Genomic DNA, 47534 nt, shown 5'->3' on the forward strand with positions numbered 1-47534 from the left:
AACGAAAAGCGACCTCCTTAATAGATAGCTTAGAGTTTTGCAACAATGACTTGGCTTCGGATATGGTCTTTTCGGCTATCCAGGTGCTGATAGTTTTACCTGTTTTTACTTTGATAACAGTATTCAGGTAATTGGGATGAAGGCTTTGCGCATCGGCATAATCCTGTACCCGGAAAGCCTGTTCGGCAATGCCGCTGCTTAGGTCTCGGTAATGTTTTTCGAGCAGGCGTTTAAAATTTTTTACTATTTCGGAGCTCCGGTTACCTTCATAAATCGGGTTGTAGTCCTTCCAGAAATATTCTTTGAATTTTAACAGCACCACCACAAACAGGTTGCCGATAATACGGTAACGATACGGACTATTTGAATGATACTCTTTTAAGATCTGGTGATACAAAATATCAAATTCCTCAAAAACTTCGGGACTAAGCACGCGAGCCGGGAATATTTCGGCCAGCAGGAATGGGAACTCATCAAATATATTGGCATGTACATTTTCCTTTAAAAACGATTCGCTCAGCGTAAACAAATACACATCGCCTATATGTTCCCAGTTAAACGAACGAAAATGACCAGGGTTGGTGAAATAAACAGCACGGGGCTGTAATTTGTAGTTCTGCTCATCAATAGTGTAATCACCTCTCCCGCTTTTGATAAAAGCGAAAACAAAGAAATTAAGCCTGCTCAGCGGCGACTTAAAAGGCACAGGCTGATCAATGTCCTTCAGATTAAAAACTGTAAAATCAGTATGCTTGATCAGTTCAAGCGGCAGGCCTAGGTGCTTATACTGATCATAAAGGGTATTAAAGATCTGTTTTTCATTATCCTGGTGGTGCATGGGTAGCGACTGTTTTTCAAAGCTAAGCACGGGAGGCGGCATTAGCAACAACGCCAAAAGAAAAAGGAGCAATTAAATGCTCCTTTTGTTGATCTTAATATTTAAATAGCTTAATAAGCTACGTTTGCTTCAAAACTTTCATTTAGTGTTCCTGATACTATTTCATGAGGGTTGCTCCCGTCAATATTACATGAATAAAGGGCCGATTTTGTAATAACCCCGGCTTTAAAAGTATAAGCACCAAAAAAGAGGGTCTTGTGATCTGGGGAAAGCTTGGCCGCTCCGGACATGGACACTCCTGTGGGCAAGGTTATTAAAATCTTTTGCTGGCTTGTTCCGTCGTAATTAGCCGACCATAATTCATAGTATGAATTGGCATTTGCCGGGGCAATAAGTTTTGAATAAATGAGTTTTCCGACTTGAGGCGTTGAGGCCGAAGTTTGATCGGCCGCTACGGCAACTTTTTTACAGCTTAGTTGAAAAATAATTAAAGAGCATGAAAATGCTGTCAGAATGATAGTACTAAATAATACTTTTTTCATAATTGTGTGATCTTAGGTTTAAGTCCTATTGTTAAAAAACCGGGCAATTATAAAAATATTATTTGAATAGACAGTCGATACAGGCCGAATAGCTACGCCTACAATTTAAATTTCACTTATTAGAATGCATATAACTACAAAGGGCGTATCGTTAGATTATTTAATAACCTGCCGATACGCCCTTTGAATTTTAGTGTTCCTTATCTTTTAATCGAAGCTCACACTACCGTAACTGGTACTGATGGTAATGGTTTTATCGCTGCCACCTTTACCTAAATGGCCTTTGTAGGTTTTAGTAGGATTAAAACCGCGCTCACCATCTGCTGGCGTTTTGCTTGTGATGTTAACATCATGGCCTCCATAGCTAAAGCTGCCATAGTGTACCGTGATATCAAAGTCCGCATTTTGCCCGTCGCTTACTCCAAGCTTCACGCTTGAGTATGATGAGTTAACCGAAAGGTTTTTCACATTTTTATCAACCTCGCCAATATTCAGCGCACCGCTAAATTTCACATTGATATTGCCTGATGTAGTGATACGGCCAATTTTTGCCGAGCCGTAGCTTACATCGGCATTAAGTTTATCGCAATCTCCGAGATTAAGGTTGCCATAGGCTACATCCAGGTCGCTCCCTGTAAGGGTACCGATGGTCGCGCTGCCATATTTAACCCTGATCTGGCAAGCAGGGTTGCTTAACGCTTTAGCATTTAAACTACCATATGAGTTGTTAATATTGAGTTTACCGCTTAGATCGGGCAACTCGGTGCTACCATACTTGTTAGTTATAGTAAGCGGGTTTTTGGCGGGCATGTAAACGGTGTAGTTGATCTCCATTTTGCGAACAGAGTTTTTCTTGCCGAATAAGTTGCCCCAACTGCCGTTATCGTCATCGCTTTGATTGATAGAAGTTTTGAACGATACGCCTGAGCCGTCTTTGCTATCTTTAATAGTTACGTTATCGAGCAGTTTTTGAGCCTTATCCTCGTCATTTGCACCAACCTTGATCTGTACATCAACCTTAACCTCGCTTTTAGCCCAGGTAATTACAGTGATCTTGCCAAATTTGTTATCGATATTGATCACATCATTACCATCAACGTTATAGCTTTTGCTGTAACTTTTGGTTTTCTCAACTATATCGCCGTTTTGCACCTGCTTTTCGTAGCTGTCATCACCGTCGAAACTGTAGCTAAAATTTTGGTCGAAGTTTTTAAACCCGAAGGTTATGTTAGGGCTAAGCTTCTCAAATTTTTCGACAAACTTAATAGCGTCAAACTCCTTAAACTTCATTTTAAATTTCAAGGTGTCGAGGTTTTTAAACGTCGCACTATCCTTAAATTCAAACGCAAACGGTATGTTCAGTTGCTGAAGACTTCGTTTTTTCAACTGCAATTGCTTTTGCTGCTGCACACGCAGGTTGCTCATTTCCTTTTGCAGCTCGTGCATTTTCATGTTCAGCTCCTTCATTTTTTGCTGATACTCCTTGCTGTCGGTCGCAGGCGTCCAGTCTCCTCCGTTCAATTCGGCGGCGGGAGGCGGCGTAGGCGGCAAATTTGGCTTTGCCGGTGCAGCCGGAGGCGCAGGGCTAACCTGTGCAAAGTTAGCTGTACTTATGGTTAACAAACCGATAAGTGTAAGCAGTGCCGGACTAAATATTTTTAGTTTCATTGTTTTGTTCCTTTTTCATCTGGTTAAACTGTTCAATTACATTTAATTGCTGAGTTAGCACCTCGGTTTGTATTTGCAGGTTCCGGATCATTGCACGTAAAACACGTTCCTGGTTAGGGCTGGTGACTAAATCATTGTTTAGTTTTTTATAGGTGGAATCCATTTTAGCTATCTCGGCGCTGAACTCCTTGTATAGCTGCGGATCGTTTTTAGATGCTGATTTAAGTTCGGTAAGCTTTGTTTCAACAAGCGATGCATAGTGCATCTGTTGCTGCGCATACTCAGGGTTAATGGCAGCAAGGTCAACTCCTTTTGTTCCTTTTTGGCTTTGTATATAAATGCCGAAGCCTATTCCCATTACGATGATGACCGATGCGGCTACTTTTAGCACGAAGCCCAGCGAAAAAGTCTTTGCTTCGCGTTTTTTGGGTTCCTGCTCCTCGTCCAAAAAATTGAGCTGCGCCTCAATTTTACTCCACAGATCTGCCGATGGTTCTATTTCGTTAAATTCTTCGTTATTGTCGTGCATGAAATCTTCAAATCGCTTGCTCATGATACTGTTCCTTTCCTGTTTAAAATTTCAATTAACTTTCTTTTAGCTCTCAAAAACTGGGTTCTTGATGTGTTTTCTGATATATTCAATATTTGTCCTATTTCTTCGTGGTCATACCCTTCAAGCAGGTAAAGCGATAATACAACGCGGTAACCGTCGGGCAGCTGGCTCATGCCTTCTTTTACCCTGGCAACCTGGTATTGTATGTCCTCATCGTCCCAATTTTCTTCGTCGGCAATATTTTCGAGGTGACCATCTTCCAGTTCAACCAGTTCAAGCTTACGTTTGCGCAATAGGTTAATCGACCGGTTCACAACGATCTGCTTAAGCCAGAGGCCAAATGTGGTATCCTGCCTAAAATCCTTCAGCTTGGCAAAGGCATCCACAAAAGCTTCCTGCAGCACATCTTCTGCTTCGGCAATATCGCCCACTATCCGAAAGGCCACGTTCAGCATAGCTTTCGAATACAGACGGTAAAGCTCATAACAGGCTTTTTTACTCCCCTGCTTGCACTCAACCACCAGGTTGTAATGTTTGTCAATATATATCGCTTCCAAATTTGAAACCAGCTTCAGGTTAATAGACGCAAGGCATTTCGCAACGTTGCACGTATGTGAAAAATATTTTTTTAATTACTGATAATTTTTTTGAAGATTTTAAGTTAAGTCGCAGATGTGCAAATTTTAAATGTGCAGATGCAGATTATGAAGTTGAATGATGTGCAGATGATCTTGTCTGAACCTGAATTTGCAGAATTAATGAATTTACAGAATAATTGAATTATTTGCACATCTGAAATTTGCACATCCGCATATCAAAACTAATTCGCACGTCAAAATCATTATTCCGGCAATCACTTAATCCTAAAAATCATGGTTCAGATACTCATCAATTGCTTTCACCGCTTTTTCATACCTATCCTGGCCTATGCCAGATATTACCACATAATTGGCGTTGAGCGCCTGAAGTTCCCGATGCCAAACGTTCATAAAATATTCGCGTTTGGTAGGGAAGTTGCGTAGAGGATCATCCTGCCAGGGCAGATCGATATCCATAAGTAAATAAAAATCATAGGGGTGGCGCGGCAATTCATCAAGTACCTCCTGTGGGGCAAGCCCGAACATCTCCTCGCTCCAGATCTTTACAGTTAAAAAAGTAGTATCACAAATCAGGATCCTATTGGCTTGCGGCAGCAGCTTTTTTTCGAGCGCTATTTGTCCGTGGAACATATTAATCTCGTCCTGAAAGGTACAATCGCCTGTGAGATTTGCACAATACTCCCGCGAATACTCAGGCACGGCTATCGTATTATAATGCACCGCCAGATATTCAGACATTGTCGACTTACCCGTTGATTCGGGGCCTACAACTGCTATTTTGAGTATTTTGTTCATAGGGGCAACTAAAAAAGCGCGGGACTTGCACGATTCCCCTCTTGAGAGGAGTAGAGGGGTGTGTTTCTGCTTTGATAAACTAATCGCATAAACACACCCCTGCCATCACTCTTTCCCTTCGCGCCCCCTCTCAAGAGGGGAACTAAAAAATTTTTTATAATCAGGGCGCAAAGGTTGTCTGAACGCGAATTTATTGAATTAAGGAATTTGCAGAAGTTTCTATTTCTCAATTCTAATAATTCCTTAATTCAATAAATTCCGGTTCAGACAATCTCCGCTACTCCGTTTTCTTCGGTACCCTTGTTGGTGTATCCTGGCCTGAAACTATAGTGCGTGAGCTTAACGCTATCGCACGAATGGCCGAGGTGATATTATCCACATCAAGTGTGCTGAATTCATCGCCAACGGTGTGGTATAATTTATCTATATCAATCTGGTCGGTTGAGATGGTATGTGCCGGTACGCCAACTTCGGCCAGGGATGCGTTATCGCTTCTGTAAAACAGGTCCTGATCAGGGTATGGGTCCGGGTAAAACTTAAAGGCAGTACCTTCCAGGTTTTTCTGCAATATCTTTCCAAAATCAGATCTTTCAAAGCCAGTAATAAATGCCGAGTTGGTGCCAAATTTTGATGCTTTACCTATCATTTCGATATTGAACATGGCAACTACTTTATCGGCATCAACCTGTTTCGCAAAATACTGTGAACCGTATTCGCCGATCTCTTCGGCAGTAAAAGCTACAAAGATGAGCGTACGGGCATTGTTATTAAGCTTTTTATAATATTTAGCCAGGCTTAACACAGCCGTTGTACCCGAGGCGTCGTCGTCAGCACCATTGGCGATGCTATCAGTCACGCCCGGTTTATCGGGCTTGATAATACCCAAGTGGTCATAATGGCCCGAAAACACTACGTATTCATTCGATTTGGTTTTACCGGGGATAATACCGGCAACGTTAAACAGCGGTAATTCCTCATTTTTTATGTCGCAGTTAACATCAAACGAGGTAGCATTATCAAACTTGCCCAACACAAATACCAAAGGTTGTTTTACTTTACCTTTAAAGTTTGTGCTGCCCGCTCCCAAATACGACTTAATCCGGTTAAACAGATCCTTAAATTTAGGATCGATAAGCAATAGTGTTTTCTTACCGCTTTGTGAAGCTGCCCTATATTCAGTTCTGAAATTTTTATCAGCCCCAACAGTAATCACTTGCACATCTTTATCACTCGCCCATTTAAACGAATCCGTGCTGCCTGCAAACGCGCTGTCGGCCGCTATAGCTTTACCATTGATGCTTACAGTTAAGCCGACAGGAGTTGAACGCACCATCGTAAAATTTTGACGGTACCCGGTATTCCCCTCCATAGGCTTAAGGCCAGCCTTTTTATATTCGCTTTCAATAAACGTTGCCGCTTTTTCAATGCCGGGTGTAAAGGTGGCTCTGCCCTGCATATCATCGGCCGAAAGCGTCTTGATAATCCGGGTTACATCATCTTTACTGATCAGCTTATTAACATCCTGCGCAAAACCATAAGCTGAAACGCTTAATAATGCCGCTGTTACTATTGATATCTTTTTCATAATTATTTGACTTTTGATTGCAACCAGTTGTTACGGAAGGTTTCCTGATCTTTACTCAATTGCTTGCCTGCCTTTTCAAATGTCACTACTTCAAAGTTGGGATTTTCTTCAAGTGTGATTGTGGTTTCATGAGCACCGGCACGGTTTTTATAGTTTACAATAACTTTATCACCCGGCTTTTTATCGGCAATGATGTCGCTAAATCCTTTCTGGTCTTTAACGTCTTTTCCATCAACTTTCAGAATAATATCGCCTGCATCAATACCAGCTTTGTAAACCGGAGTACCAATGGTTGTGCTTGAAAGTATTGGCAATCCTTCTGCATCAGCAGCGCGTACTTGTCCGGCACGACCACGGCCTGGTGTAGCAGCCAACGGACCAGCCCAGCCTTTGCCCGGCTGTAATTTACGCAGCACTAAACCAGCTTTGGTCAACAGTTCTTCATAATTATTTTTGTCAATTCCGGTGATGTAACGCTTAAAGAAATCGGCAGCAAATTTGGGATTGTTGGTTACTTTACCCAAATCGCTTTGCAGATCGGGGATTGTGTAAGGTTTCATTATCTTACCTCGCGTAAGCCAAACAGCACGCATATAATCATCAAGCGTCATGTTAAAATCGCTGCGCAGGCGCAGGTCAAGTGCTAATGCAATAGCCCCGCCGTAGGTATAGTAACTGGTAAAATCGTTAACATTATTGTTCGGATCGATAGATACACCTGCATCTGCAAAAACCGAATAGCGGCTCATTTGTGCAGCCGAATATTTGGCAGCAGCCGGTGTATTCAACACCTGGTTAACCAAACCGGCAATGGTTTTAGTATAATCGTCAAGCGTTACAAAACCTGCACGGGTAAGCAGCAGTTCGCCATAATATTGGGTAAAACCTTCGGCAAACCAAAGCTCACTGCTCATGTTAGCGTGTTCAAAGTTAAATGGCTCCAGTGATTTTGGGCGGATGCGTTTCACATTCCAGCTATGGAAATATTCGTGTGAGAACACCCCCATAAGGTTGTTTTCAAAACCTTCAACTTTTGGTGCAGGAATAGTTATGGAAGTTGAGTTACGATGTTCCATACCATCGCCGGATACGGCAGGGTTCACATCGCTTACAAAAGTATACTCGCCAAAATCATAAGTTGGCAATTCGCCAAATACAGCTTTTTCTTCCAATACCAGCTTCTGGATCATCTTACCAAAATTATCGATCACGGCCTGGCTGTCGTCCGAGTGCACGGTGAGGTTGATTTTTTCTTTCTTACCATCGGTATTTATTACGTCCCAGCTGCTAACATTGTAATTAGACAGTTCGGTAGGGCTATCCATCATGTACTGCAGGTTTGGTGCGCTGTAAACACTTGAGCCTTCATGTTTAAGCTGTGTAGCCACTTTCCAGCCATATTTGTCCAGGTCATTAAACTCAAATGTAAGCGGGCGTTTATCCTGCCCTACCACCCACATAAAAGTGGCGGGCATATTCAGGTGGGCATGACTGGGGTCAATTGAAGCATAGGTACCGTCGGTCCAGTTGCCGAAAAGGGTGTAGTTTACTTTAACTGTGGCCGGGTGATCTCCCACCTCGTATACATCTCCTTCAATTTGGGTTAGTGGCAGTTCCTTGCCGTCAATATCGGTAGCTTTAATATTATAAAGATTTTTACCAAACTCATGCGTCGCGTAACGCCCTGCAGATGACCGGCTCATCCTTACCCGGAAATTGCCAGTTGGCGCCTGCGGAATGGTCATACTTATTTCGGCCTCATGATGGGCCGCGTTAGGAAATGATATGGAATAGTAAATAGCTTTTTGCGGCTCTTGCTGTGCCATAACATTGCACGCCAGTACCGAGGCAGCGGTAAAGAGTAGTAATTTTTTCATCAACTTAAATTATCTGCGCTGAAATTACTATTAAATCGGCAAAAAATTTATATCAATATTATTACCGCAGAGAATCGGGTTTAAAAATCAAAAAACGATAAATGAAAATTTTTCCATACGATCTTTTCGAATTAATCCAATTACACGATTTTCTACACCAATGTGATTTGGGCGAATAGATTGAATTACGTTTACCCTCTAAGCCTCATTGTTATCACCACTTAAAAACCCCATTCCAGCCGCGTTCATTTAATTATCCGTACATTTAAAGAAATTCACTGGCTTATGATCCTTTTTTCCCGAAGAAACCTACATTACACCGATTATCAATGGACTACTTACATTCAGAACGATCCGCGTGTAAATGGCAGGCCGGATCATACCGCGTTTAACAAAAACGAGGGAAATGAAATGGTATACCTGATCAATAAGTTAATGATGATATGGGATTACCGCTTTGCAAACACCGGTAATAAAATGGAAAAACTGATCCACGATAAACTCCCTGCCGAGATCACCAGCCAGGAAGATGTGCAGAACTGGCTTAAAACCAATTTGAAGTTTTAGGAAAAAGCGGAATGCTCAAAGCTTAAAGCCAATAGTTTTATGATCATTGCTATCTAATAACACTATAATAAAAAAGATAATATAAAATCAATTAAACGCCTTGAGCTTTCTGCTTTAAGCCTTAAGCCCCCCTTATCCAAACAACAATCCAAATACCTCTTCAATACTACTTACAATCTTAATGTCGATATCATAACGGGATAAGTCCATCCGCTTTTTGTCCTGCCCGCTGGCAGGGAGATTGTATTTGGAGATAAAGATCTGATTAAAGCCAAGTTTCTGAGCTTCGGCTATGCGTTGTTCAACCCGGTTCACAGCCCTGATCTCACCCGAAAGACCAAGCTCTCCGGCAAAACAGGTTTTGAAGGGGATAGGCATATCCTCGTGCGATGATATGATAGCGGCGGCCAAACCAAGATCAATAGCAGGATCTTCAACTCTTATTCCGCCGGTAATATTCAGGAATACATCTTTTGCGCCCAGCCTAAAACCGCAGCGCTTTTCCAACACGGCCAGCAGCATGCTCATACGTTTGGTATCAAAGCCTGTAGCGGTACGCTGAGGCGTACCATAGGCCGAAGCACTAACCAGCGCCTGTGTCTCGATCAGCATCGGTCTCATACCTTCTAAGGTTGCCGAAATGGTTATACCGCTTAGCGGAGTTTCGCGGTGTGAAAGCAGGATCTCCGACGGATTGGATACTTCCCTGAGCCCTTCGCCCATCATTTCATAAATGCCCAGTTCAGACGCGGAGCCAAAACGGTTTTTGATGGTACGCAGGATACGATATACATGGTGCCTGTCCCCCTCAAACTGCAAAACAGTGTCAACCATATGCTCCAGGATTTTAGGGCCCGCTATCATACCGTCTTTAGTAATATGGCCAATCAAAAATACCGGGGTCGAGGTTTCTTTAGCAAAGCGAAGCAATTCGGCAGTACATTCCCTAACCTGCGATACGCTACCCGGTGTTGATTCTATATGGGCCGAATGCAGTGTTTGGATAGAGTCGATCACTACCAGGTCGGGTTCAAGCGATTCTATTTGTTTGAATATGTTTTGGGTGGAGGTTTCTGTTAATACATAGCAGCCGTGGCCTATTAAGCCTCCTTCAGCAGGGACAGAGATTAACCTTTCCGCCCGCATCTTGATCTGCCGTTCACTTTCTTCTCCTGATACATACAGCACTTTTTGATTCGGCATATTGAGTGCCAACTGCAGCATCAGGGTTGATTTGCCTATACCGGGCTCGCCGCCGATGAGCACCAGTGAGCCGGGTACTATGCCGCCGCCCAAAACACGATTAAACTCTTTATCGGGAGTTGGCACACGGTGCTCTTCGGTATATGTGATCTCTGTTACGGCTACAGGCTTGTTGGCCCGTTGCTGACTGGTGGATGCAGGTTTCCAGGCTGGTACCGATGCATTGCCTTTTTCAATCACCTCCTCAACAAAAGTGTTCCATTGCTGGCATGACGGGCATTTACCCAGCCATTTGGGCGATTCAAAGCCACAGCTTTGGCAAAAGTACGCGATCTTGGATTTAGCCATTATTCAGATGTGCAGATTACAGATGTGCAAATATGCAGATTATTTTGATTTTTACTAAATTAATTAGCAATTACAATTAAACTAAATCATTAATTATATCGGGATAAGTTTCAGTTGATCATCCAAAATATATGTGCTCTTTTCTCTTGGTGGTTTTCAATGCTAACTCATTATTATTTTCATTACACCTCACGTATATCATAAGAGCAGGTTACTTAAATGAAGATTCCATGAAGTTTTTTTACAATATATATATTTATTTCTTGAAATAATAATTAAATAATACCTTGAGATAATGTTTGGCCAACATAGGGAATGCCGAAAACCTTCATTAGAGTAGGCACAAAACAAATTAAATCTTATACAAATCTTATGGAAAATCTATTAAATCTAAATGATTACGGCATGATGGCAATTGACGCCAATGAACTCCAAGACATTGACGGAGGCAGCTGGGCCCATATTATTGGCGGGGCAATTGTTGGTGCACTTGCTGGTGCAGAAGCAGGTGCATCTGTTGGTACAATCATACCGGGGGTTGGTAACGTAGCTGGTGCAGTTGGCGGCGCTATTCTTGGCGCAATCGGCGGCGGATTACTTGCCAGTTAATTTTTTCAAACAGGCTTTTAAACAAATCATATGGAAACGAAAAAACTCAGACATGTAGGTGGCTTGCTGATAAGCTTTTTTATGTTTGCGATTGGCATTATCGGAATAATAAATTCGCTGGAAACAGGGGATAACAATAAACTGATTAAAAGCTTATTCGGTACAGTTATCTTTTTGATATTTATTATCATAGGGCTTATAAATCGTCATAAAATGGCCAGCAATAACGCATCATAAGCCGTTATAAATCACTCTTTTTGAATTCACATTTTCGTATCAATGTGATTGTGCCTTTTCCAGGTCCTTTATTTATATGAAGGGCCTGGAATTATATTATATCCTAATAATAGTATCTTGTTTACATCTATCGATCAACTTTCAGACACTACTATAAGCTATTTGCCTGCCTTTCGTAAGCATAACTATGTACTCTACTGGTTCATTTTAGTAATAATTATCATCAGTTTAATTGCGTTACCGTTAGTGCAAACCAGTATATCAGTAACCGCGCCCGGAATAACCCGCCCTTCAAGCGAACGTACAGCTGTAAACACGGCTATAGGAGGTATAATTGATACTATTTATTACCATGAGGGTGAGGCGATTAAAAGGGGGGCTATACTCTTGCGGATAAAAGATCCAACTACCAAAAGCAAGCAGGTACTGAATCGTTTTGAGATCATCCAGCATGAAGAAGCCTTACATGATCTGAGCCTGCTCACCTCTGGCGATCTTACAGAAAAGCTTTTAAAAAAACTATCAACGCCTCTATACAAAGAACAGCTTATCCATTATTTGCATCAAAAGGCAGATCAGGACGCCACTCTGAGGCAGGTTACTAATGAATATAATATAGATGCAGCTTTATTAAAGGGAAAAGTAATAACCAATAAAGAGTACTTTGACGTTAACATTGCATTCGACAAAGCCAAAGCCAATAATAAAGCCTTTGAAGTTGAACAACAAAACAGCTGGCAGCAGGACATGCTGCGCTACAAACTGGAGCTTTCCCAATATAAAGATGAACGAAACCAGGTAAGCAACAATGCTGCTTACTATGAAATAAAAGCTCCCGTATCCGGCACATTACAAGATCTGAATACGCTTTATGCCGGAGGCGTGCTGCAACCCAACCAAATCATTTGTACAGTATCTCCTGGCGGCAGCCTGATTGCTGAATGTTATGTATCCCCAAAAGATATTGGGTTATTAAAAACAGGGCAGAATGTACGTTTCCAGGTAGACGCATTCAACTATAATTATTTTGGAATAATAACCGGTAAAATTAAAACGATTGATGACGATTACACAGTAATAAACAACAGTTCTGTATTTAAAATACGCTGCCGGTTTGATCAGCTACAGGTGCACCTAAAAAATGGTTTTACCGGCCATTTAAAAAAGGGGCTTACATTTCAGGCGCGTTTTATTATCGGTAACCGCACGCTTTGGCAGTTACTGTGGGATAATGTAAATGACTGGCTGAACCCATCCGCTCCTCAAAGCGATAATAAATTATAACAAATGCGGAAAGGAACAAAAATAAAACAGCGGGATATTACCGACTGCGGGGCCGCCTGCCTGGCTTCAATAGCCGCCCATTATCAATTACAATTACCAGTAAGCCGCATACGCCAATACGCCGGTACTGATAAAAAGGGGACCAATTTAACAGGGCTTATCGAGGCTGCAGGTCGCTTGGGCTTTCAGGCCAAAGGGGCTAAGGGCACTATTGAAAGCCTGGTTAAGATTCCCTTGCCGGCAATTGTTCATTTAGTGTTGAAAAGCGGACTGCACCATTACGTGGTTATTTATAAGGTTACTGATAAGCTGGTTGTTTATATGGACCCAACCGGTGGTGTTATAGTGAAAAAAAACATTGATGAATTTAAGACAGAGTGGACCGGGGTAGTTGTATTATTATTGCCCGACCAGAATTTTGTAAAAGGAAACGAAAAAGAATCAAATATAAAGCGCTTTTGGCAACTGCTGGCCCCACATAAAACCATGATGGTCCAGGCGCTTGTAGGCGCCGTAATTTATACGCTGCTCGGATTAAGCATGGCTGTTTATGTTCAAAAGATAATTGACTTTGTACTTGTTGACGGCAATTCAAGACTGCTAAATATGATGAGCACAGGGATGATCATCATCCTCATTTTTCAAATGATCATCAATTACTTTAAAACATTGATCAGTATGCGTACTGGGCAAATGATTGATGCACATTTGATACTTGGGTATTATAAGCATTTGCTGCAGTTGCCACAGCGCTTTTTTGATACCATGCGAGTGGGCGAAATCATCAGCAGGGTGAACGACGCGGTAAAGATCCGTGTTTTTATCAACGACATAGCTATGAATATGCTGGTTAACACTTTGATAATCGGATTTTCGATAGCTATTATGTTTTTATATTACTGGAAACTGGCTATTATCATGCTTGCGATAGTCCCGCTTTATTTAGTAATTTACTGGATAAGTAACCGGGTTAATAAAAAGTGGCAGCGGGAGTTAATGGAAAATAGCGCCGAACTTGAGGCGCAACTTGTTGAAAGTATTAATGCGGCTGGTACCATTAAACGGTTTGGACTGGAGGATTATGCCAGCCTTAAAACTGAAAACAGGTTTATTGAGTTGTTAAGATCTATTTATTACAGCAGTATAAAAAGCTTTCACCTGAGCAACACGGCCGACTTTTTTACACGGTTATTCACAATCAGTATTTTATGGGCAGGAAGTTATTTTGTTATCCGGCATGAACTTTCACCAGGTGAATTGCTTTCTTTTTACGCCCTGATCGGATACTTTACCGGGCCCGCGGCGTCACTTATCAGCGCTAATAAAAATATTCAGGATGCCCTGATAGCCGCCGACCGCCTGTTTGAAATTATTGATCTCGAAATTGAAGCTTCCAGTGAAGACAAAATTGTTTTAACGGCCGAAATGATAGGGGATATTCAATTTAATGATGTGCAGTTCAGGTACGGCACCCGCGCAACCGTTTTTAATAAGCTAAACCTCCATATATCCAAACACAAGAGCACAGCAATAGTAGGAGAAAGTGGCAGCGGAAAGTCAACCTTGCTTTCTTTAATGCAAAATCTTTATCCTTTAAATGAAGGTAACATTACTATAGGCGGCCTTGACATAAAATACATACGCAACAGTAGTTTGCGCAAAGTAATTGGTGTAGTGCCCCAGCAAACCGATCTATTTACAGGAACCATTATTGAAAATATAGCTATAGGCGATTACGAACCAAAAATAGAGCGGGTTATAGGGTTATGTAATTTATTGGGGATAAACGAATTTGTAGAAAAGCTACCAGGAAATTACTACACGGTAATTGATGAACAGGGTGCAAATTTATCAGGCGGTCAAAAACAGCGGATAGCTGTTGCGCGGGCTTTATATCGGGATCCTGAAATATTAATATTGGATGAGGCTACATCCTCGCTCGATCCAGTGAGCGAACAGAAAGTGTTAGATGCTCTGCTATGGTTTAAACAGCAGGGCAAAACCATTATCATTATAGCGCACCGACTTTCTACCATTAAAAACTGCGATGAGATAATAGTACTTCAAAATGGGCAGTTAATTGAGCGGGGATCGCATGATACGCTTATTACCGAAGAAACGCACTATGCCTCGTTATGGAGATATCATAGTGCATAGCTCATTTATAAAACCCATATCCGCCCGAAGGTATATTATTAATAAACTACGACACGTTGCATGCTTGTGTTAAACATCTTTTTTTTAAACTAATTATAGTAATATATCAACAAATTATTTCTTATCCGCATAATCTCTAAAATAACCGCATTCTTTCAATGCTTCTTTGTAGTAAGCCGTTGCATTATACTTGTCTTTTAACTCAGCGAAGTATTTGTAATAGGCATCAATTACCGGTTGGCTTGCTTTTATATCGGCAAACTTATCCGCGCCTTTAAAATCCGGATCATTATAAATTTCATTGAGTGCACATTTGCTCAACATAAATGTACAGCGGGCGCGTTGCTCATCAGTAGTGGCATTTTTTCGGGCAAGCTCGTAATATTTCATAGCTATACGCATCGACGTTAGTTTGTCGTCCATTCGTTCTTCACCCTCGTAATAATAGCGACTGGCTGCTCCGGTAGCAACTATGTCCGATTCATAAAATAGCCTCGCGTTGCCGTAGTAGGTAATGTTGTAGTATGCATTGGCAACCGCGTAAGCATTACGATAAAGGCTTTTCCCCGCTTTAATTTCGGCATCCATAGTGTACAGAGTTTGTAAAAAGCTCAACGGAGTAAATTTTTGCTTTTGCGGCGCAGCGTGGTCACAGTCGTGGCAGTCAACCAGTTTACCGTTAAATGGATTACCTGCGAGCACAAAATCCTCAGGCTTCATTTTCTTAAGCTGGGTAATAGCCTCCGCTAATTTTTGCTTATAGGCTAAGGTAATGGCCTGGTGGTAATACAAACTATTAACAGATATACGATAGTATCTCAACATCGCTTGTTCAAACGGTGTTTTATCGGATTTATTCAACAGATCGATCAGGTGCTGAACCCTGGCGCTATCAGCATAAAAGCTTTGGGCATTATTATTAAAACAAACTTCCCTTATCGGGTTGCCTTGCTTTTTATATAGCTGCGATATGGCAAAATTGCAAACCGATATGGCATTATCAAACCGCAGATCTTTTATTTTAAGTTTATTATCGCGTAGGTTGGCAAGCCAGTTAAGGGGTTCTATTAGTTTTGCCTCGGCATTGGCATCCATTTTTTTCAGGCTTTTGATGTAAAGCATCATGTCCAGCAGCTTACCTTGCGCCACGATCATTTTATCGCCGGCAGGGAACTGGCTTTTCGCCGCAGCATAAAATTTACCGGCAGCGGTGTAGTTACTATCCAAAAAGTTCAGGTAACCGGCGGCCAGGTTCCAGTAGTAAGGTTTGCCCGCATTGTTTTTTAAGGCGATGCTTTCAACAAGGTGCTTACCATCATCGTCAACTTTTTTTACCGAATCAGCAGGCTTTCCCCCTCCTGTTCCAGCCTCCCTGATATTGATGAGGCGACTTAACAGCAGATCCAGCTTTTCGGATTTTGGGTTAATAGCTGCTATAACCTTTATGGCCCTACCCGCATCATATTGTACGCCCATTATATGCCAGAGGGTTATTTTCTCGTCGGGAGTTTTGGCGAGTTTTAGCGTAGCATTCCAGTCGCTTTCATTTTGCGGGTGAAAACTCCAGAAACTCGGGATCTTCAGTTTATAGGTATAATCATAACAAAGGCTGTACAGATAGTTAGATAGCGCATAGTTTTTTTGCCGGTAGTAGTATCCGGCTATATAGCCCAGCGTACGGTAATAAATCAAATTTTTAGGAAAATGATCTTTAAACTGATCAAACAACTTCACAGTTTTAGCCGATGACAACTCATCAAGGAAATAGTAATAGCGCACCATTTGAAACCACAGACGTTCCTTGATAAACGGATCAGTTTCATTATTGTAAGCGCTCACCAGTGTTAGCCCCAGGTTCACCGGCGAATGGTTGGGTTTTACTTTATCCCATGAGTAATATTGATCGTTTACCGAATAATCCTCACTGCTCTTGGCCAGCTTAAGATAACTGTAAAAAGCGTTAAGCATTTTTGCCGAAACATTACCGGTAACAATGGCGGGGTATTTAGCGGGGAGCACCTTGAGTGCACCGGTAGATTTACGATGGATAGAATCAATAGCACCCGCACTGGCTTTGATAAGCAGATACTGAAGAGATGCTTTGCTGAACTGATGATTAAAATGATCATACCATTCATCAACAATGATATCGTTATACCAGGTATTGTTCCCCTCGGTATAACCTAAGCCGTAATAAACTTCGTTGCCGGTGTAAAAAAAGGGTGAGTATTGTTTGTTAACAAAATATTCGGGGGTAAAAACGGAATAGTCTTCCTCGTACGAATCGGCGCAGGCCCAGATCACTCCGGCTATGGCCAGCGTACAAAAGCTAAAAACCAGCAGAAACCTGCCCGATTGCTTCCGCGTTAAATTTTTCAGGATCGATGTTGGCCAGTTCATAGTAGATGATGGTTGTATGTTTTTGTTCGGGTAAATGCTTTGCTAATTGTTTGGCAGCGGCGTTTAAGCTGTTGCTGTCCGTTTCTTCAAGTTTAAAAATATCATTTTGTTTGATATAAATTCCTTCCATAAAAAAGCTTGTTTTTGCACGATAGTTAGCTTTTCCTTCAATCTGTTCAAAACGAGCCCGATCACTAAGTTGCTTTCGCTCGATTTTTCCATAAACCTGTATCACACTACCACCTCTTATATGGATAGCCCAGGAAAACAAGGGAAAGGCTATATCCAGTTTTAACGGATAACTGTTTAAATAATCCACATACTTACCGGCGTCTTCTTCATTATATATTGAATTGGGTTGATGCAGACCGGCATTGAGTTTACCCATATTATAAAACATCAACACACCGCGATCGGCTGGAGGTATGCCAGTACGGTCTTTAAATTTAACCTGGTGCAGGCGGATGGTGACTTCCAATTGTTTCTGGTTAAGCCTTTTAAAAGCCGAAAGAAAGCTGAAATATTTAATACGGGTACTTAACGACCAATCACAATCAACCTGTACTTTGGTGTAGCTGATATGCTTTTCTACGGCAAGCTCATTTATTAATTTATTGCAGTGCCCGGCAAGGGTTGACACAGCGGTATCGGGAATGTTTTCAAAAGTTTTATTGGTGATGTAGATAACCGGGGTAATGTTTAAGCCCACCGGGCTCTCATTAAGCTGCACTACGGCATTGGGATAAGCGCGTTGTTGCTTATCGTTCCAGTTCACATCAAAAAAACGGATGTAAACATTATTGCCGGTTTGTTTTAGTAGGGCTGCTTGTTGATTATTGAGATTAAAACTGGTTTTCCAGTAGTAAAAGGCTGTTGATGAATTGCCGTGCTTGCGGCAGGATATTGCAGAAACCAATACTATTATTATTGTAAACCACCGGAAATATTTTAGCATGAGTTGAGGCAGCAAACTATTTTTACGGGGTAAAGTACGGGATTTTTTGGTAGATTGGTAAGAGGAAATACGGCGTTGGTGCATGGCTATACTTTGCACACGAAAAGCTCTCAGCTTAAAACTTAATATGATAGAAACTCAAAAAGACTTAAAGTTAGCCGTTCTTATTGACGCGGATAATGTGCCTTATGCCAATGTGAAAGAGATGTTTGAGGAAATTGCAAAGTATGGTACGCCTACTTTTAAAAGGATCTATGCGGATTGGACAAAACCTACGGTTTCGGGATGGAAGAACGTTTTGTTAGAAAATGCTATTACACCCATTCAGCAATACAGTTATTCTATAGGGAAAAATGCATCTGATAGCGCGCTTATTATTGATGCAATGGATATCTTGTATACCGGAAAAGTGGATGGGTTTTGCATTGTGTCAAGCGACAGCGATTTCACAAGGCTGGCGACACGTTTGCGTGAAGCAGGGATGAAAGTGATCGGAATTGGCGAAAAGAAAACCCTGAACCCTTTTATAACGGCCTGTGATAAATTTATTTATATCGAAATCCTTAAAAAGGAAATCGTTGAACAAATTGAAGATGAACCTAAATCCACATCAAAAAAGACTAACAAGGCTGAAGATAAGCCGTTAAGTAATATTGATCCGGAGATCATTAAACTAATTGTTACCAGCATTGCTGATTTAGCAGATGACAGTGGGTGGGCCTATCTGGGTAATTTAGGTGATCTGATGCTTAAAAAGAAACCCGATTTTGACCCCCGAAATTACGGTTTTCTTAAAATGCTGCCTTTTATAAAAAGCATGAGGCAATTTGAAGTAGATGAGCGTGAAAGCGGTAAAAATCACCACATCAAACACATTTATATCCGGAAGAAATAAAAAATGAACTTGGGTTTTCAAATAGTTTCTATCCGTGGACATCACGACTACGCCGCGCTCTTTACTTAGACTGCACACTCGCACCAGTTGGGGAACAGGCAACACAATACTTCAATAAATTATGAACAATAATTTTCAAATGCCTAATGATTTCAACGAAGATGTATTGATAAATACCACACACATCGTTTATCAGAATCTACACGAAATATCGCAAGGGAGCCCCCTAATTGGTACGCTATCGATTAACAATAACATTATACAGGGCTACCTCTTTGGTGGACCCTATCTTTTCGAAAATGGCTTCATATACGCACCTGTTTATGTTAGAAAGTTTTTTGTCAATGGATTCAAATTAGCAATAATTGATGTAAATAGCTTAAGTGTCAAATTCTTGGAGATATTAGAAGTCTGATTTTTTTGGACAAAATTGAAGACAATTATATCCATTTTTTTGAAAATATTGATAAAACGCAATACAGTTATTATTCTCTCTAAAACATCGTAGTAACAGTCTTCGGCTAATGCAGGCGTCTGCAGAAGAGATTACGCTATCGGTAAACATCTACCAGTAAACCTACTCTTCTGATGTCAGCATTATAGCGCAAAGAGCCTTTATTGTTTCCGTTAACTTACCTTCTGCATTTAACTGTACAAGTTCAGCGCCCCTAAAGACCCGTTTATATGATTTTCCCTGGCGCTTTGCATCTATGATAATAAAGGCTTCAGCGTTTAAGCTATCCGGGCCTGATCTCGTTACCGTCAGTGCATCGAAGTTGGGCTCTAAAATCTCTTTTATTTTATCCACTATCTCCATATCTCAAAAATAATATTAAAACTTTGCAATGTACATCTGCTGTATCTCATTGATCGCCGTACCCAAACAAAAAAAGAGCAGATGCTCATCCAAACATCTGCTCTTTTTAAAGATCTTTAATTTTGTGCCCTTTTCAAACAGTTGCACATCTGAAGTTTTTACAGTTTAATTTCTTCGTCTTTTGATGAGAAGAAATGGAACTCCGTGATTTGGTACGAAGGGTTGCTTTTAACCTTTATCCACTGGCCATATTTGATAAACCACTTCATTTGGCGGTTATAGATACCTTTTTTAATAAAGGCTTCAATATATGGGTGTACGCACAGAGTTATACCTTTTTCGTTTTGCTCGGTAAGGATGTAATTGAAATTGTTTTCAATATCGTCCATCAGCAAAATGGTTGGCCTGATCGTGCCTGTACCGTTACAGGTAGGGCAAACCTCGCTGGTAACAATATTCATTTCTGGCCTTACACGCTGACGGGTGATCTGCACCAATCCAAATTTGCTCGGAGGCAAAATGGTGTGCTTCGCACGGTCGTACTGCATTTCGGCACGCAGAAAATCAAAAAGCTCCTTACGGTTTTGCGGTTTGTGCATATCGATAAAATCGATCACTACAATGCCGCCCATATCGCGCAGGCGTAATTGCCTTGCAATTTCTTTGGCAGCTTCCTTGTTTACCTGGTAAGCGTTCTCTTCCTGGTTTTCTTTACTGGCTGTACGGTTACCGCTGTTTACGTCAATAACGTGCAGGGCTTCAGTATGCTCAATTACCAGGTAAGCGCCGCCGGCAAGGTTCACGGTTTTACCAAATGCTCCCTTGATCTGCTTTTCAATCCCAAAGTGATCAAATATAGGCTCCTTGTGCTTATGCAGGCGGACTATACTTTCCATATCAGGCGAGATCTCATGAATGTATGACCGAATCTCTTCGAACATACTATTGTCATTGGTATAAATGTGCTGAAAATCGGGGTTCAAAATATCCCTGAGGATAGTTGATGTACGCCCTATTTCGCCCAATACCTTTTTTGAAGGCTCAACAGAAGGCAGCTTGGTAATAAACTGCTCCCATTTTGAGATCAGGTCAAGCAGGTCTTTCTGTAGTTCATCAACCCCTTTACCTTCGGAAACTGTACGGATGATAACGCCAAAATGCTTTGGCTTAATACTTTCAACTACTTTACGGAGCCGGGTACGCTCGGTGTTGCTTTTTATCTTTTTCGAAATAGAAATTGCTTCCGAAAAAGGCACTAAAACAACATACCGGCCTGCTATTGACAGGTCGGAACTTAAACGCGGCCCCTTAGTTGATATGGGTTCTTTGGCTATCTGTACCGGGATAAGCTGATTTTTAGTTAATATCTCAGAGATCTTTCCTCCCTTATTGATATCGGCTTCAAGCTTAAACCCATCCAATAGCTTTGACTGATATCCCCCGCTACGTACTTGTTTGGTCAGTTTAAGCAGGCTTTGTACCTGCGGACCAAGGTCAAGATAATGCAAAAAGGCATCCTTCTCATAGCCAACGTCAACAAAAGCGGCATTTAGGCTGGGCATGATCTTTTTGATGCGGCCCAGGTAAATATCGCCAACTGTATAGTTGTTGCTTACCTGTTCTTTGTGAAGCTCTACGAGTTGTTTATCCTGTAATAATGCAATGGTAGCCCCGTTGGGGGATGAATCGATAATTAATTCTTTTATCAATTGCTACTCCATTTCTTATAACGGTAAAAACCGTGTGTTAATAAGTGGGTAAAAAAACACTAATAAATAAAAAGTTACCCGCCCCGGTATGGGGCAGGTAAAATCTGCATTGGTTAAAGCAGCTTATTTCTTTTTATGTCTGTTTTTTCTCAAACGTTTTTTGCGTTTGTGGGTAGCCATTTTGTGTCTTTTACGTTTTTTACCGCTCGGCATAATAATAATTTTTAAATGTGTGTTAGTTATTTAATTCCTTGATATATCCATCAATGCGCTGACTGAATACAGGGTCAGGCATCATTTCTTTGCATTTCTGGTAAGCATCAATAGCTTCCTTTTTCATACCTAATTGCTTATAGCTTTCGGCTAAATAAAAAGTAGGTTCCAGTTCCTGCTTTTGTGCAAGCAGTGTTTTAAACCTGCCTACCGCTTTTTCATACTGACCCGATTTCATGGCAAACATACCTAAGTTAAGGTTAGCATTCCAATTGTTCGGGTCTTTTTTAACAACCTCAAGCAGCAGCGCAATGCCCTGCATGGGGCCAGCCGCTCCGTTTACGTAAGCTATGCCCAACCCGGTTTTGCCTTCAAGGCTTTCAGGTTGTATTTTCAGGGCATTTTGAAATGCTTCGGCTGCGTTGCTTACAAAAGCGGGCTGCAATAAAGTATCCTGTGTAAGTTTATATGCATCATTAAAGCGGTTACCTGCGCTTATCCAGTCTTGCACCTTATTTTCTTTACGGGCTAATGCCTGGTAGTAGAATGCTGCGGGTGCAGGCTGGTTAACATCGTCCCAGTGCTTAGCCAGCTGTGTTTGCAAAGCGGGTACATCTGCGTCTGATGCTTTCTTTAACTGGGCTTCAAGGTCATTTATCTTAGCTGCCAATGCATCCCCAATAGCTGCTTTGGCGGGGGCAGATACCATATCGACAGTAATATTAGCTACCGGTTTGGTGGTGCCTGCAGTGGCGGCCATTGTCGGTTTGGCATTTTTATCGTCTTTTGGCTTTACTAAACCTTTTACGGGCAACCAATACAAATAGCCCATAATAACAACTACGGCTGCACTAACGACTATTTGTTTCTTGTTCATGATAGCGTATAATTATTTTTTGCTGGTTTTGTTACCTGACTTTACTTTCTCAACAAAAGTTTTAGCCGGTTTAAAGCTTGGCACAAAGTGCTCAGGGATAATGATGGCAGTATTTTTTGAAATATTACGTGCTGTTTTCTTAGCTCTTTTTTTAACTACAAAGCTACCGAACCCTCTTACATAAACATTTTCGCCGCCAACCATTGAGCTTTTAACAACTTTGAAAAACGCCTCAACAGTTTCCTGCACGTCTACTTTCTCTATACCTGTCTTTGATGAGATTTCAGTTATAATTTCTGCCTTAGTCATATCTTATTTACTTAATTTTATTTTATAAATACTTAACTGTTTTGGGGTTGCAAAAGTATTGCTTTATCCGTTAACAGCGAAATATTTATCCGTTTTTTTTTGCCAATAGCGTAAAACCTACATTTTCGTTACAATTTTGAGTATGAGAGGCTTATAAATCACCACTTAAATGACAATTTGCCGGTGTAAAGAAGTGTGAAAAAAAGTGTGAAAATCTATCATTCCAGCCCGTAGCGAAGGCTTGCCATTTCACAGGTATACAGCCGATATTTATCCCCTATTTTTAAAATTTGATCTCTCACAGTTTCTTACTTTCTGGCTCTTCCCCCCCTTCGGTCTTCTTCCTCTTGATTCTTGATTTCTTGCCTCTTGATTTCTTCTCTCCTGACTCTTCCTGCCTTCTTGTTTCTTAATTACTTTTACAACGATGAATTTTACCGACGAACTGGTACAATGGTACTTAAACAATAAACGTGACCTGCCCTGGCGCAACACTACTGATCCTTATGTGATCTGGCTATCCGAGATCATCTTGCAGCAAACCCGGGTAGAACAGGGCATGCCCTACTTTTACCGCTTCCTGGAGAAATATCCTGACGTAAGCAGCTTTGCCGCCGCCCATGAAGATGAGATCCTGAAGCTATGGCAGGGACTGGGTTACTACTCAAGGGGGCGTAATATGCTCAAAACCGCCCGGCTGGTACAGGAGCTCCATAACGGCCGCTTCCCTGATAGTTATAATGAATTGATAAAGTTAAAAGGCGTTGGCGAATATACGGCTGCTGCTATTGCCTCATTTGCAGCCAATGAAGCCAAGGCCGTTGTTGATGGCAACGTTTACCGGGTGTTAGCCCGCTACCTGGGTATTTATGACCCCATCAACTCAACCGGGGGTAAAAAAATATTTCAACGGGTAGCCGACGACTTTCTTAATAAGAAAATGCCGGGGTTACACAATCAGGCCATGATGGAGTTTGGCGCCATGCTATGCAAACCCCAAAAACCCGGCTGCGGAATTTGTCCCGTTCGCACGGGTTGCGTTGCATTTAATACCGATGCAGTAGCTGCCCTGCCTGTGAAATTAAAAACGGTAAAGGTTCGCGAACGTTTCTTCAATTATTTCCTGGTAACCAGCGGAGATACCATCTTAATGAACAAAAGAGGCGATAAGGACATCTGGGCCAATATGTTTGATTTGCCTATGGCTGAAACTGATACACTTTTAAGCGTAAAAGAATTATTGAAACAACCTGAGGTTTTAAGTGTTTTTGGTAATGATATTGAGGCAATTGAAATTTCGCCGGTGCATAAACACATCCTGACCCATCAGCGGCTTTTTGTAAGGCTGATAAAAATTGATAATCAGCCGCTAAAAATGCACGAAAACTGGGTTAAGATTAATGTTCAAAACCTGCCGGAGTTAGCATTGCCGAAAATCATTTTTATATTATTAAAAAATATTTTTAATTTGTAAAATAATTTTGCGTTAATTTAGGGCATGTCTGGAATAAACAAAGTAATACTCGTTGGCCACTTGGGGAAAGACCCAGAAGTACGAAATTTAGAAGGCGGGGTGTCTGTAACGAGTTTCCCTTTAGCTACTTCAGAAACATTTAATAAGGACGGTAAAAAGGTTGAACAAACCGAGTGGCACAATATTGTAATGTGGCGCGGACTGGCCGAAGTTGCTGCCAGGTTTCTTTCAAAGGGAAAGCTGGTTTATATTGAAGGGAAATTACGTACCCGCTCCTTTGAGGATAAAGAGGGAGTTAAAAAGTACACCACCGAAATTGTAGCCGAAAACTTTACCATGCTTGGCCGAAAAAGTGATTTTGAAATTGAGCCGTCAAAATCACCTTCAAAAAACGGGGATTCGTTTATAGATCATTTAAATGCCGAGGACTATTAATATTTGCCGATACTTTACTAAAACTCCCCCCCCACTAAAAATGCCAGTGGCGCTTGCCACTGGCATTTTTACTTTAATATCTGAATTATAAACCAATTACTGTTTAAAATAGTTCACTCCCTGTGGCGCGGTACAATCTTCGGCCGGCCCGCATATGTATGTTAGTGTAAGTACATTTCCGCTGGCATTCAAAACCATATTGTAGTTGGCCGTTACTGCAATAATATTATTGACAGCTGCCAGTTCCGAAACCGGGCCAAAAGCATTGTTTTTGTTTTGATAATCAGTTATATCATATAAGGTTAACACCGAATTCTGGATCTTATATTTTCCAACCCTTTTTGATGATGTTCCGATAAGCTTTTTGGAAACCGAATCAACGCTGGTCACCGTACCCTCAAATGTATGGTTGGTTTTAAAATCGTACTCATATTGGATCCACTGCTTTGAATAGGCAGCCGGAATAATCCATTTCCCGGATACATTCAGCTCACTTGTTACCGTCTCTTTATGGCAACCCCAAAACGCCGTTACTAAAACAATGGCTAACAAGCCTAAAACTTTTGCAGAATTCGTAATCTGTTTCATATCAATGGTTACGCTTAAAAAAAGCATAATGATACAGCATTATATTCTTTTTCCGGGCAAAAGCAAAAGCCCCCATATAATGAACTATATGAGGGCTTTTGCTATTATGATGCTTATCTTCCTCCCGGAGGGCATTTAGCTTTCAGGTACTGCGTAAACAGCGTACGCAAATGCTGTGTTGTACCTTCCCCTTCTGATATGGAATGCGTACGGTTAGGATACGACATCATCTGAAACTGCCTGTTGTATTTAACTAATTCGTCAATCAGCAACTCGGCATTTTTATAATGCACGTTATCATCGCCTGTACCATGAATATAAAGCAGGTTGCCTTTCAGGTTTTTAGCATAGGTAACCGGCGAACCTTTGATAAACACAGCACGACCGGCATCGTCAGTAGGCACGCCCATGTAACGCTCCTGGTAAATGTTATCATAAGTAAGCTGGTAACCTACTGCTGCTACCGCGATACCTGTTTTATAAATATCTCCATACTGGAACATCAGGTTAAGGGTTGATGAACCGCCGCCGCTCCAGCCGTGTACCGCTATCCGGGTCGAGTCGACAAAAGGCCATTTAATGATCTCTTTAGCAGCCATAGCCTGGTCGCGGATGTTGATGATACCGATATTTTTGTAGATAGCCTTACGCCATGCAGCACCTTTAGGGGCCGGAGCGCCACGACCTTCAACCGACATGTAAATATACCCATCATCGGCCATGCTGCCCTCATACAGCCTGTTACGGCCCGTACCCCAGGTATCTGTTACCGTTTGTGAGGCAGGTTCGCCATAAACAGTGAACAGTACCGGATATTTTTTATTCGGATCAAAATTGGTTGGTTTTACCATCCAGCCATCCATTTCAATGCCGTCAACAGTTTTTACTTTGAAAAACTCGGGTTTGTTTTTAGCATCCTTGTCAACGGTTATTACAGTGCCGCCAATATGCTTATGCTCGGGCAGGCTGATCACTTCGCTTTGCGGACGGGTATAGCTGTTACTAAAATTATGCAGGGCAACCTTGCCGTTAGGCGATATATCATAACCATGTGTACCCGGTTCATCTGCCGGCGAAACACGCTCGGCTTTGCCGCCGCTTAATTTTATTTTGTAAAGATATTTCTGCGTAGCATTATCAGGCGAAGCGATGAAGTACACATAACCCAACGCTTCGTCAATCATATTAACACCTATCACGTCATAATTACCTTTGGTGATCAGTGTTTCTTTGCCCTCACGGGTTATTTTGTAAAGGTGACGCCAGCCGTCCTTTTCGCTCAGCCACAAAAAGCTTTTACCTTTTTCAATCCACCCCCAGCCCACAGCGTCGCCGCCTGCTACACGGTCTTTTACATCAATCCACGAATCATTGTGCTCTTCGCGGATGATACGGGTTGTACCATTTGATACATTGCCTATAAACACGCGGCTTTCATTTTGCGCGCGGTTCAATTGTTCAAGAATAACTTCGTTTGAGTTATCGGCCCATTCCATATTTGGGATGTAATGCTGCACAGCATCTCCCGGAACGTTGATCCAGGTGGTTTGGCCTGTAGCAGTGTTAACAACCCCTACTTTGCATGAGCTTGGTTCTTCACCGGCAACAGGGTATTCAACCGGAACAACATACGGATAAACCGAATCGGTAGTGTTCAACATCAGGTAGGTTTTGATCTTACTGGCATCTATTTGCCAGTATGCTATCGATTTGCTATCCGGTGACCAGCGGAAACCATCGCGGCAGCCAAACTCTTCTTCATAGGCCCAGTCAAAAGTACCGTTAATGAGTTTTTGGGTCCCATCAGTAGTTAATTGTTTTAACGAACCGTCGGCAAGGTCTTCCATATAAATGTTATGCCCACTTACGTAGGCAGCTTTTGTACCATCAGGCGAAAACTTGGCGAACATCAGTGATGATGCCGGCAGGTTTTTACCCAACTGCCAAAGCTTTTTGGTGTTGGAATCATAAACCCAGTAATCGCCGCGGGTATCATAGCGCCATACTTTTTTGGTATTGGTGTTGATGAGCACTTTTTTGTTATCATCGCTCACGGTAAACCTTTTAACACTGATAGGCGCTTTACCTGCAGGTGTCAATTCGTCCTTGGTGATAAAAACAGTTTTTTTAGAGGTATCCCGGGCATCAATCATGATGATCTGCCCACCAGTGATGCGATAATACTGATAGCCATCTTTTGTCCAGTTAACAGCGGCACGTTGTGCCCGGGCAGTATTTTGCTGGATAATTAACAGTAGCGCGGTAAGGAAAATTAATCCCGAACGGTAAAATTTCATATACATTTAGTTTGAATTAATAGAGCGCCGTTATTTTTATTTATTAAGTAACGTCACTGTAAATTTTGCGTTAAATTAGCACAATAAAGAAATCTAAAGTCCTCTGTAATGAAAAAAATACCTCTATTGCTCGCTGTCTGTATTTTATTTTTCACATCGGTTAACGCTCAGCGGGCTGACAGGAGCAAGTTCATTAAAGACAGTTTAGACCTCTATATCAGCAAGGCCTTGACCAACTGGCGTGTGCCCGGCATAGCTGTTTGTATTGTGAAGGACAACAAGGTGGTGCTCATGAAAGGTTATGGCATTAAAGAGCTTGGCCTCATGAACAAAGTTGACGAAAATACACTGTTCATGATTGGCAGCAACACCAAGGCTTTCACTGCAACAGCGCTTGCCATGCTGGAGGCAAACAAAAAACTCTCGTTAGATGACAAGGTAACCAAATACATTCCGGAATTTAAACTGGACGACAAGAACGCAAGCGACCAGGTAATAGTTCGCGACCTCCTTTGCCACCGCCTTGGCTTCCGAACCTTTCAGGGCGATTTTACTTTTTACAATACCAACCTTACCCGCCAGGAGGTAATTCAGCGTCTGGGCAAGCTTAAAGCTACTTATCCATTCCGCACACGCTGGGGTTATACCAACGCGGCGTTTTTAACAGCCGGCGAGATCATTCCGAAGGTAACCAACGGGCATTCATGGGAAGCCTATTTAAAAGAGGCTATTTTTGCACCGTTGGGCATGGGCAATACCCTGGCCTTAAGCAAGGACCTGCCAACATCCCTAAACCGCACCGTTCCGCATACTATTGTTGATGGCAGACTTACCCCAATCCCTTATTGTCAGATAGATGGCATCGCACCTGCAGGATCTATAAGCTCGTCGGTAAATGACATGAGCAAGTGGGTGCTTGCTTTATTGAACGATGGAAAGGTCGGTCAGCGCCAGGTGATCCCTTCTGCTGCCATCCAGGCTACACGTGTGCCGCAGGACATTGTGAGCAGCGTACACCATATGAACGGCGAAAATAATTTTGAGCTTTACGGCTTAGGTTGGTTTATCCAGGACTATTCGGGCCACAGGCTGGTGATGCATGATGGCGGGGTTAACGGCTATCTGTCGTCTGTAACGCTTTCCCCCCAGGATAACCTGGGCATCATTATACTAACCAATACCGATCAAAATCTGCTTTTTGAAGCCCTGCGCTGGGATATTTTAGATGCTTACTTTAAGCAGCCCTTCCGCAATTATAGCGAAGGCTATTTAAAACAATACAAAGCCAATACAGCAACCGAACAGGCCGAAGATAAAAAGCTGAAAGATTCGGTATTGTTGAATCCCAAACCGCTGCTGCCACCCAATAAATATCTCGGCAAATACAGCAACGAGTTTTACGGCAGTATGGAGGTTACGCAGGGCGAAGGCAGTAACCTTGAGATGCGCTTTGAACATCATCCTAAAATGTATGCCCTGCTAAAACCACTTGGCGGCAACCGCTTTTACGTTACCTTTTCTGACCCTACGCTGGGCAAGGCAATATTTCCCTTTACTGTACAAAACGGCGAGGTTACGGGCGTACGCGTAAAAGTGGCTGATTTTGTGGAACGGGGGGCTTATGATTTTAAGAAGAATTAGGATTTTGGAAACTCTGCAGATTGAATGAAAAAGGAGTTGAAGACTTACGAAATTTTAAAAACTTCGTAAGTCTGGATTCCAGAACCGTGGTGTTGAATAAAAAACCGATGAACCCAACTAAAGCTGAAATGACATCTACATCACGTCATGTTGAGTGTTTAAATCCGTTCGGCTCTGAAGGTGAAATGACATTAACTAAAGAGAAAGAGTACCTGTCACCCTAAGCCTGTCGAAGGGTCACGCGCAGAGGCCTGCCCACCATGCTTCGACAGGCTCAGCATGACCCCTGTTTTAATTATGTCATGGGTAAGAATGAAGCTTATACTTCGCCCTGTAGTATGGCAGTTCTGCTTATCGAAGAAAATCCTTCGCTGTCGCTCAGGATTACAAAGGCCTACCTACCAAACTTTACCTCTCCTTAAATAAAAACCCCTATAAAAAAATCAGCGCCATAACATCTTCTAAAATTGGAAGCTGTTATGGCGCTAAAAATATCTGTTAGATTAGCCGCTTACGGCAGTACGATCTTACGGATGCGGTTGTTGTAATAGTCCGCTACGTAAACATTGTTGCTGGCGTCAACTGTAATGCCTTGCGGCGAATTAAATATACCTGCAGTACCAACACCATCAGCGAAACCGGTTGTCCCGTTACCGGCAATTACTTTCAGCACTTTATCCTTGGTAATTTCCAGGATCCTGCCATTTTGATCGGCGATGAACAGGTTCCAGTTTTTATCAAACGCGATAGCCGATGGGCCACCAAGAAGAGTAATTTGTTTATTACCACCAATAAAAGTGGTAACAACCCCTGCCGGAGTAATTTTACGGATAGTATGATTAAGCGTTTCGGCTACATATATATTATTGTTAGCATCGATAGCAATACCATTAGGCTTGTTGAAAGTTGCGCTGGTTGCTGTTGCATTATCCAGATAGCTTGCTCCCCTGCTACCCGCAAACGTGGTAACAACACCGGCCGAAGTAATTTTACGGATGAGGTTATTGCCCATATCGGCTACAAAAATATTCCCGGAGCCGTCAATTGCCAAACCGCGTGGGCTGTTGAACGTCGCCTTTGTGCCTGTTCCATCTGCATAGCCAGCATCACCACTGCCTGCAAAAGTACTTACAACACCTGCCGGAGTAATTTTGCGGATATTATTGTTGCCATAATCGGCAACATAAATATTGCCTGATGCATCGGTAACCAAACTTTGAGGAGCGTAAAACTGGGCGGTAACTATAGGGCCATCAACATAGCCTATTTCGCCATTACCCGAAATTGTGCTGACATCTCCTGCCGTGGTAACTTTGCGTATAGCGCTGTTAAATGAATCAGCCACATAAATATTACCATCAACGCCTACAGTTATTCCTTGCGGACTGTCAAAAAGAGCTGCGCCACCCAAGCCGTCAACAAAATCAGCCGTGGCATTACCCGCAAGCGTGCTAACTGTTCCCCCGGTTGATGTTGTACCATCTCCTGTGGTAAACTGAACAACTTTGCCGTAACCGGTACCACCGCTGTTTATAGCATACGCACGGGCGTAATAAGTTGTTTTTGGGGTTAAACCGGTAATTTTTGTAGTATAGGCATACTGAAGTACGGTATCTTTAGTTTTCGTGTCGCCCGTGGTAGGGGTTTGATTAGTTGAGCTGTAGCAAATGCCATAGCTGCTCAGGCTTATATCAGTAGTTCCGTTAAATAAACCACCAGTATAGGCTATTGTCCCACTTTCGGCAGTCACCACGTCCATCGTGGTTAAATCAGGTACGGTTACCACTGTAGCGTCTTTTTTACTGCAACTTGTGCCTGCTAAAGCAACGGCAAATAAAAACGCAGCAAATAAAATTGTTTTAGTAAAGCTCTTTTTCACGAGTTTGTTTAAAAGTTATATATAGTAAAGTAAGCAAAATTAACTCATCAATACGTAGCAAATTACTTTAAAGTAACATTTTAACAAATATTAACATACTTATTACTTACCAAAGGATCATTCTGCCCTGCAAATACAGGCTAATTACTTTTTTGACCGACCATAAATCAATCAAAAACCCAGCAACATTTTAGGCAGCGGGATGTTATTAATTCAGCATGAAACTAATAACGCTGTTTATATCCATTTTAATAGCCAATATGGCTATCGCACAAAAACATGTGCCGTTGCCGCACGGAATGGTATTTGGAGAAAAGCCCGATACCATAACATTAATGCATGCATCGAAGCTGGAAGCTTTTATAGGGAACAAAACACGCATCACCACCGCCATTAGCGGTAAGGTGATTAAAGTAATTAAAGAAAAAGGCGGCTGGTTTGAAATGGATGCAGGTAACAAGCGGGTTATTGCAGCCCACTTTACTAATGCGGGCGTAAACCTGCCCCGGCAAGTGGCGGGCCGTACCGTAATAATTTCAGGGGTAGCAGCCAAACAATTCATTGCCGACGATCTGCAGCATATGGCCGGCGATACAGTTAACGGCAAAAAACAACATAAGGTAAACACCAGCCCAAGCCGAAGGATCAGTTTTGAAGTAAAAGGACTATTGATAGATAAATAAGACTAATCAAGCCTGGTAAAGGAGAAGCTATAAATAAGCCTGATGCCGATGATGGTAGTCCGGTATCCTTTTTTCAAGTAATCAGCATGTAAATTAAGGTCGAGCGTTTGATGATGCCCCGATAACGGGATAAAACCAGCACCACCGGTAGCACCAAAACCGCTATAATCGGCATCGTAGTAGCCAAAAGCACCAGCTGATGAATAGATCATTTTACTGAGATAATACCTACCCGAAAGGCCAACCTGCACCGAATAGGGTACTTCTGTAGCCAAGTATGGCGTAACACTTACTGCCTTTGTTACCTTAATTTCGCCTTGTAAAATGCCGCCAAAGCCGTTACTATTTTCACGGGAGGTGTTAAAGCCGAAGCCCAGGCCGATAGCGTTTTTTGCCTGGGCATGAACTTTCACTGCCCCGCATATCAGCAGGGCAAAAAGCAGGATAAAGGTAGTTCTCAAAGCAGGATGTGATTAGTCTCGTTAAAGTTAACGTATGTACGTTAACCATGACAATCATATCTATCCGTTTGTTACAATGAGCTGCCTTAATTTTTCAGAAACTTCGTTTTTATTCACTGTAGATGCATCACGGCGGCATTTCAGATAATGCTCACGTGCAATTTTCTCTGCCAGGTCGCCGATGGTTTTTACGTGCATCTCCTTGCCAAAACGTCCGGCCAGTTTCAAGCCTATTCCTGCTATCATCATACCGGTAACTCCTATAGCTAAGTAATAAAAAGCCAACACAAAGCTAACCACCAATGTCATCGAAAACAGGTTTACTATCCACTGCTTGGGTTGAAGCAAGCTGATCTGGAAACCCATCTCCTCTTCAATGGCAGCCACAGCCTCAATACGGCTATCGCGCGGAAAAAGGTCAACAAGTTTGGTTTGGGGCTTTATGATATCCTTATCATGGCCTGCTGATGCATTAATGGCATTACGGAGTTTGTAAAATGCCTGCTGTGTGGTACAGCCATCATTTGTTTTCTTTACCTTTTCAACTACAACGTCGCAAAGTTTACCAAAGTTTTGCACATCATTTACAGATGTATCGTTTAAACTGATGTTAAATGATTTTTCAATTTTCACTAAAACACCATCCATATCTTCAGGATCAACATTTCTTAAGTTGATTTCCTGACCATTAGCCGGGTTAACTTTCAATCTATAGTAACTAAGTACAACAATAGTGAACCTGCAATTAGGGTTGCAGGTTCACGTTATTAGCAATTAAACTACAAAGGCTGCAATTTAATGTTTTAATTATCTGCTCAAATACATCGATTTCTCTTTGTACAAATTCCTGAAGTATGGATCTTGCAGGTTAGGGATGAAGCGGATAGCCTCACCAGTCGATTTCATTTCCGGACCAAGCTCTTTAGTAACTTCCGGGAATTTATCGTGCGAGAATACCGGTTCTTTGATCGCATACCCCCATAGTTTGCGCTCGATGGTAAAGTCGCTCAGTTTATTTACGCCGAGCATTACTTTAGCAGCAATGTTGATGTAAGGTACGTCATAAGCTTTGGCAATGAAAGGCACAGTACGTGAAGCACGCGGGTTAGCCTCTATCACATAAACTTTATCATCCTTTACAGCAAACTGGATATTAAGCAAGCCGCGCACGTTAAGAGCTTTGGCAATCTTTTTAGTATATTCTTCAATCTGGCTGATCACATTGTCTGACAGATCAAACGGAGGCAGTACTGCGTATGAGTCGCCTGAGTGGATACCTGCTGGTTCAATGTGCTCCATCATACCTACAATGTGAACATCCTCACCATCGCTGATGGAGTCAGACTCGGCCTCAGCGGCACGGTCAAGGAAGTGGTCAATCAGTACGCGGTTGCCCGGTAGGTTACGCAACAGGCTTACTACTGCTTTCTCCAGGTCTTCATCGTTAATCACGATGCTCATCCCCTGGCCACCTAATACGTAGCTTGGTCTTACCAGTACAGGGTAGCCAACTTTGTGGGCTACTTCAAGTGCTTCTTCAGCACTTTCAGCAACACCGTATTTAGGGTATGGTATTTCAAGCTCTTTCAACAGGTCAGAGAAACGGCCGCGGTCTTCGGCAATGTCCATATCATTGAATGAAGTACCAATGATGCGGATACCATGCTCGTGCATCTTTTCGGCCATTTTAAGCGCGGTTTGACCGCCCAGCTGAACAATTACACCATAAGGTTTTTCAAGCTCGATGATCTCACGTACATGCTCCCAATAAACCGGCTCAAAGTATAGCTTATCGGCCATGTTAAAGTCGGTCGATACCGTTTCAGGGTTACAGTTAACCATGATGGCCTCAAAACCGGCCTCTTTAGCAGCAAGCAGACCGTGCACACAGCTGTAATCAAACTCAATACCCTGACCTATGCGGTTAGGGCCCGAGCCTAATACAATGATCTTTTTCCTGTCGGATGATACCGATTCGTTCTCACCTTCGTAAGTTGAGTAATAATACGGTGTTTTTGCAGGGAACTCGGCAGCGCAAGTATCAACCATCTTGTAAACGCGGGTCATGCCCAGCGCTTTGCGGCGCTGGTAAACATCTTCCTCGGTTACGTTGCCCAAAATGTGGGCTATTTGTACGTCTGAAAATCCTTTTTGTTTAAGGGTGAAGAAAAACTCTTCAGGGATATTATTTAGGCTGTAGCGGCGCAGCTCAGCTTCAAGGTTGATCAGGTCCTGGATCTGGTTCAGGAACCAGCGGTCAATCTTGGTTGCCTTGCGGATAGACTCGATTGGCACACCCAGGCTCATAGCGTCATAGATGTGGAATAACCTGTCCCAGCTTGGATGCTCCAGGCTGTGCATGATCTCTTCAAGGTTGCGGCTCTGGCGACCGTCGGCACCTAAGCCGGCGCGACCGATTTCCAAACTCTGACAAGCTTTTTGCAATGCTTCAATAAAGCTGCGACCAATGCCCATCACCTCACCTACCGATTTCATCTGCAGGCCAAGCTCTTTGTTAGCGCCTTTGAACTTATCAAAGTTCCAGCGAGGTATTTTCACGATCACGTAATCCAAAGTAGGCTCAAAGTAAGCCGAAGTTGTTTTGGTGATTTGGTTTTCGATTTCATCGAGGTTGTAACCTATAGCAAGCTTGGCAGCAATTTTAGCGATAGGGTAACCTGTTGCTTTTGATGCCAGTGCTGATGAGCGTGAAACGCGGGGGTTAATTTCAATAGCGATGATCGATTCATCGGCAGGATTAACCGAAAACTGCACGTTACAGCCGCCGGCAAAGTTACCGATGGCGCGCATCATCTTAATAGCCTGGTTACGCATTTCCTGGTAGCAGCGGTCGCTCAGTGTCATAGCAGGTGCTACAGTGATCGAGTCGCCGGTGTGGATACCCATCGGGTCGAAGTTTTCGATAGAGCAGATGATGATCACGTTATCATTACTGTCACGCAATAACTCCAGCTCGTATTCCTTCCAGCCCAGCACGGCTTGTTCAACCAAAACCTCGTGAGTTGGTGATGCCTGCAAGCCACGGCTTAAAGCGGCATCAAATTCTTCTTTTTTGTGTACAAAGCCTGCGCCTTTACCACCTAAAGTATAACTTGGGCGGATAACCAGCGGGAAACCGATTTCCTGCGCTGCTTCTTTACCTTCCAGAAACGAGTTGGCAATTTTTGATTTTGCCACACCTACGCCGATGTCAACCATCAACTGGCGGAAAGCTTCGCGGTTCTCTGTTTTTTCGATGGCAGCGATATCGACACCAACAATTTTAACACCGAATTTTTCCCAGATGCCGCGTTCGGCAGCTTCAATACAAAGATTGAGTGCTGTTTGGCCACCCATGGTAGGCAATACAGCGTCGATCTGTTGCTCGGTTAAAATTTTCTCGATGCTTTCGCAGGTTAGCGGCAGCAGGTATACGTGATCGCCAATAACTTTATCCGTCATAATAGTGGCCGGATTGCTGTTAATGATGGAAACGGTAATACCTTCGTCTTTAAGGGAAAGGGCGGCTTGTGAGCCGGCGTAATCAAATTCGCAAGCCTGGCCAATAATGATTGGGCCTGAGCCTATTATCAGAACGGATTTGATGGAGGTGTCTTTGGGCATAGGGCTTTTTTTTAATTCAAAAGTTCTAAGTCAAAAGTTAAAGGCTGTTAGGCCTTTAAACGGTTTTTCCTATGCGCTGAAAGCCAAGAAATCCCGACTTCAGCGTCGGGGTGCAAAGATAGAATTTTAACAAACACGATTTATGTTTTTTTTCAGATTTAATATAACAGCAATCTCTCACGGCTTCTTTTAAGTTTCAGGATACTTTTTCATAAAACAATAAGCTTACTATTTTCGTAAAATCTCACTATATTTACTTACAGCCCTGCCTGTAAAAATTCCGATTGAACCTGTAATTGCGCCAATCCGCAAATACTTTATATATTTAGGAACTATGATAAAGAAGCCTGTTTTTCCATTGCTTGTGGCTATTTTATTTTTGGGCAGCTGCGCCATGCTGCAATCAGTTGTTAAATCAACCTTCCCGTATACGGCCACTATGGTGATTCCGGCATCGGCCAAAGTTGACGAAGCTCAAACCGCACTAAGCATAGGTAACAGCTATGACCAGGATTTTACCAAAGATGGCAATAACGCCGGTAAAATAAGCGAAGTACGGATCGTATCGGCCAGGTTGGAATCAAGAGACCCTTCAGATTACAATATCGGCAATATTGCTTCACTACGTGTGTATATGGGTAAAAGCGACGGTAGTGATGAGGTAATGGTAGCTATCCGGAAAGATATTTCGCCAAACTCGGGAAACGGCATAACACTTGATTTAGACAACTCCCATTTTTTAGATGAACTGGTACGCCAGCCCAGCGTACGCATCAGAATGGTTTACCGCCTGCGTAAAGCCGCGACAACTGACATTAGTCTGAAAGTATCACTGGGGATAGGATCAAACCCGGCTAATTAAGTTTACCTGCTCATCGCGAATGAAACCGGCACGCTATACCTAACCCTAACCGGGAAGCCAAATTGTGTTCCAGGAACCCATTTGGGCGAATTATTGAGCACCCGCACAGCTTCATTATCAATAACAGGGATAACAGACTTGCTCACTTTAATATCTGTTAATGTTCCATCTTTTTCAACAACGAAAGAAAGGACCACAGTGCCTTCAATCCCGCGGCGAAGCGCATCATCCGGATATTTGATATTATTTGATAAAAACCTTCCAAACCGCTCAAGCCCGCCTTTAAATTGCGGAGGTACCTCACGAGATTTCAGGTAGGTATTTACTTTTCCATCTTTAGTTGTAGCTGTGCTGATACCAACACCCCGTTATCGTAAATTTCAGTAAAAGTGGTCTTGAAGTCTTGAAAATCACCTTTCCACTGCCCATCGCGTTTGCCGCCTTTTACAGGGCCTTCTTCTTCAACATAAGCAAACTTGCTATTGTAACCTTTAAAATAGCCATTCCCATCGGTTACCTGGGCGTTTCCTAATGAATCTTTATTGGCGATGATGAGGTAATTACCAGACCTGTCGGCTGTACGGTCCTTATTATCTTCGGGATACGAAAACTGCGCGTATAACCTGCCATTGGGATAAAATTCCATATCCTCGCCGGCCTTCACCCCGTTTTTATAGCTGATCACGGATTGCCTTTTGCTATTGGTATAGTAGGTAACGCATTGCCCTTCAAATTGCGGCGGATCTATCTTTACAGATTTCCCGATGAGTTTTTGAGTTCCGCTGGGATAAAATTCAAAAACATTATATAACGTTGAAGCCGAGTCCGGCTCCCGCACCACACGGATATAATCGGCACTATCACGCGTATCAACGTATTTGCCATTATTTTTGATAAAATAAACGTTTTGGCGTTGGGCAAAAACTCCGGTTACAGTAACAAGAAAAAGAGATATGGTAAAAAGTGTTTTCATTAAGTAAATTGCGGCTTAAGCGCCGCTAATTTACTTAATCAGTTTGTTATCTGAATCGGGAAATATCAAAATAGGTTCGTAGCTGCGTGCCTCTTCAGTCTCCATGTATGCGTATGACATGATGATCACGATATCTCCTACCTGTGCCAGACGGGCCGTAGCGCCGTTAAGACATACGGTACCCGTTCCGCGTTCGCCTTTGATAACATAGGTTTCAAAGCGAGCCCCGTTATTGTTGTTCACTATCTGAACCTTTTCGTTGGGGATGATATTTGCAGCCTCAATCAGGTCTTCATCAATAGTGATACTGCCCACATAATTCAACTCCGCCTGCGTTACCTTAACCCGGTGAATTTTGGACTTTAATATTTCAATTATCATGGCGCAAAGTTAGGAATAAATTTAGTCGATAGTCCATAGTCGATAGTCCATAGATTGTAAAAGATTTTCACTCAAAAATCACCCCATAGTCAATTACTAATAGTCGACAGTATATCAAGTGTTTACACCAGCGAATTACCCCCCATGATCTATAGACTATCACCTAAGAAATCAACACATTATCAATCAATCTTGTTTTACCTACCCGGGCTGCAACAAGGGCAACAATGGATTCGGATACCGGGGTGGCCGGGTGCAAAGTTTTGCCATCGGCTATTTCAAAATACTCCAGTTCAACGCCGGGTTCGCTGCTGATCATTTGAGCAGCCTGCTGCTGCAGGGCATCAATTTTGTTGATATCAAAGTTTTCATTAACCCAGTTGAGCGTTTTAGACAGAATAAGCGAATGTTCCCTGTCATACGGCGTAAGGTGAATGTTTCTTGAGCTCATAGCCAGGCCGTCGGGCTCGCGCTCGATAGGGCACATCACCAGCTTAACAGGCATATTCAATGCTTCCACCATTTTGCTGATCACCATAACCTGCTGATAATCTTTCTGACCCAAAAAAGCGATATCGGGCTTTACAATATTGAACAACTTATTTACCACCTGCGTAACGCCCTGGTAATGCCCGGGCCTGAATTTTCCTTCCAGCAAGTGTTCAAGATCGCCCATGTCAAAATGCCATTTCTCATTATCAGCATACATCTCGGTAACCTGCGGATTAAACAAAATATCGCAGTTAACTTCTTCCAGACGGCGGATATCGTCGGTTATGGGGCGGGGATATTTTTCAAGATCTTTAGGGTCATTAAACTGGGTAGGGTTCACAAAAATACTGCAAACAACCTGGGTGCTTTGCTGCTTAGCCAGTTCAATTAAACCCAAGTGCCCCTTATGCAGTGCGCCCATGGTTGGTACAAAGCCAATTACTTTTACCGGCTTACGGTTAAAATAATCGGTTATCTCATTTTTAGTGCTGAATATTTTCAACGTAATAGGTGTTACAAAATTTGGCAAAGGTGTACAATTGCTTAAAAATAACCAAAAGTTACTTGCATAATTCGTTGGCAGTTTATATAATATTAGTTATATTTGCAAACTCAAATTTTTTGACTTCTTTACATTTTAAATACTGATTTAGTGATGGGTAAATCTAAGCTTTTGTTTATAACTCATGAAATGTCCCCTTTCCTTGAACTCACAAAAATTGCTGAAATAACACGCCAACTTCCGCAGGCTATGCAGGAGAAAGGTTACGAGATCCGTATCCTTATGCCGCGTTTCGGCAACATCAATGAGCGCAGGAACAGACTTCATGAAGTGATCCGGTTATCAGGTATGAATATTATTATCGACGATAATGATAACCCGCTGATCATCAAAGTAGCATCTATCCCGGCGGCGCGTATGCAGGTGTATTTTTTGGATAATGAAGAATATTTTCAGCGTAAACATGTGTTTGCAGACAAAGAAGGTAAATTTTATGCTGATAATGACGAGCGTATGATCTTCTTTTGCAAAGGAGCATTGGAAACTGTTAAAAAATTAGGCTGGGCACCGGATGTGATTCATTGCCATGGCTGGATGAGCGCGCTTGTACCTGCTTATCTGAAAACAACTTACAAAGACGATCCTACATTCAAGCACTCAAAAATCATTTACTCAATTTATGAAAATGATTTTAAAGAGAAATTGCATGATGATTTTGCTACAAAAGCCATCATGAGCAATATGAACGAGCAGCATGTTGAGCCTTACAAAGGAGGCACCAATTCGGCACTGTATGCCGGCGCAATTCATTACTCAGACGGCATTGTTTTAGGCAGCCCTGATATCGATGCTGATGTGTTAAATAATGTTAAAAACAGCAATAAATCGGTTTTAGACTTTGATTCTACCGCAGATTTCGAAAATTATTACAATTTTTACGACGAAATTACCAACGACGAATTGGTGCATGTTGCATAAGACTTAATATTATATATGAAATTTTTCCGATTAGACTTATTGACCCTGTTAATAAGTCTTTTTATTTTGAATAGTTGTAAACGCCAGGATGGTATTGGTTTGGGCATCAATGATCAAAACGAGATCAACGGCAGCCTGCTAGTTGATACCAATATTGTTATTAACACTGTTGTTGATGATACGGCAGCTACATCCGGCATGACCAGGACACCGCTTGCCAATTTTACCGACCCTGTATTCGGCACAACAAAAAGTGTGGTTGCCATTGGCCTTAACCTGCCAAATGGAGCCGCGTATACCGTTCCGGCAGGTACCCTGACAATAGACTCCGCCGTACTTGTACTTAAGTATGCCGATGGTTTTTATGGCGATTCGCTGGCTTCGCGCTATAAAATAAATGTTTACCAACTTCAAAAAAAGATAGAAAGCAAAACCTACTACACCAACAGTCACTGGGATGCTGATCTGAGCGCCTTACTTGGCTCTAAAACTTTTACAGCCCGTACGCATGACAGTATTACTATTGCCCGTATCCGTACCGATACGTTGGATACTGTTCAGCGTGTAGCCCCTCAATTGCGTGTACCGCTCAGCAAAGCTTTTATTTATAACAACCTGTTTAATGCAAGCGGTACCATACTCGCGTCGCCAACAACCTTTCAAAGTACTGTAAAAGGGTTATATCTTTCATTGGAAAAGGCACAGGCCAGCGATGCCGGCGGCATCATACAGCTTAATATGGGCGCTTCGCAACTTGACGTATTTTATAAGGTTGTTACGGCCGCCACCAGCACAACAACGAGCACTATTGATACGGCATCGGTGACCCTGCCATTCTTTAACCGTGCGGCCGAAGTTACACGTACATATAGCACCACTATCCAGGCCGCCCTTAATAATACCACAACATCGCAAAATACGGTTTATTTACAGGGACTTGCTGGCTTAAGGGCCAAGCTCAGTTTCCCTGGCCTGGACAAGTTGGTTGACTCAACAGTAGTGTTAAACCGTGCCGAAATTGTTATAACCCCCCGGGCTGGCTCAGGTGTGCCATATGCGCCATTACCTAAGCTAACCATGTACAAGCTGGATATAGCCAAACAAAGAACACTGATACAGGATGCCAACGGCAGTGATCCGCGCTCACAAACCAGTTTGTTTGGCGGCCGCTATAACCGCACCACAAAAGAATACCATTTCCTGGTTACCGCTTTTGTACAGGACCTGATCCGTAAAAAAACAGTTGATTACGGTACTTATATTGCCCCTGTTGATACTACCCTGGTTAATACCACAACAGGTATTGATGTGGGCCCGTCAACACAAACAGCCGCCCGCACAGTTATAGTGGGCAGCGATAAAGGCACCCCGGGTTACAGCATCCGGCTGAATATCATTTATACCAAAATTCGCAAGTAAGATATCTATTAATAAACAAAAGAATCCCCGCTTAGGGGATTTTTTTGTTTAAGACAAATACACTTCTTAAAATACTTTTTTAAGTATTTTAAAACTTCACCTTTTTCGTAAAAAATCAAAATAATTATTGCTGATATGTGTTATATAGCTGTTTATTTTGCGGCGTTTAACATTTATACTTGATTATTATATGTGCGGAATTGTTGGTTATATAGGATTTAGGGATGCTTATCCCATCGTTATAAAAGGGCTTCACAGGCTGTCATACCGGGGCTATGACAGCGCCGGAGTTGCCCTGCTTGATCAGGACCTTAAAGTTTATAAAAAGGCCGGGAAGGTGGAGGATCTTGAAAAATTTGTGAAGGATATCGATCTGAAGGGGACTATTGGGATGGGACATACCCGCTGGGCTACGCATGGCGAACCAAGTGATCGCAACTCGCACCCACACTCGTCTGGAGACAGGAGGCTTACCATTATCCATAACGGTATTATCGAAAACTATGGGGTGATCAAAGAGACCCTCATAGCTAAAGGCCATGTTTTTAAAAGCGACACAGATACCGAGGTTTTAATACACCTGATCGAAGACATCCAAAAGGAAACCGGGCTGGATTTGAAAGATGCTGTTCGTGTTGCTTTAAATAAAGTGATAGGTGCATATGCCATTGTAATTATGAGTGCCGATGAGCCTGATTTGCTTATTGCGGCCCGTAAAGGCAGCCCAATGGTAATTGGAGTAGGCAAAGGTGAATATTTCATAGCTTCAGACGCTACGCCCATTGTAGAGTATACCAAAAATGTGATCTATCTTAACGATAACGAAATTGCTTATGTGCATCGGGAAAATCTGCTGGTAAAAAACATTGATAACTCGGTACAGACACCCTATATCCAGGAACTCGATTTAAAACTGGAAATGCTCGAAAAAGGCGGTTACGATCACTTTATGATGAAGGAGATTTATGAGCAGCCCCGTTCCATCCGCGATTGCCTGCGTGGCCGTATTTACCCCCAACAGGGCAAAGTTCAGCTTGGCGGCATTAAAGAATACACCGAGAAGCTTAAAAATGTCGATAGGATCATTATTGTAGCCTGCGGCACCTCATGGCACGCAGGTTTGGTAGGCGAATATCTAATTGAAGAATATGCCCGCGTGCCGGTGGAGGTAGAATATGCCTCCGAGTTCAGGTACCGCAACCCTATCATCACCGAAAAAGACCTGGTGATAGCTATTTCCCAATCGGGCGAGACTGCTGATACCATGGCTGCCATTGAACTGGCTAAAGAAAAAGGCGCTACTATTTTCGGTATTTGTAATGTGGTTGGTGCTTCTATTCCGCGTTTAACACACGCTGGCGTTTATACCCATGCCGGGCCGGAGATTGGTGTTGCCTCAACCAAGGCGTTCACAGCCCAGGTAAGCGTATTAACATTGATAGCATTTTATATAGCCCAGCAGCGAGGTAAAATTACCGAAAGCAAAATGGTTGAGTATTTAACCGGCTTAAACGAAATCCCGAACCTGGTGCAGGAAGCCCTGAAATCTAACGATCATATCAAAGAAATTGCAGCCAAATTCAAAGATTCAACTAATTGTCTATTCCTGGGTAGGGGAAGTTCGTTCCCTGTAGCACTGGAAGGCGCTTTAAAGCTCAAGGAGATCTCCTACATTCATGCCGAAGGCTATCCGGCTGCCGAAATGAAACACGGCCCTATCGCCTTAATTGACGATGAAATGCCGGTAGTGTTCATAGCCACCAAACATTCATCGTACGAAAAGGTGATCAGCAATATCCAGGAAGTAAAAGCCCGAAAAGGTCATGTAATTGCCATTGTTACCGAAGGCGACACCGAAGTAAAAGGCATGGCCGATTATGTAATAGAGATACCCCAAACCAGCGAAGCATTTGTACCGCTTGTGGCGACCATTCCACTGCAATTACTGGCTTATCACATTGCCGTAATGCGCGGTTGTAATGTGGATCAGCCGCGTAACCTGGCCAAGTCGGTTACCGTTGAATAAGTGCTTGAACGTGAAAATCTATTTTTACAAACCCCTGCCTTTAAAGGCAGGGGTTTTGTTATTTTTGGGAAGAAACAAATACCTGCGCACCTATGAGTTTTGAAATCTTTACCCAGGCCGAGTCCTGGATATCCCTGGTCACGCTTACACTTTTAGAGATCGTTTTAGGCATCGATAACGTAATATTTATCTCCATTCTATCAGATAAACTCCCGGCCAGTCAACAAAGCAAAGGCCGGCGGATTGGTCTGGGCATGGCCATGATAACCCGCATCCTGCTATTATTATCAATCAGCTGGGTAATGACCCTTACGGCGCCGCTATTTAATCTGAGCTCTATCTTTAGCATTACCAATGCCGAGTGGGTTGAAAAACTGGCAATCTCCGGTCGCGATCTGATCCTGATCATTGGCGGCCTGTTTCTTATCTACAAAAGCACCGCCGAGATCCATCATAAAATTGAAGGCGAGGAAGAAGCAGAAGGAGCAGTAAAGAAACATTCATTCTGGGGCACCATAATCCAGATCATGCTGCTGGATATCGTTTTCTCTCTCGATTCAGTGATCACTGCCGTAGGCATGGCAAGTCATGTAGAAATCATGATCCTTGCTGTAGTTATTGCCGTTGCCATTATGATGTGGGCATCAAACGGCGTAGCCTCATTTGTAAACAAGCACCCAACAGTAAAAATGCTGGCGTTGTCGTTTTTACTATTGATCGGTGTTTCATTGTTGGCCGAAGCCTTTGAACAGCATATCCCTAAAGGGTATATCTATTTTGCTATGGCTTTCTCCGTTTTGGTAGAGATGCTGAATTTGAAAATGAAAGCGAAGAAGGATAAGAAAGTGGCGAGCAAAAGGAATTAAAAAAAACCGTCATTGCGAGGTACGAAGCAATCGCGAACTATACAGAGCGGCTCTGCTTATAGGGATTGCTTCGTACCTCGCATTGACGGTTTGTAAATTGTTGATCAATAAATTAACCAATGATTCAAATGACCACTAAAGGGCTACCGCTACCGCTTTACCGCTATACTTAACCACTTTATCAGCCTTAGCCGTTAAAGCCACATCCGAACCGTGTGCGCCTTTAACCAGTACCACATTAAATGTGCGGCTCTTTAACTGACCAGGGAAATGTCCTTTGGTATCTGAGATAGTAAGCTTATGTGTTTTATCATTCCAGTTTAACGTAAACGTAGCCGACTGACCTTTTTCATAGTTATAGTTATCGTTCTCATCTTCATAAAACTTAAATGAAGCATCGGCACCGGGGTAAATACGAAGCTCGATGTTGCTGTTTGGTTTTTCAGTAGCATACTCAACATCAGGACCCATGGGAATAATAGAGCCCGCTTTTACGTACAGTGGCAATATTTCGATAGGAGCCGCGGCACTGATGGTTTGGCCACCGTCAAGCAGTTCGCCTGTCCAGAAGTTGTACCATTTGCTGGCGGCAGGCAGGTAAACCTGACGCGCTTTGGCCTTCCTGTCGGCATCGCTTGAGGTATACAACTGCTCGGTAACAGGGTTAACCATGAAGGCAGGCCCAAACATATACTGATCAGGGATACCGTAAACATTGGCATCGCCGCGATAATCAAAAGCCAGGGAACGCATAATGGTGTAGTTATCGTTAGTTACGCGGCCGGCTAACGAGTAAATGTACGGCATCAGGCGGTAACGGAGCTTATCGAAATTAAGCAGGATAGACCTTGTATTTTCATCCCAGTTTTTGCTGAAGATAGCACGCTCGCCTTTTCCATGGATCCGGAAGATAGGGCAAAACGTACCGAACTGGAACCAGCGGGTAAACAGCTCCCGTTTGTCAGGTTGCGACCAATCGGCAGGCTTCCAGTGATAATGGTAGCCGCCAATATCGGAAGTCCAGTATGGGATGCCCGATGTACAAGCGTTGATCCCCTGTGGCACCTGGTCTTTAAAATCATGGAAAGTACATTCAATATCGCTCGACCATAATGTAGAGGCATTGCGTTGCTCACCCGCAAACGACTGCCTCACCAAAAAGAAGGCTCGCTTACCCGGGATATCCCTGCGCCAGCCCTCATATACGCCTTTAGTATGCTGTAGTGAGTAAGTATTAAAATAGTCAATACCCTTACCTATAGCAAACTTGCTTTGGCGGCGGGCATCCAGCAATGCACCATTATCAGGCTCGCACTGATCTATCCACCAGGCATCCCAGCCGTAACGCTTAATAAGGCTGTCGCGGGCCTGGTCCCAGTAAAGTTCACGAGCCTTAGGGTTATGGGCATCATAATAAGTATCAAAGGTATGGGTAACCACGTTATCCCAGGTGATATCGGTTAGTCCTCCCATTTTGTCCAGTGCATCATAGTTAGGTGTGCCTTTACCAAACACCGGCCAAATGGAGATCATGGCATGGATGTTTGCCTTGTGTAGGGCGTCAACCAACTGTTGTGGATGCGGGTAGCGCTCGGGTTTCATCACGTGCGAACCTATTGGCAATGGGTCCCAGTAATACCAGTCCTGCACAATCACGTCCACTGGAATGTGGTTATTACGATAATTATCTTTTACTGTAAGGATCTCGTCTTCACTCAAGTACCTGTCTTGCGACTGGAACAAGCCGTAAGCCCATTTACCAAACATCGGCGCTTTACCGGTGGCAGTACGGTACAGATCGATTATGTGATCAAAGCCGGGCCCGTAGAAAAAGAAGTAGTCAACCTGCTTACCGCTTTCAGATACATATTTGAATTTGGTATTGTCGGCTTCGGCGCCGTAGAAATTACTGGCGGAATAGTTATCCCACATTAGGCCATAGCCTTTTGTTGATAATAGGACAGGGATAGCGCCTGTAAGATATTTAATGGCAAGGTCCTGGTTACGCCCCTTGTAATTGATTGACATAGAATCCAGCGGATGACAACCCAGCCCAAACAAAGCCTCATCCTTTGGCGATGTAAATTGTGTGGTAACGTTGTAGGTATTGATCCCGGCGATAGTAGCCGCAGTAAGGGATTTATTGTCGCTATCTTCGGCAGTGATCACATTCCCTTTCAAATCGGTATAGGTAATTGCGTTAGTAGCTTTATTAACCCTTACTTTCAACTTTGCCGTAGTAATAACCACTTCAGCTTTACCATCTGCAACCTGGTAAACCAGGTGCTGAAGCCATTTGTTATTAACCACTAATGACTGTTTGGTTTCAAAAGTATCAAAAATGGTGTATTTAACTTCGATAAGATCGTCCTTGCGAATGAGGATTTTCATCAAACCTTTGTCGAGCGTAAAAGTAACGCCATCGGCAGCCTTCTTAAAAGATTTGACAGCTGCCATAGCAGGCATACAGGTTATGAGCAAAAGAATCAACGCAATCGATTGCTTTACTTTTCCGCCTTTGTTAGATAATTGTTTAAACGTCATGAGTATCAGTGATTTGGTTTATATTAGGTGTGAGATCAACACCTAATTAGACACAGTGAATATAGCGTACTTTTTTAAATTGGAATAATCTTTTTTCAGCAATTCATGGTATAAATCATGTGAACACTGAAAGTTATTTCCGATCATGGTATTACCTGCGGCCCGGGGTATGCTTTCATGCGCCTGCATGCCTTGTGTAGCTGGGCTTAACGCTTCTATCTAACGCGGGCATAGGTATAGGACACTTTCCTTTGGACTCCGAACATCAATAGCAAAAGAGGGCCCGTCAGTCTGAGTGTTTAAATCCGTCGAACGCTGAAGGTGCAATGGCATCTCCACAACGTCATTGCGAGGTACGAAGCAATCCCCGAC

The 47534-nt window shown here is 42.7% G+C and carries 41 protein-coding genes (1 of these 41 running past the window's edge); 15 read left to right on the forward strand and 26 right to left on the reverse strand.

The features are described from left to right. The 8 genes from AC1DUD_RS21150 to AC1DUD_RS21185 form a co-directional block, all read right to left on the reverse strand. Positions 1-880, reverse strand: the 5' portion of a protein-coding gene (locus AC1DUD_RS21150) for a helix-turn-helix domain-containing protein (RefSeq protein ID WP_477378027.1). The gene continues 98 nt to the left of window position 1, outside the view; 880 of the gene's 978 nt are visible here — the first part of the coding sequence; the start codon lies at positions 878-880; its stop codon lies off the left edge, out of view. Between the two features lie 68 nt (positions 881-948). Further along, complete coding sequence (locus tag AC1DUD_RS21155) at positions 949-1380, reverse strand: hypothetical protein (protein WP_477378029.1); 432 nt, start codon at positions 1378-1380, stop codon at positions 949-951. Between the two features lie 207 nt (positions 1381-1587). Then, positions 1588-3048 (reverse strand): DUF4097 family beta strand repeat-containing protein, encoded by a 1461-nt coding sequence (locus AC1DUD_RS21160; protein ID WP_477378031.1) that lies wholly within the window; start codon positions 3046-3048, stop codon positions 1588-1590. Beyond that, complete coding sequence (locus AC1DUD_RS21165) at positions 3029-3601, reverse strand: hypothetical protein (RefSeq protein WP_477378033.1); 573 nt, start codon at positions 3599-3601, stop codon at positions 3029-3031. Before AC1DUD_RS21165 ends, AC1DUD_RS21160 begins: the two co-directional genes overlap by 20 nt. Continuing rightward, entirely contained in the window at positions 3598-4158 is a 561-nt protein-coding gene (locus tag AC1DUD_RS21170) for an RNA polymerase sigma factor (protein ID WP_477378035.1), read from the reverse strand. The genes AC1DUD_RS21165 and AC1DUD_RS21170 overlap by 4 nt, the downstream gene beginning before the upstream one ends. A gap of 306 nt (positions 4159-4464) precedes the next feature. After that, positions 4465-4995 (reverse strand): AAA family ATPase, encoded by a 531-nt coding sequence (locus AC1DUD_RS21175; RefSeq protein ID WP_477378037.1) that lies wholly within the window; start codon positions 4993-4995, stop codon positions 4465-4467. Between the two features lie 277 nt (positions 4996-5272). Next, positions 5273-6580 carry a M28 family metallopeptidase gene (locus tag AC1DUD_RS21180; protein WP_477378039.1) on the reverse strand — a complete coding sequence of 436 codons (1308 nt, stop codon included), beginning with the start codon at positions 6578-6580 and terminating at the stop codon, positions 5273-5275. Between the two features lie 2 nt (positions 6581-6582). Continuing rightward, positions 6583-8457 (reverse strand): M61 family metallopeptidase, encoded by a 1875-nt coding sequence (locus AC1DUD_RS21185; protein ID WP_477378041.1) that lies wholly within the window; start codon positions 8455-8457, stop codon positions 6583-6585. 285 nt (positions 8458-8742) lie between these two features. On the opposite strand from AC1DUD_RS21185, the gene AC1DUD_RS21190 reads away from it, so the two are divergent. Next, entirely contained in the window at positions 8743-9024 is a 282-nt protein-coding gene (locus tag AC1DUD_RS21190) for a hypothetical protein (RefSeq protein WP_477378043.1), read from the forward strand. 132 nt (positions 9025-9156) lie between these two features. On the opposite strand, the gene radA is transcribed toward AC1DUD_RS21190, so the two are convergent. After that, the gene (gene radA, locus AC1DUD_RS21195; protein ID WP_477378045.1) at positions 9157-10575 is read right to left on the reverse strand and encodes a DNA repair protein RadA; all 1419 of its coding nucleotides are present in this window, start codon (positions 10573-10575) and stop codon (positions 9157-9159) included. A 372-nt stretch (positions 10576-10947) separates the two neighbouring features. Between radA and AC1DUD_RS21200 the strand changes: the two genes are divergently transcribed. From AC1DUD_RS21200 to AC1DUD_RS21215, 4 genes are all read left to right on the forward strand, one after another. Beyond that, the gene (locus tag AC1DUD_RS21200; RefSeq protein WP_477378047.1) at positions 10948-11184 is read left to right on the forward strand and encodes a Blp family class II bacteriocin; all 237 of its coding nucleotides are present in this window, start codon (positions 10948-10950) and stop codon (positions 11182-11184) included. A 30-nt stretch (positions 11185-11214) separates the two neighbouring features. Continuing rightward, positions 11215-11421, forward strand: a complete 207-nt coding sequence (locus tag AC1DUD_RS21205) for a hypothetical protein (protein ID WP_477378049.1) — start codon at positions 11215-11217, stop codon at positions 11419-11421. Positions 11422-11538: 117 nt separating this feature from the next. Further along, positions 11539-12705 (forward strand): HlyD family secretion protein, encoded by a 1167-nt coding sequence (locus tag AC1DUD_RS21210; RefSeq protein WP_477378051.1) that lies wholly within the window; start codon positions 11539-11541, stop codon positions 12703-12705. 3 nt (positions 12706-12708) lie between these two features. Continuing rightward, complete coding sequence (locus AC1DUD_RS21215; protein ID WP_477378054.1) at positions 12709-14862, forward strand: peptidase domain-containing ABC transporter; 2154 nt, start codon at positions 12709-12711, stop codon at positions 14860-14862. Positions 14863-14976: 114 nt separating this feature from the next. Here the strand turns inward: AC1DUD_RS21215 and AC1DUD_RS21220 are convergent, their stop codons facing one another. Together AC1DUD_RS21220 and AC1DUD_RS21225 are read right to left on the reverse strand one after the other, a co-directional pair. Then, entirely contained in the window at positions 14977-17262 is a 2286-nt protein-coding gene (locus AC1DUD_RS21220) for a hypothetical protein (protein WP_477378056.1), read from the reverse strand. After that, positions 17192-18217: a hypothetical protein gene (locus tag AC1DUD_RS21225; protein ID WP_477378058.1), complete on the reverse strand. Its 1026-nt coding sequence runs from the start codon at positions 18215-18217 to the stop codon at positions 17192-17194. The genes AC1DUD_RS21220 and AC1DUD_RS21225 overlap by 71 nt, the downstream gene beginning before the upstream one ends. 127 nt (positions 18218-18344) lie before the next feature. On the opposite strand from AC1DUD_RS21225, the gene AC1DUD_RS21230 reads away from it, so the two are divergent. Then, complete coding sequence (locus AC1DUD_RS21230; protein ID WP_477378060.1) at positions 18345-19112, forward strand: NYN domain-containing protein; 768 nt, start codon at positions 18345-18347, stop codon at positions 19110-19112. 577 nt (positions 19113-19689) lie between these two features. Here AC1DUD_RS21230 and AC1DUD_RS21235 read toward each other — a convergent pair. From AC1DUD_RS21235 to AC1DUD_RS21250, 4 genes are all read right to left on the reverse strand, one after another. Further along, positions 19690-19929, reverse strand: a complete 240-nt coding sequence (locus tag AC1DUD_RS21235) for a hypothetical protein (protein ID WP_477378062.1) — start codon at positions 19927-19929, stop codon at positions 19690-19692. 158 nt (positions 19930-20087) lie between these two features. Next, positions 20088-21638 carry an Rne/Rng family ribonuclease gene (locus AC1DUD_RS21240; protein WP_377024387.1) on the reverse strand — a complete coding sequence of 517 codons (1551 nt, stop codon included), beginning with the start codon at positions 21636-21638 and terminating at the stop codon, positions 20088-20090. Between the two features lie 235 nt (positions 21639-21873). Beyond that, positions 21874-22728 (reverse strand): tetratricopeptide repeat protein, encoded by an 855-nt coding sequence (locus AC1DUD_RS21245; RefSeq protein ID WP_477378065.1) that lies wholly within the window; start codon positions 22726-22728, stop codon positions 21874-21876. Positions 22729-22740: 12 nt separating this feature from the next. Then, positions 22741-23037: an HU family DNA-binding protein gene (locus tag AC1DUD_RS21250; protein WP_090534644.1), complete on the reverse strand. Its 297-nt coding sequence runs from the start codon at positions 23035-23037 to the stop codon at positions 22741-22743. A 427-nt stretch (positions 23038-23464) separates the two neighbouring features. On the opposite strand from AC1DUD_RS21250, the gene mutY reads away from it, so the two are divergent. Then, positions 23465-24511 carry an A/G-specific adenine glycosylase gene (gene mutY, locus AC1DUD_RS21255; protein WP_477378068.1) on the forward strand — a complete coding sequence of 349 codons (1047 nt, stop codon included), beginning with the start codon at positions 23465-23467 and terminating at the stop codon, positions 24509-24511. Between the two features lie 24 nt (positions 24512-24535). Further along, positions 24536-24946 carry a single-stranded DNA-binding protein gene (locus AC1DUD_RS21260; protein WP_477378070.1) on the forward strand — a complete coding sequence of 137 codons (411 nt, stop codon included), beginning with the start codon at positions 24536-24538 and terminating at the stop codon, positions 24944-24946. Between the two features lie 96 nt (positions 24947-25042). Here AC1DUD_RS21260 and AC1DUD_RS21265 read toward each other — a convergent pair whose 3' ends face one another. Together AC1DUD_RS21265 and AC1DUD_RS21270 are read right to left on the reverse strand one after the other, a co-directional pair. Continuing rightward, complete coding sequence (locus AC1DUD_RS21265; RefSeq protein WP_477378072.1) at positions 25043-25534, reverse strand: hypothetical protein; 492 nt, start codon at positions 25532-25534, stop codon at positions 25043-25045. A gap of 113 nt (positions 25535-25647) precedes the next feature. Next, on the reverse strand, positions 25648-27837 hold the full coding sequence (locus AC1DUD_RS21270) for a S9 family peptidase (protein ID WP_477378074.1): 2190 nt from the start codon (positions 27835-27837) through the stop codon (positions 25648-25650). Between the two features lie 102 nt (positions 27838-27939). On the opposite strand from AC1DUD_RS21270, the gene AC1DUD_RS21275 reads away from it, so the two are divergent. Next, positions 27940-29472 (forward strand): serine hydrolase, encoded by a 1533-nt coding sequence (locus AC1DUD_RS21275; RefSeq protein ID WP_477378075.1) that lies wholly within the window; start codon positions 27940-27942, stop codon positions 29470-29472. Positions 29473-29983: 511 nt separating this feature from the next. Here AC1DUD_RS21275 and AC1DUD_RS21280 read toward each other — a convergent pair. Continuing rightward, positions 29984-31351, reverse strand: a complete 1368-nt coding sequence (locus AC1DUD_RS21280) for an NHL repeat-containing protein (protein ID WP_477378077.1) — start codon at positions 31349-31351, stop codon at positions 29984-29986. 218 nt (positions 31352-31569) lie between these two features. On the opposite strand from AC1DUD_RS21280, the gene AC1DUD_RS21285 reads away from it, so the two are divergent. After that, positions 31570-32034: a DUF4920 domain-containing protein gene (locus AC1DUD_RS21285; protein ID WP_477378079.1), complete on the forward strand. Its 465-nt coding sequence runs from the start codon at positions 31570-31572 to the stop codon at positions 32032-32034. 2 nt (positions 32035-32036) lie between these two features. On the opposite strand, the gene AC1DUD_RS21290 is transcribed toward AC1DUD_RS21285, so the two are convergent. From AC1DUD_RS21290 to carB, 3 genes are all read right to left on the reverse strand, one after another. Then, a complete protein-coding gene (locus AC1DUD_RS21290; protein ID WP_477378081.1) occupies positions 32037-32495 on the reverse strand; it encodes a hypothetical protein in 459 nt (152 codons plus the stop codon). Between the two features lie 60 nt (positions 32496-32555). After that, a complete protein-coding gene (locus AC1DUD_RS21295; RefSeq protein WP_477378083.1) occupies positions 32556-33203 on the reverse strand; it encodes a hypothetical protein in 648 nt (215 codons plus the stop codon). A 99-nt stretch (positions 33204-33302) separates the two neighbouring features. Next, on the reverse strand, positions 33303-36119 hold the full coding sequence (gene carB / locus AC1DUD_RS21300; protein ID WP_477378085.1) for a carbamoyl-phosphate synthase large subunit: 2817 nt from the start codon (positions 36117-36119) through the stop codon (positions 33303-33305). A 334-nt stretch (positions 36120-36453) separates the two neighbouring features. Between carB and AC1DUD_RS21305 the strand changes: the two genes are divergently transcribed. Further along, entirely contained in the window at positions 36454-36981 is a 528-nt protein-coding gene (locus AC1DUD_RS21305) for a hypothetical protein (RefSeq protein WP_477378088.1), read from the forward strand. Positions 36982-36983: 2 nt separating this feature from the next. Here AC1DUD_RS21305 and AC1DUD_RS21310 read toward each other — a convergent pair whose 3' ends face one another. The 4 genes from AC1DUD_RS21310 to panC form a co-directional block, all read right to left on the reverse strand. Continuing rightward, on the reverse strand, positions 36984-37337 hold the full coding sequence (locus AC1DUD_RS21310) for an energy transducer TonB (protein ID WP_477378112.1): 354 nt from the start codon (positions 37335-37337) through the stop codon (positions 36984-36986). Then, the gene (locus tag AC1DUD_RS21315; RefSeq protein WP_477378090.1) at positions 37304-37954 is read right to left on the reverse strand and encodes a toxin-antitoxin system YwqK family antitoxin; all 651 of its coding nucleotides are present in this window, start codon (positions 37952-37954) and stop codon (positions 37304-37306) included. Before AC1DUD_RS21315 ends, AC1DUD_RS21310 begins: the two co-directional genes overlap by 34 nt. Positions 37955-37984: 30 nt before the next feature. Further along, on the reverse strand, positions 37985-38335 hold the full coding sequence (panD, locus tag AC1DUD_RS21320; RefSeq protein WP_477378092.1) for an aspartate 1-decarboxylase: 351 nt from the start codon (positions 38333-38335) through the stop codon (positions 37985-37987). Positions 38336-38498: 163 nt separating this feature from the next. Beyond that, positions 38499-39329, reverse strand: coding sequence for a pantoate--beta-alanine ligase (gene panC, locus AC1DUD_RS21325; RefSeq protein ID WP_477378094.1), 831 nt, complete (start codon positions 39327-39329; stop codon positions 38499-38501). Positions 39330-39482: 153 nt separating this feature from the next. On the opposite strand from panC, the gene AC1DUD_RS21330 reads away from it, so the two are divergent. From AC1DUD_RS21330 to AC1DUD_RS21345, 4 genes are all read left to right on the forward strand, one after another. Continuing rightward, positions 39483-40307 carry a glycogen/starch synthase gene (locus tag AC1DUD_RS21330; protein ID WP_477378096.1) on the forward strand — a complete coding sequence of 275 codons (825 nt, stop codon included), beginning with the start codon at positions 39483-39485 and terminating at the stop codon, positions 40305-40307. 15 nt (positions 40308-40322) lie between these two features. Continuing rightward, positions 40323-41726: a DUF4270 family protein gene (locus tag AC1DUD_RS21335; protein ID WP_477378098.1), complete on the forward strand. Its 1404-nt coding sequence runs from the start codon at positions 40323-40325 to the stop codon at positions 41724-41726. Between the two features lie 190 nt (positions 41727-41916). After that, a complete protein-coding gene (gene glmS, locus AC1DUD_RS21340) occupies positions 41917-43752 on the forward strand; it encodes a glutamine--fructose-6-phosphate transaminase (isomerizing) (RefSeq protein ID WP_477378100.1) in 1836 nt (611 codons plus the stop codon). Between the two features lie 92 nt (positions 43753-43844). After that, positions 43845-44618, forward strand: a complete 774-nt coding sequence (locus AC1DUD_RS21345; protein ID WP_477378102.1) for a TerC family protein — start codon at positions 43845-43847, stop codon at positions 44616-44618. Between the two features lie 135 nt (positions 44619-44753). Here the strand turns inward: AC1DUD_RS21345 and AC1DUD_RS21350 are convergent, their stop codons facing one another. Continuing rightward, entirely contained in the window at positions 44754-47162 is a 2409-nt protein-coding gene (locus AC1DUD_RS21350; protein WP_477378104.1) for a glycoside hydrolase family 31 protein, read from the reverse strand. Positions 47163-47534 lie beyond the last annotated feature (372 nt).

The organism is Mucilaginibacter sp. P4_A11 (assembly GCF_056402535.1).

What these genes read in the sequence shown, in the direction of transcription:
- AC1DUD_RS21155 (WP_477378029.1), bottom strand. Translation starts at nt 1,380, where the DNA reads ATGAAAAAAGTATTATTTAGTACTATCATTCTGACAGCATTTTCATGC.
- AC1DUD_RS21160 (WP_477378031.1), bottom strand. Translation starts at nt 3,048, where the DNA reads ATGAAACTAAAAATATTTAGTCCGGCACTGCTTACACTTATCGGTTTG.
- AC1DUD_RS21165 (WP_477378033.1), bottom strand. Translation starts at nt 3,601, where the DNA reads ATGAGCAAGCGATTTGAAGATTTCATGCACGACAATAACGAAGAATTT.
- AC1DUD_RS21175 (WP_477378037.1), bottom strand. Translation starts at nt 4,995, where the DNA reads ATGAACAAAATACTCAAAATAGCAGTTGTAGGCCCCGAATCAACGGGT.
- AC1DUD_RS21180 (WP_477378039.1), bottom strand. Translation starts at nt 6,580, where the DNA reads ATGAAAAAGATATCAATAGTAACAGCGGCATTATTAAGCGTTTCAGCT.
- AC1DUD_RS21185 (WP_477378041.1), bottom strand. Translation starts at nt 8,457, where the DNA reads ATGAAAAAATTACTACTCTTTACCGCTGCCTCGGTACTGGCGTGCAAT.
- AC1DUD_RS21190 (WP_477378043.1), top strand. Translation starts at nt 8,743, where the DNA reads ATGATCCTTTTTTCCCGAAGAAACCTACATTACACCGATTATCAATGG.
- radA (WP_477378045.1), bottom strand. Translation starts at nt 10,575, where the DNA reads ATGGCTAAATCCAAGATCGCGTACTTTTGCCAAAGCTGTGGCTTTGAA.
- AC1DUD_RS21200 (WP_477378047.1), top strand. Translation starts at nt 10,948, where the DNA reads ATGGAAAATCTATTAAATCTAAATGATTACGGCATGATGGCAATTGAC.
- AC1DUD_RS21205 (WP_477378049.1), top strand. Translation starts at nt 11,215, where the DNA reads ATGGAAACGAAAAAACTCAGACATGTAGGTGGCTTGCTGATAAGCTTT.
- AC1DUD_RS21215 (WP_477378054.1), top strand. Translation starts at nt 12,709, where the DNA reads ATGCGGAAAGGAACAAAAATAAAACAGCGGGATATTACCGACTGCGGG.
- AC1DUD_RS21220 (WP_477378056.1), bottom strand. Translation starts at nt 17,262, where the DNA reads ATGAACTGGCCAACATCGATCCTGAAAAATTTAACGCGGAAGCAATCG.
- AC1DUD_RS21225 (WP_477378058.1), bottom strand. Translation starts at nt 18,217, where the DNA reads ATGCTAAAATATTTCCGGTGGTTTACAATAATAATAGTATTGGTTTCT.
- AC1DUD_RS21230 (WP_477378060.1), top strand. Translation starts at nt 18,345, where the DNA reads ATGATAGAAACTCAAAAAGACTTAAAGTTAGCCGTTCTTATTGACGCG.
- AC1DUD_RS21235 (WP_477378062.1), bottom strand. Translation starts at nt 19,929, where the DNA reads ATGGAGATAGTGGATAAAATAAAAGAGATTTTAGAGCCCAACTTCGAT.
- AC1DUD_RS21245 (WP_477378065.1), bottom strand. Translation starts at nt 22,728, where the DNA reads ATGAACAAGAAACAAATAGTCGTTAGTGCAGCCGTAGTTGTTATTATG.
- AC1DUD_RS21250 (WP_090534644.1), bottom strand. Translation starts at nt 23,037, where the DNA reads ATGACTAAGGCAGAAATTATAACTGAAATCTCATCAAAGACAGGTATA.
- mutY (WP_477378068.1), top strand. Translation starts at nt 23,465, where the DNA reads ATGAATTTTACCGACGAACTGGTACAATGGTACTTAAACAATAAACGT.
- AC1DUD_RS21260 (WP_477378070.1), top strand. Translation starts at nt 24,536, where the DNA reads ATGTCTGGAATAAACAAAGTAATACTCGTTGGCCACTTGGGGAAAGAC.
- AC1DUD_RS21265 (WP_477378072.1), bottom strand. Translation starts at nt 25,534, where the DNA reads ATGAAACAGATTACGAATTCTGCAAAAGTTTTAGGCTTGTTAGCCATT.
- AC1DUD_RS21270 (WP_477378074.1), bottom strand. Translation starts at nt 27,837, where the DNA reads ATGTATATGAAATTTTACCGTTCGGGATTAATTTTCCTTACCGCGCTA.
- AC1DUD_RS21275 (WP_477378075.1), top strand. Translation starts at nt 27,940, where the DNA reads ATGAAAAAAATACCTCTATTGCTCGCTGTCTGTATTTTATTTTTCACA.
- AC1DUD_RS21285 (WP_477378079.1), top strand. Translation starts at nt 31,570, where the DNA reads ATGAAACTAATAACGCTGTTTATATCCATTTTAATAGCCAATATGGCT.
- carB (WP_477378085.1), bottom strand. Translation starts at nt 36,119, where the DNA reads ATGCCCAAAGACACCTCCATCAAATCCGTTCTGATAATAGGCTCAGGC.
- AC1DUD_RS21305 (WP_477378088.1), top strand. Translation starts at nt 36,454, where the DNA reads ATGATAAAGAAGCCTGTTTTTCCATTGCTTGTGGCTATTTTATTTTTG.
- AC1DUD_RS21315 (WP_477378090.1), bottom strand. Translation starts at nt 37,954, where the DNA reads ATGAAAACACTTTTTACCATATCTCTTTTTCTTGTTACTGTAACCGGA.
- panD (WP_477378092.1), bottom strand. Translation starts at nt 38,335, where the DNA reads ATGATAATTGAAATATTAAAGTCCAAAATTCACCGGGTTAAGGTAACG.
- AC1DUD_RS21330 (WP_477378096.1), top strand. Translation starts at nt 39,483, where the DNA reads ATGGGTAAATCTAAGCTTTTGTTTATAACTCATGAAATGTCCCCTTTC.
- AC1DUD_RS21335 (WP_477378098.1), top strand. Translation starts at nt 40,323, where the DNA reads ATGAAATTTTTCCGATTAGACTTATTGACCCTGTTAATAAGTCTTTTT.
- glmS (WP_477378100.1), top strand. Translation starts at nt 41,917, where the DNA reads ATGTGCGGAATTGTTGGTTATATAGGATTTAGGGATGCTTATCCCATC.
- AC1DUD_RS21345 (WP_477378102.1), top strand. Translation starts at nt 43,845, where the DNA reads ATGAGTTTTGAAATCTTTACCCAGGCCGAGTCCTGGATATCCCTGGTC.
- AC1DUD_RS21350 (WP_477378104.1), bottom strand. Translation starts at nt 47,162, where the DNA reads ATGACGTTTAAACAATTATCTAACAAAGGCGGAAAAGTAAAGCAATCG.